The sequence below is a fragment of the Tsukamurella sp. DT100 genome, from assembly GCF_049844855.1.
Taxonomy (GTDB): domain Bacteria; phylum Actinomycetota; class Actinomycetes; order Mycobacteriales; family Mycobacteriaceae; genus Tsukamurella.
Genome location: NZ_JBNCLV010000007.1, coordinates 90,866 through 147,219 on the forward strand (window position 1 = coordinate 90,866; position 56,354 = coordinate 147,219).

Annotated in this window: 51 protein-coding genes (1 of these 51 cut by a window edge); 27 read left to right on the forward strand and 24 right to left on the reverse strand. The window is 71.4% G+C overall.

The annotated features are described in order from the left end of the window. Window positions 1–26: 26 nt before the first annotated feature. The 3 genes from ACLQ3K_RS17595 to ACLQ3K_RS17605 form a co-directional block, all read right to left on the reverse strand. Window positions 27–968 (reverse strand): alpha/beta fold hydrolase, encoded by a 942-nt coding sequence (locus ACLQ3K_RS17595; protein ID WP_426000947.1) that lies wholly within the window; start codon window positions 966–968, stop codon window positions 27–29. Beyond that, window positions 965–1,900, reverse strand: coding sequence for a proteasome assembly chaperone family protein (locus ACLQ3K_RS17600; RefSeq protein WP_426000948.1), 936 nt, complete (start codon window positions 1,898–1,900; stop codon window positions 965–967). The genes ACLQ3K_RS17595 and ACLQ3K_RS17600 overlap by 4 nt, the downstream gene beginning before the upstream one ends. A 110-nt stretch (window positions 1,901–2,010) precedes the next feature. Next, window positions 2,011–2,436, reverse strand: coding sequence for a MarR family winged helix-turn-helix transcriptional regulator (locus tag ACLQ3K_RS17605; protein WP_224645759.1), 426 nt, complete (start codon window positions 2,434–2,436; stop codon window positions 2,011–2,013). 58 nt (window positions 2,437–2,494) lie between these two features. Here ACLQ3K_RS17605 and ACLQ3K_RS17610 point away from each other — a divergent pair, with 58 nt between their 5' ends. Continuing rightward, window positions 2,495–3,298, forward strand: coding sequence for an alpha/beta fold hydrolase (locus tag ACLQ3K_RS17610; RefSeq protein WP_426000949.1), 804 nt, complete (start codon window positions 2,495–2,497; stop codon window positions 3,296–3,298). A 10-nt stretch (window positions 3,299–3,308) separates the two neighbouring features. Here ACLQ3K_RS17610 and ACLQ3K_RS17615 read toward each other — a convergent pair whose 3' ends face one another. Beyond that, window positions 3,309–5,198 carry an APC family permease gene (locus tag ACLQ3K_RS17615; RefSeq protein WP_224645795.1) on the reverse strand — a complete coding sequence of 630 codons (1,890 nt, stop codon included), beginning with the start codon at window positions 5,196–5,198 and terminating at the stop codon, window positions 3,309–3,311. Between the two features lie 224 nt (window positions 5,199–5,422). Between ACLQ3K_RS17615 and ACLQ3K_RS17620 the strand changes: the two genes are divergently transcribed. Continuing rightward, on the forward strand, window positions 5,423–6,478 hold the full coding sequence (locus tag ACLQ3K_RS17620) for a DUF4192 domain-containing protein (RefSeq protein ID WP_426000950.1): 1,056 nt from the start codon (window positions 5,423–5,425) through the stop codon (window positions 6,476–6,478). Window positions 6,479–6,512: 34 nt separating this feature from the next. On the opposite strand, the gene galE is transcribed toward ACLQ3K_RS17620, so the two are convergent. Both galE and ACLQ3K_RS17630 read right to left on the reverse strand, forming a co-directional pair. Further along, a complete protein-coding gene (gene galE, locus ACLQ3K_RS17625; protein ID WP_426000951.1) occupies window positions 6,513–7,499 on the reverse strand; it encodes a UDP-glucose 4-epimerase GalE in 987 nt (328 codons plus the stop codon). Between the two features lie 3 nt (window positions 7,500–7,502). Next, window positions 7,503–8,186 (reverse strand): metal-dependent transcriptional regulator, encoded by a 684-nt coding sequence (locus ACLQ3K_RS17630; RefSeq protein ID WP_224645755.1) that lies wholly within the window; start codon window positions 8,184–8,186, stop codon window positions 7,503–7,505. 116 nt (window positions 8,187–8,302) lie between these two features. Between ACLQ3K_RS17630 and ACLQ3K_RS17635 the strand changes: the two genes are divergently transcribed. Both ACLQ3K_RS17635 and ACLQ3K_RS17640 read left to right on the forward strand, forming a co-directional pair. Next, window positions 8,303–9,532 carry an acetoin utilization protein AcuC gene (locus tag ACLQ3K_RS17635; protein ID WP_426000952.1) on the forward strand — a complete coding sequence of 410 codons (1,230 nt, stop codon included), beginning with the start codon at window positions 8,303–8,305 and terminating at the stop codon, window positions 9,530–9,532. A gap of 50 nt (window positions 9,533–9,582) precedes the next feature. Then, a complete protein-coding gene (locus tag ACLQ3K_RS17640; protein ID WP_426000953.1) occupies window positions 9,583–12,294 on the forward strand; it encodes a GNAT family N-acetyltransferase in 2,712 nt (903 codons plus the stop codon). Between the two features lie 34 nt (window positions 12,295–12,328). Here the strand turns inward: ACLQ3K_RS17640 and ACLQ3K_RS17645 are convergent, their stop codons facing one another. From ACLQ3K_RS17645 to ACLQ3K_RS17655, 3 genes are all read right to left on the reverse strand, one after another. Then, on the reverse strand, window positions 12,329–13,330 hold the full coding sequence (locus ACLQ3K_RS17645; protein WP_224645752.1) for a sigma-70 family RNA polymerase sigma factor: 1,002 nt from the start codon (window positions 13,328–13,330) through the stop codon (window positions 12,329–12,331). Window positions 13,331–13,442: 112 nt separating this feature from the next. Beyond that, complete coding sequence (locus tag ACLQ3K_RS17650; RefSeq protein WP_426000954.1) at window positions 13,443–14,921, reverse strand: DUF7059 domain-containing protein; 1,479 nt, start codon at window positions 14,919–14,921, stop codon at window positions 13,443–13,445. Further along, window positions 14,922–15,257 (reverse strand): DUF3099 domain-containing protein, encoded by a 336-nt coding sequence (locus ACLQ3K_RS17655; RefSeq protein ID WP_224645750.1) that lies wholly within the window; start codon window positions 15,255–15,257, stop codon window positions 14,922–14,924. Window positions 15,258–15,295: 38 nt separating this feature from the next. Between ACLQ3K_RS17655 and ACLQ3K_RS17660 the strand changes: the two genes are divergently transcribed. Next, entirely contained in the window at window positions 15,296–15,532 is a 237-nt protein-coding gene (locus ACLQ3K_RS17660; protein ID WP_068525069.1) for a DUF3039 domain-containing protein, read from the forward strand. Between the two features lie 4 nt (window positions 15,533–15,536). On the opposite strand, the gene ACLQ3K_RS17665 is transcribed toward ACLQ3K_RS17660, so the two are convergent. Then, complete coding sequence (locus tag ACLQ3K_RS17665; protein WP_426000955.1) at window positions 15,537–16,838, reverse strand: YihY/virulence factor BrkB family protein; 1,302 nt, start codon at window positions 16,836–16,838, stop codon at window positions 15,537–15,539. 151 nt (window positions 16,839–16,989) lie between these two features. Between ACLQ3K_RS17665 and ACLQ3K_RS17670 the strand changes: the two genes are divergently transcribed. Further along, entirely contained in the window at window positions 16,990–18,786 is a 1,797-nt protein-coding gene (locus tag ACLQ3K_RS17670; protein WP_426000956.1) for a DEAD/DEAH box helicase, read from the forward strand. Here the strand turns inward: ACLQ3K_RS17670 and ACLQ3K_RS17675 are convergent. Next, window positions 18,776–18,991, reverse strand: coding sequence for a DUF7455 domain-containing protein (locus ACLQ3K_RS17675; RefSeq protein WP_224645747.1), 216 nt, complete (start codon window positions 18,989–18,991; stop codon window positions 18,776–18,778). The two genes, ACLQ3K_RS17670 and ACLQ3K_RS17675, sit on opposite strands and share 11 nt — an antisense overlap. 168 nt (window positions 18,992–19,159) lie before the next feature. On the opposite strand from ACLQ3K_RS17675, the gene ACLQ3K_RS17680 reads away from it, so the two are divergent. Further along, window positions 19,160–20,035 (forward strand): EamA family transporter, encoded by an 876-nt coding sequence (locus ACLQ3K_RS17680; RefSeq protein WP_426000957.1) that lies wholly within the window; start codon window positions 19,160–19,162, stop codon window positions 20,033–20,035. 43 nt (window positions 20,036–20,078) lie between these two features. After that, window positions 20,079–22,298: a M13 family metallopeptidase gene (locus ACLQ3K_RS17685; RefSeq protein WP_426000958.1), complete on the forward strand. Its 2,220-nt coding sequence runs from the start codon at window positions 20,079–20,081 to the stop codon at window positions 22,296–22,298. On the opposite strand, the gene ACLQ3K_RS17690 is transcribed toward ACLQ3K_RS17685, so the two are convergent. The 3 genes from ACLQ3K_RS17690 to ACLQ3K_RS17700 are packed head-to-tail and all read right to left on the reverse strand — an operon-like array spanning window position 22,285 to window position 24,915. Beyond that, entirely contained in the window at window positions 22,285–23,088 is an 804-nt protein-coding gene (locus ACLQ3K_RS17690; RefSeq protein WP_426000959.1) for a rhomboid-like protein, read from the reverse strand. The genes ACLQ3K_RS17685 and ACLQ3K_RS17690 overlap by 14 nt on opposite strands. A gap of 34 nt (window positions 23,089–23,122) precedes the next feature. Then, window positions 23,123–24,280 (reverse strand): acyl-CoA dehydrogenase family protein, encoded by a 1,158-nt coding sequence (locus ACLQ3K_RS17695; RefSeq protein ID WP_336670478.1) that lies wholly within the window; start codon window positions 24,278–24,280, stop codon window positions 23,123–23,125. Window positions 24,281–24,300: 20 nt separating this feature from the next. Further along, on the reverse strand, window positions 24,301–24,915 hold the full coding sequence (locus ACLQ3K_RS17700; RefSeq protein ID WP_426000960.1) for a TetR/AcrR family transcriptional regulator: 615 nt from the start codon (window positions 24,913–24,915) through the stop codon (window positions 24,301–24,303). Window positions 24,916–25,082: 167 nt separating this feature from the next. Between ACLQ3K_RS17700 and ACLQ3K_RS17705 the strand changes: the two genes are divergently transcribed. From ACLQ3K_RS17705 to ACLQ3K_RS17765, 13 genes are all read left to right on the forward strand, one after another. Beyond that, complete coding sequence (locus ACLQ3K_RS17705; protein WP_426000961.1) at window positions 25,083–26,300, forward strand: acetyl-CoA C-acetyltransferase; 1,218 nt, start codon at window positions 25,083–25,085, stop codon at window positions 26,298–26,300. 208 nt (window positions 26,301–26,508) lie between these two features. Continuing rightward, window positions 26,509–27,261: an SDR family oxidoreductase gene (locus ACLQ3K_RS17710; protein ID WP_224645740.1), complete on the forward strand. Its 753-nt coding sequence runs from the start codon at window positions 26,509–26,511 to the stop codon at window positions 27,259–27,261. A gap of 3 nt (window positions 27,262–27,264) precedes the next feature. Then, window positions 27,265–28,071, forward strand: a complete 807-nt coding sequence (locus ACLQ3K_RS17715) for an SDR family NAD(P)-dependent oxidoreductase (protein WP_224645739.1) — start codon at window positions 27,265–27,267, stop codon at window positions 28,069–28,071. Beyond that, window positions 28,068–29,057 (forward strand): NADPH:quinone oxidoreductase family protein, encoded by a 990-nt coding sequence (locus ACLQ3K_RS17720; RefSeq protein WP_426000962.1) that lies wholly within the window; start codon window positions 28,068–28,070, stop codon window positions 29,055–29,057. Before ACLQ3K_RS17715 ends, ACLQ3K_RS17720 begins: the two co-directional genes overlap by 4 nt. Next, a complete protein-coding gene (locus ACLQ3K_RS17725; protein WP_426000963.1) occupies window positions 29,054–29,716 on the forward strand; it encodes an HAD family hydrolase in 663 nt (220 codons plus the stop codon). Before ACLQ3K_RS17720 ends, ACLQ3K_RS17725 begins: the two co-directional genes overlap by 4 nt. Window positions 29,717–29,727: 11 nt before the next feature. Next, the gene (locus tag ACLQ3K_RS17730; RefSeq protein WP_426000964.1) at window positions 29,728–30,480 is read left to right on the forward strand and encodes an SDR family oxidoreductase; all 753 of its coding nucleotides are present in this window, start codon (window positions 29,728–29,730) and stop codon (window positions 30,478–30,480) included. A 28-nt stretch (window positions 30,481–30,508) separates the two neighbouring features. Then, entirely contained in the window at window positions 30,509–30,961 is a 453-nt protein-coding gene (locus tag ACLQ3K_RS17735; RefSeq protein WP_224645735.1) for a MaoC family dehydratase, read from the forward strand. Further along, window positions 30,961–31,977: a phosphotransferase family protein gene (locus ACLQ3K_RS17740; protein WP_224645734.1), complete on the forward strand. Its 1,017-nt coding sequence runs from the start codon at window positions 30,961–30,963 to the stop codon at window positions 31,975–31,977. The genes ACLQ3K_RS17735 and ACLQ3K_RS17740 overlap by 1 nt, the downstream gene beginning before the upstream one ends. A 1-nt stretch (window position 31,978) precedes the next feature. Next, the gene (locus ACLQ3K_RS17745; RefSeq protein ID WP_426000965.1) at window positions 31,979–33,208 is read left to right on the forward strand and encodes an acyl-CoA dehydrogenase family protein; all 1,230 of its coding nucleotides are present in this window, start codon (window positions 31,979–31,981) and stop codon (window positions 33,206–33,208) included. Beyond that, the gene (locus ACLQ3K_RS17750) at window positions 33,205–34,392 is read left to right on the forward strand and encodes an acyl-CoA dehydrogenase family protein (RefSeq protein ID WP_426000966.1); all 1,188 of its coding nucleotides are present in this window, start codon (window positions 33,205–33,207) and stop codon (window positions 34,390–34,392) included. The genes ACLQ3K_RS17745 and ACLQ3K_RS17750 overlap by 4 nt, the downstream gene beginning before the upstream one ends. Then, the gene (locus ACLQ3K_RS17755) at window positions 34,389–35,471 is read left to right on the forward strand and encodes an acyl-CoA dehydrogenase family protein (protein WP_426000967.1); all 1,083 of its coding nucleotides are present in this window, start codon (window positions 34,389–34,391) and stop codon (window positions 35,469–35,471) included. Before ACLQ3K_RS17750 ends, ACLQ3K_RS17755 begins: the two co-directional genes overlap by 4 nt. Window positions 35,472–35,500: 29 nt before the next feature. Continuing rightward, entirely contained in the window at window positions 35,501–36,484 is a 984-nt protein-coding gene (locus ACLQ3K_RS17760; protein ID WP_426000968.1) for a phosphotriesterase family protein, read from the forward strand. Continuing rightward, window positions 36,485–38,005: a long-chain-fatty-acid--CoA ligase gene (locus ACLQ3K_RS17765; RefSeq protein WP_224645729.1), complete on the forward strand. Its 1,521-nt coding sequence runs from the start codon at window positions 36,485–36,487 to the stop codon at window positions 38,003–38,005. It abuts the gene before it with no gap. Between the two features lie 30 nt (window positions 38,006–38,035). Here ACLQ3K_RS17765 and ACLQ3K_RS17770 read toward each other — a convergent pair whose 3' ends face one another. From ACLQ3K_RS17770 to ACLQ3K_RS17800, 7 genes are all read right to left on the reverse strand, one after another. Then, window positions 38,036–39,580: a class I adenylate-forming enzyme family protein gene (locus ACLQ3K_RS17770; RefSeq protein ID WP_426000969.1), complete on the reverse strand. Its 1,545-nt coding sequence runs from the start codon at window positions 39,578–39,580 to the stop codon at window positions 38,036–38,038. Then, window positions 39,580–40,815 carry a thiolase family protein gene (locus ACLQ3K_RS17775; RefSeq protein WP_426000970.1) on the reverse strand — a complete coding sequence of 412 codons (1,236 nt, stop codon included), beginning with the start codon at window positions 40,813–40,815 and terminating at the stop codon, window positions 39,580–39,582. The genes ACLQ3K_RS17770 and ACLQ3K_RS17775 overlap by 1 nt, the downstream gene beginning before the upstream one ends. 5 nt (window positions 40,816–40,820) lie before the next feature. Then, window positions 40,821–41,753, reverse strand: a complete 933-nt coding sequence (locus tag ACLQ3K_RS17780) for a hypothetical protein (RefSeq protein ID WP_426000971.1) — start codon at window positions 41,751–41,753, stop codon at window positions 40,821–40,823. Between the two features lie 27 nt (window positions 41,754–41,780). Next, window positions 41,781–42,758, reverse strand: a complete 978-nt coding sequence (locus ACLQ3K_RS17785; protein ID WP_426000972.1) for a fumarylacetoacetate hydrolase family protein — start codon at window positions 42,756–42,758, stop codon at window positions 41,781–41,783. A 35-nt stretch (window positions 42,759–42,793) separates the two neighbouring features. After that, a complete protein-coding gene (locus tag ACLQ3K_RS17790; RefSeq protein WP_426000973.1) occupies window positions 42,794–43,807 on the reverse strand; it encodes a quinone oxidoreductase family protein in 1,014 nt (337 codons plus the stop codon). 137 nt (window positions 43,808–43,944) lie between these two features. Next, entirely contained in the window at window positions 43,945–44,874 is a 930-nt protein-coding gene (locus tag ACLQ3K_RS17795; protein WP_426000974.1) for a LysR family transcriptional regulator, read from the reverse strand. Window position 44,875: 1 nt separating this feature from the next. Beyond that, window positions 44,876–45,808 (reverse strand): alpha/beta fold hydrolase, encoded by a 933-nt coding sequence (locus ACLQ3K_RS17800; RefSeq protein ID WP_426000975.1) that lies wholly within the window; start codon window positions 45,806–45,808, stop codon window positions 44,876–44,878. A 173-nt stretch (window positions 45,809–45,981) separates the two neighbouring features. Between ACLQ3K_RS17800 and ACLQ3K_RS17805 the strand changes: the two genes are divergently transcribed. The 4 genes from ACLQ3K_RS17805 to ACLQ3K_RS17820 are packed head-to-tail and all read left to right on the forward strand — an operon-like array spanning window position 45,982 to window position 53,024. Next, window positions 45,982–47,367: an MFS transporter gene (locus ACLQ3K_RS17805; RefSeq protein WP_224645722.1), complete on the forward strand. Its 1,386-nt coding sequence runs from the start codon at window positions 45,982–45,984 to the stop codon at window positions 47,365–47,367. A gap of 52 nt (window positions 47,368–47,419) precedes the next feature. Continuing rightward, window positions 47,420–48,034, forward strand: coding sequence for a TetR/AcrR family transcriptional regulator (locus ACLQ3K_RS17810; RefSeq protein WP_224645721.1), 615 nt, complete (start codon window positions 47,420–47,422; stop codon window positions 48,032–48,034). Window positions 48,035–48,060: 26 nt separating this feature from the next. Continuing rightward, window positions 48,061–49,851: an AMP-binding protein gene (locus ACLQ3K_RS17815; RefSeq protein WP_426000976.1), complete on the forward strand. Its 1,791-nt coding sequence runs from the start codon at window positions 48,061–48,063 to the stop codon at window positions 49,849–49,851. Continuing rightward, window positions 49,848–53,024, forward strand: a complete 3,177-nt coding sequence (locus tag ACLQ3K_RS17820; protein WP_426000977.1) for a carboxyl transferase domain-containing protein — start codon at window positions 49,848–49,850, stop codon at window positions 53,022–53,024. The genes ACLQ3K_RS17815 and ACLQ3K_RS17820 overlap by 4 nt, the downstream gene beginning before the upstream one ends. 64 nt (window positions 53,025–53,088) lie before the next feature. On the opposite strand, the gene ACLQ3K_RS17825 is transcribed toward ACLQ3K_RS17820, so the two are convergent. The 3 genes from ACLQ3K_RS17825 to ACLQ3K_RS17835 all read right to left on the reverse strand — a co-directional run bounded on the left by ACLQ3K_RS17825 (window position 53,089) and on the right by ACLQ3K_RS17835 (window position 55,333). Further along, complete coding sequence (locus ACLQ3K_RS17825) at window positions 53,089–53,517, reverse strand: DUF6069 family protein (RefSeq protein ID WP_426000978.1); 429 nt, start codon at window positions 53,515–53,517, stop codon at window positions 53,089–53,091. Between the two features lie 68 nt (window positions 53,518–53,585). Next, window positions 53,586–54,224, reverse strand: coding sequence for a response regulator (locus ACLQ3K_RS17830; protein ID WP_224645717.1), 639 nt, complete (start codon window positions 54,222–54,224; stop codon window positions 53,586–53,588). Then, complete coding sequence (locus tag ACLQ3K_RS17835) at window positions 54,221–55,333, reverse strand: sensor histidine kinase (RefSeq protein ID WP_224645716.1); 1,113 nt, start codon at window positions 55,331–55,333, stop codon at window positions 54,221–54,223. The genes ACLQ3K_RS17830 and ACLQ3K_RS17835 overlap by 4 nt, the downstream gene beginning before the upstream one ends. Window positions 55,334–55,441: 108 nt before the next feature. Between ACLQ3K_RS17835 and ACLQ3K_RS17840 the strand changes: the two genes are divergently transcribed. Both ACLQ3K_RS17840 and ACLQ3K_RS17845 read left to right on the forward strand, forming a co-directional pair. Next, window positions 55,442–55,999, forward strand: coding sequence for a hypothetical protein (locus ACLQ3K_RS17840; RefSeq protein ID WP_224645715.1), 558 nt, complete (start codon window positions 55,442–55,444; stop codon window positions 55,997–55,999). A gap of 101 nt (window positions 56,000–56,100) precedes the next feature. Then, on the forward strand, window positions 56,101–56,354 hold the 5' portion of the coding sequence (locus ACLQ3K_RS17845; RefSeq protein WP_224645714.1) for an epoxide hydrolase family protein. It continues 832 nt past the right edge of the window; 254 of the gene's 1,086 nt are visible here — the first part of the coding sequence; its start codon is at window positions 56,101–56,103; its stop codon lies beyond the right edge, outside the window.

Here is a 56,354-nt window from a genome sequence, read left to right on the forward strand (position 1 = left end):
CGGATTACGGGCGGCGCCCCGTCCGGTTACGCGGGCGTTTCGGCGCCTGTGTCCAGGTCGGCGTCGAGATCCGCGTCGCGCCGCAGGGCGTCCTGCAGGTCGGCCGTCGTCAGCCGCGCGGGATCGGTGTCGTCGATGAACCCGGTCAGCACCGCGAGGAAGCGCTCCGGGTCGCTCCGGAACGGGAAGTGGCCCGCACCGTCGAACACCTCAAGGCGGGACGACGGGAGCGAGGCGTGCAACAGGTGCGCGTGCTCGACGGGGATGATCGGGTCGTCCGAGCCCCACACCACGAGCACGGGCACGGACTCGGCGACGTACGTGCGGTCGAGCATCGTCACCACCTGGCCGAACGGGTCGACCACGGCGCGCAGGGTGCGGGCGAAGGCGCGCGGCGTCCCCGCGTGCGGCAGGCCCGCGAGCACGCGGGCGCACTCGGCGTTGTCGACGAACAGCTTGAGCGGCACCCGGCCGAGCAGACCCAGCGCGGCGCTCGCGACGGGCATAACGCCCGGAAGGGCGAGGGAGCGGATCGCGACCTCCGACATCGGGAGGGAGACCGCCTTGAGCACGGGGGAGACGGAGCGGGTGACGCCGCCGGTGTTGACGAAGACGAGCCGCTCGACCATCTGCGGGTACTGGTAGGTGAACTGGCCGGCGATGCCGCCGCCCAGCGAGTGTCCGACCAGCGTCGCGCGTTCGATGCCGAGGTAGAGCAGCAGGTCGCGCATGGCGTTGGTGAACGCGGGCAGCGAGTAGTCGGCGCGCGGGCGGCCGGAGAGTCCGTGCCCGAGCAGGTCGGGCACGATCACCGTGTACCGCTCGGCGAGGCGCTCGAGGATCGGCTCGAACGTCGACGAGTTGTCGGCCATCCCGTGGATGAGCAGCAGAGCGGGTCCGCTGCCGCCGATCCGGTAGGCCCGGCGGTGGCCGTGGATCAGCGCGACGCGCTGACGCACCTGTGTCACGACGCGGTGCCGTTCTCGCCCTCGTCGCCGGCCTGCTCCGCAAGGAAGGCCTCGAATTCGCTGGCCAGGTCGTCGCCGGTGGGGATGGCCTCGCCGTCGGCGATGAGCAGCTCGCGGGGCTGCTGCGCGGCCTCGTCGTACTGCTGCTCCAGCGACTCGACCACCGAGGAGATCTCCGAGCTGGACGAGACCTGGGCGTCGATCTGCTCGCGCAGTTCGGCGGACTCGACCGCGAGATCGCCCTCGGGCAGTTGCAGGCCGACGGAGCTGCCCAGCGCGCCGAGCATGCCGAGGACGGCCTCGGGGTAGTCGTTCTGCGCGAGGTAGTGGGGCACGTGCACCGACAGGCCGAGCGTGTCGTAGCCCTTGTCGGCCATGCGCAGCTCCAGCATGCCCGCGGCGCTGCCGGGCAGGCGCATGGTGCCGCCGTCCCACGACCGCAGCTCGCTGCGCAGGTCCGGGTTGTTGCCGTGCGCGGTGACCGGCACGGGCCGGGTGTGCGGCACCGCCATCGGGATGGCGTGCAGGCCCACGACCGTGCGCACGCCGAACCGCTCGGCGAGGCCGGCGACCGCGCTGACGAAGCCGTTCCAGCGCAGGTCCGGCTCCGCGCCGGCGAGCAGCAGGAAGGGCTTGCCGGCGGAATCGCGCACCGCGTAGAGGTTGAGCTCGGGCTCGTCGACGCCGGTGAAGCCGTCCTCGAAGGTCATCGAGGGGCGGCGGGAGCGGTAGTCGATCAGCTCGTCGACGTCGAAGGACGCGACGAGCTCGGTGGTGAGGTTGTCCTTGAGGTGCTGCCGCAGGAGTCGCAGCGCGTGTCCGGCGTCGGCGTAGCCGTCGAGCGCGTGCACCAGCACGGGGCCGTTGCCGTCGGTGTCCGAGACCGACGGGCCGGGGAACTCCAGCTCGTACATGTGGGACTGCTCGTCCATGGGCTACCTCCAACCGCAGTGCTCCCCGCGCGAGCGGGAGAGCTACCAGTTTTCCACGTGGGACAACCTCGCGCGCACTGTGTCGATTCCCGCGCGCCGCGTGTTTCCGCTCACGGCGTAACGGCGGACGCGAGGAAACGCCTCACGACCTCTGCTTCTGCGGGCGTGAGCGCGGCCGCCGCGACTCGGATCGGGCCGATCAGATCGCCGAAGAAGTCCTCGCCGAGGCGCCGCGCGCCCGGGGTGACGAGCAACCGGACCCGGCGGCGATCGTCGGGGTCGGGGCCGCGCTCGACCAGGCCGGCGGCCGTGAGGCGGTCGACGAGGGCGGTGCACGCCGCGGAGCTCAGCCGCAACGCCGCCGCGAGCGCACCGGGGGTGGCGGGCGCGTCCGCCCGCTCCAGGTCGAGCAACGCGATCAGTGCCCGTACGTCGGTGTCGCCGAGCGCGTGCCGCGCGCCGAAGGCCGCGATCTCGCGCTCCCACCGCAGCGCCGCCGCGCGCAGGGCGTGCACGAGGTGCTCGTTGTCGCTCATGCGCCGACGGTAGCAGGTATCTTGATGGTCAAATGTCTCGATAATCGAGAGGAATGCAATGGGATCCGAGTTCTCCGACGCCTACGACGCCGTGGTCGAGCAGTGGGGCGTACCTGTCCGGAGGCTCGTCGTCGACGGGGCCTTCGCCCGCACGCACGTGCTCGTCGCGGGTGACGACGGCGCGCCACCGCTGCTGTGCCTGCCGGGCGGCGGTGGTACCGCGGCGGTGTGGTTCGCGCAGGCCGAGGACCTCGCGCAGCGGTTCCGGGTGATCGCGCCCGACCTGCCGGGCGACGCGGGTGGGACCGAACGGCGTGCCTTCCACTCCCGCGCGGATTGGCCGGCGTGGGTCGGGGAGGTCCTCGACGGCGTCGGTGCGCCGTCCGCCGCGGTGCTCGCCCACTCCTACGGCGCGCAGATCGCGGTCGCTCATGCTCTCGCGCGTCCCGAGCGGGTGCGCACGATGACCCTGCTCGACCCGACCGATGTCTTCGCCCGCATGCGGCCGAGCGTCCTGATCCGGGCGCTACCGGCGCTGGTGGCCCCGTCGAGCACGCGGCAACGCGCTCTCGCACTCTGGGAGACACGAGGACACTGGCCGCCGACCGTCGAGTCGGGTCGCCTCGCCGCGGCGGTCGCGGATGGTCCCCGTCCGACGTACTGGCCGCCGCGCCGGCCGTCCGCGGCGGCGCTCGAAGCGCTGGAAGCCGTCCCGGGCGGCGTCACCGTCGTCGTCGCGCTGCGCAGTCGGTACCACGACGGCGCGGCCCTGGCGCGCACCGTCGAACAGCGGTACCCGTGGATGCGGGTCGAGACGCTGTCCGTTTCCCACCACGAGCTGCCCTTCGCCTACCGGCCGTGAGCGCGCGGCGTCAGGAGACGTGGACGGTGGGGCGGCGCTTGGAGTCGTGCTCGGCCTGGCGCAGCACCTCGTGGCACACGGCCGCGACCTCGCCCGAGCCCTCCACCAGGTACTTGCCCATGTTGAGCACGGGGTTCATCTCCGACCACTGGAAGTAGACCTCGGGCACCACGCCGGTCTCGTCGCGGATGTACAGCAGGACCGCGGCGATCGTGTTGGCGATGCTGCCCGAGCGCACCTTGAGCAGGCGGTAGCCGAACTTCTCGATGCCCCGGACCTCCAGGTCCTCCTCGAAGTCCGACGAGTCGCGCGGCCACACCTCGAGCAGGATCACCCGCGAGCGGCCGGGGATGTGCCCGAACTTGCGCTCCGCGCGGACCTTGTCCCGGTACTCCTTCTTGGTGTCCACGTCGGGCTCGTGCGAGACGATCCGGATCGCGTGCTGCGCGGCGGCGTCGTCGCGGATGAACTCGAGGGCCTTCTCGTCGAACGTGATCGACGAGGCGCGCAGCTCGAACGAGCGGCGCACGCGCGAGCCGATCGACACCACGGCGATGGCCAGGATGAACAGCGCGGCGATCCGCACGCCGTCGGGCCGCTCGATGATGTTGTCGATCGTGGTGTAGACGAAGACCGCGGAGATCAGGCCGAAGCCCCAGGTGGCCCCCGTCTGGCGCTTGCGGCGCGCAGAGATGGTCACGGCGATCGCGGCCGAGGTCATGAGCACGAGGACGCCGGTCGCGTAGGCGCCGCCCTGCGCGTTCACGTCCGCCTCGAAGATCAGCACGATCGCGAGGGCGATCACGGTGAGCACCACGACCAGCGGCCGCACGGCCGAGGCCCAGCGCGGGGCCATGCCGTAGCGCGGCAGGTACCGGGGCACCAGGTTGAGCATGCCGGCCATGGCGGACGCCCCGGCGAACCAGAGGATCGCGACCGTCGAGACGTCGTAGACGGTGCCGAAGCCGTTCCCGAGGTACTCGTGCGCGAGCCACGCCAGCGCGCGGCCGTTGGCGTCGCCGTTCGGGCCGAACTCCTCCGCGGGGATCAGCACGGTGGTCGCGAAGCTCGACGTGGCGAGCAGGACGCTCATGATCACGGCCGCCGTGGTCAGGAGCCGCCCGGTGTCCCGGATGCGCTTGGCGGGGTACTCGGGCGGATCGTTCGGGTCGCCCTTGATCTGCGGCATCACCGCGACGCCGGTCTCGAAACCGGAGAGGCCCAGCGCCAGCTTCGGGAAGACGATGAGCGCGACCGCGATCACCATGAGCGGATTCGAGTGCTCGGCCCACAGCAGGTCCTGCCAGTCCAGCACCTTCTGCGGCCGCTCGGCGACGTGGAACAGCGAGACGCCGATGACGACCACGTTGAGCGACAGGTAGACCGTCACCAGGACGACGGCGGTGCCGATCGCCTCGCGGAAGCCCTTGAGGAAGATCACGCCCAGGGCCAGCACCAGGCCCAGGGTGATGGGGATGTTGGCGCCGTGGAGGAACGTGGGGACGAGCGGGTTCTCGACGATGTGCTCGGCGGCGTCGGACGACGACAGGGTGATGGTGATGATGAAGTCGGTGGCCGCGAATCCGAGCAGGACCAGCACGAACAGCTTGCCGCCCCACCAGGGGAGGAGCCGCTCGAACATCGCCAGCGAGCCGGAGCCGTTGAAGCTCTCCCGCGATACCCGCTTGTAGACCGGGAGAGCGCCGAACAGCGTGAGCGCGATCAGCACGAGGGTGGCGATGGGGGAGATGACACCGGCCGCGATGAACGCGATGGCGGGCTGGTAGCCGAGGGTCGAGAAGTAGTCGACGCCGGTCAGGCACATGACCTTCCACCACGGCTGCGGGTGCTCCGCGTCCTTCGCGTGGGGTCCGACGTGGGTGCCGGCCCGCTCAGACATGCCGCTGAGGAACCAGTCGCGCGTGCGGTCCGAGAACCGCGGTAAGCCGATCACGCGGTTCACAGTAGCGCTCGCCGGTGCCGCACGTCGGGCGCCCGCCCGCAGGTGTCCGGTACGGGCGATCCTGTGGACAACGCCCAGCGTGGAGAACGTTTCGTAACCAAAGTGGGGATGGACGGGGCGCAGCGGCGATCGTCGTCCGTCGCCTCCACGAGCATTCGAGCATGACGAAACATCACGCGGCCCCGGCCATGAAGATCGACTGCCTCGGCGACCTGATCGCCGCCGTACCGGCTCTCCTGGGCTTCTATCCGACCCGATCGGTGGTGCTGCTCGCGCACGACGAGGTGACCGGCCGGATCGGGGCCACCGCTCGGACCGACCTCGAGGTGACCGCGTCCGGCGGTCTTCGGAAAGACTGCCGGACTCACATCGCCGAGGCGGTGGGGTTGCTGCGGCGCCAGGGCGCGGACCGGCTGTTCTGCGTCGCGGTCGACGACCGCCCGCGCGAGCGGGTCGCCCCGGCGCTGCTCCGGCTGCTCGTGGACGCCGCCCGGTCCCGGGACGCGGTCGATCCCGACCTCGAGATCATCGACCTGGTCCTGCTCGACCGGATGGAGGCCGGCGAGCGATGGGTGTGCCGGCACGGCGAGAGTGGCGCCCTCCCGGATCCGGCGTCGTCGCCTCTCATGGTCGCGGCCGTCGTGGAGGGGCGCACCATCCACCGGTCCCGCACGGAGCTGACGGACCAGCTCGCAGAGGAGGGCCCGGGGATCGGCGCGGACCGCTGCCGCGACGCCGCGGACTACGAGGCGGACGGCGATCCGTGCGAGCTGTTGGCCGCCGTCGTCGGGGCCGTCACCGCGCAGCGCTCAGCGGCCCTCTCGGACGCCGACGTCGCGCTGCTCGGGGGAGCGCTGCTCGAGGTGAAGGTGCGCGATGCGGCGATGGCGTTGGCCCTCACCGTGATGGCCGACGAGGCCCGGCTGCTGTTCGCCGAGCTGGCGCGGCGGTTGCGGGGCACACCGCGTGCGGCGGCGGCGACGCTGGTGGCCGCCGGGAGCTACCTGCGCGGGGACGGCCCGCTCACCGGCATCGCCCTCGACGCGGCGCTGACCGCCGACGGGCGCTACCGGGGCGCGCACCTCCTGGCGCACGCGCTGGCCGCGGGGATGCATCCGCGGGAGCTGTGCATCACCGCCGAGATCGGCGTGGACGTGGCCCGCCGCCTCGGCGTCGACCTCCCGCCCCGGGACCTCGGGTTCCCCCTCGCCGGGTGACGACCTGCGAGGGGGATCGGAGTGGGGTACGGGGTCAGGCGCGGCGGGCGGCGTGCGCGCGGTCGCCCAGCTCCTGGGTGTACGCCCAGGCGTCGGCGACGATGTCGCGCAGGTCCGTCTTCTCGGGCCGCCAACCGAGCTCGTCGATCGCCCGGCGGGACGACGCGACCAGCACCGCCGGGTCGCCGGCGCGGCGCTCGGCGGCGGTCTCGGGGATCTCGCGCCCCGTCACCTCGCGGCAGGTGTCGATCACCTGACGCACCGAGAAGCCCGCGCCGGAGCCGAGATTGAAGATCTCGTGCGTTCCTGCCTTCGCGTGGTCCAGGGCCAGCAGGTGCGCCTCGGCCAGGTCCTTGACGTGGACGTAGTCCCGGACCGCGGTGCCGTCGTCGGTGGGGTAGTCGGCGCCGAAGACCGCGATGTCGCCGCGCTGTCCGAGGGCCGTCTGCAACACCAGGGGGATCAGGTGCGTCTCGACCTCGCGGTTCTCCCCGAAGCCGCCGTAGCTGCCCGCCACGTTGAAGTACCGCAGCGAGACCGCGGCCAGGCCGTAGGCGGTGGCGTACGAGGAGATCGCGGCGTCGATAGCGAGCTTGGTCGCGCCGTAGGTGTTGGTGGGCGCGGTGCGCGCGTCCTCCGTGATCGGGACGGCCTCCGGCTCGCCGTAGGTCGCCGCGGTCGACGAGAAGACCAGGCGCGGGACGCCGGCCGCCAGCATCGCGTCGAGCAGCGTCAGCGTGGTGACGACGTTGCCCTGCCAGTAGTTGTGCGGATGCGACACCGACTCGCCCACCAGCGATTTGGCCGCGAAGTGCAGGACGCCGTCGAAGTCGCCGTCGGCGAGCAGGGGGCGCGCGGCCTGCGCGACGTCGCCCTCCACGAACGTGGCACCCGCGGGCACCGCCTCGCGGTTGCCGGTGCTCAGGTCGTCGAGCACGGTCACCTCGTGACCTCGCTCGAGCAGCACCTGCGTGCACACGCTGCCGACGTAGCCGGCGCCGCCCGTCACCACCAGGCGCATCGGCTACACCGCCTCGACGAAGACGGCGTGGGCCATCTCGTCGGGGAGCTCGAAGTCCTCGTGCCCGGCGACCGAGATGACCACGGCGCCGCGCTGGACGGTGACCGACACGCGCGCGTCCGGGACGACGCCGGCCTCGCGGAACCGGCCGATCAGGTCGGTGTCCGCCTGGACGTGCTCGGCCAGCCGCTTGATGACCACGGCCGTCGGACCGCCCTGCGGCAGGTCGGTGAGGCGGGCGGGGCGCGCCGGCTCGCCGGTGATCGCCACCCCGAGCTCGCCGAGCCCCGGGATGGGGTTGCCGTACGGGGAGGTGGTGGGGTTGCCCAGCACCTCCAGCAGGCGCCGCTCCACGTCCTCGCTCATCACGTGCTCCCAGCGGCACGCCTCGGCGTGCACGTTCTCCCACTGCAGCCCGATCACGTCCACCAGGAGCCGCTCGGCCAGCCGGTGCTTGCGCATCACGGCGATGGCCAACTGGCGGCCCTTCTCGCTGAGCTCGAGGTGCCGGTCACCGGCGACCCGGACCAGCCCGTCGCGCTCCATGCGCTGCACCGTCTGCGAGACGGTGGGACCACTCTGCTCGAGACGCTCCGCGATCCGCGCCCGGAGGGGCACCACGCCCTCCTCCTCGAGCTCGTAGATGGTCCGCAGGTACATCTCGGTGGTGTCCACCAGATCGTTCACGTATCCAGCTCCTTCTCGTCACTGTCGAGCTTAACCGAGACGGGCTACCGTCCCCCGTACTTAAGGTTACCTAACTTCGAAGCGGCGCAGGTGTGCAACGACTAGGGTCGTGACACATGGCACGGTTCCCCGACTCCCAGGTGGTCTGGGACCCCTCGGTTCTCGACTACCGGTTCTCCCACTCCCATCCGATGGACCCGGTCCGGCTGCGCCTGACGATGGAGCTCGCGCGGATGCTCGGGGTCCTCGACGGGGTCGAGGTGGTGGCGCCGGCGGACTTCGACCCGCTGGAGCTCGGGCGCGCCCATACCGACGACTACCTGGCGGCGGTGCGCGTCGCGGGCTCGGGCCGCTCGCGGATCGATCTCACCGGATACGGCCTCGGCAACGACGACAACCCGATCTTCCTGCGCATGCACGAGGCGGCCGCGAGCCTGGTCGGCTCCACCCTCACCGGCGCGAAGGCGATCGCCGCCGGCCACACCACCCGCGCCGTCAACATCGCGGGCGGGATGCACCACGCCATGCGCTCGCACGCCTCGGGATTCTGCGTCTACAACGACGCGGCCATCGCCATCTCCTGGCTGCTCGACAACGGCTTCGACCGGATCGCCTACATCGACGTCGACGCCCACCACGGCGACGGAGTGCAGGCCCAGTTCTGGAACGACCCGCGGGTGCTCACCGTCTCCCTGCACGAGGACCCCCAGCACCTGTGGCCCAACACCGGCTACCCGACCGAGCTCGGCGGCCCGGAGGCGCGTGGCACCGCCGTCAACATCCCGGTGCCCGCGTTCTGCCCCGACGGGCTGTGGCTGCGCGCCTTCCACGCCGTGGTCCCGTCGATCGTCCGCGAGTTCCGGCCCCAGCTCATCGTGAGCCAGTGCGGCTGCGACTCCCACGCGACGGACCCGCTGACCGACCTCTCGCTCACCGTCGACGGGCAGCGCGCCGCGATCCTTGCCATGCGCGACCTCGCCGACGAGGTGTGCGACGGCCGGTGGCTCGCCATCGGCGGCGGCGGGTATCAGCTCGTGCACGTGGTGCCCCGCGCCTGGACCCACCTGATCGGCGCAGTCGTCGGCGTCGACATCGACCCGGCCACACCGATTCCCGAGGAGTGGAAGGAGCTGGCCGCGAGCCTGCCCACCGACCAGGTCGGTGCCGTGAGCGGCCTGCCGGACACGATGGGCGAGGGCGGCGGCACCGCGTTCACCCCCTGGGAGCCCTCCTCCTACGACCCCACCGCCGCCCCGCTGGAGGCCGCTGCCGACCGCTTCATCGCCCGCGCCCGATCCGCGGTTTTTCCTCTCCACGGACTGGATCCGGAGGATCCTCGTGACTGACGTGTTCCCTGCCGCTCTTCGCGCTCCAGGACTCGACCCGGAGGATCCTCGTGACTGACGAAACCCCCCTGCACCCCTCGGGGCCCGCCACCGACCCGTTCCCGGCGCCGAGCCCGCAGGCACCGTCGGGACCGTACGAGTTCCCCGCGCACTGGGTCGCCGACGTCCTCGCCTCCGACGGCGGCGTCGTCCACCTGCGGCCCGTCGTGCCCGACGACGCCGACGACATGGTCGCCTTCCACGCCGGACTCTCCGAACGCACCCGCTATCTGCGCTACTTCGGGCCCTACCCGGTCATGCCGCCCCGCGACGTCGCGCGGATGACCACCGTCGACCACGAGCAGCGTGTCTGCCTGCTGGCGATCCTCGGCGGCAAGATCATCGCCGTCGGCCTCTACGAGGGCCTCGCCGACTCCGGCAAGCCGACGTCGGCGGAGGTCGCCTTCGTCGTCGCCGACGAGCACCAGGGCCGCGGCCTCGGCCCGATCCTGCTCGAGCACCTCGCCGGCGCCGCCGCCGAGAACGGCTTCCACCGCTTCGAGGCGGAGGTTCTCGCCGAGAACCGGTACATGGTCAACGTCTTCAAGGCCGCCGGATACGAGCTGCGGCGCAGCTTCGACGGCAGCGTGGTGCACGTGGAGTTCGGCATCGACCCCACGGAGGCCCTGGTCGCGGTGCGCAACGCCCGCGAGCTCGCCTCGGAGGCGCGCAGCGTGAGCAACGCGCTGCGGCCGGAGTCGATCGCCGTGATCGGTGCGTCGGCCACCCCGGGCAAGGTCGGCCACGCGGTGCTGCGCAACATCATCGCGGGCGACTTCGCCGGCCCGGTGTACCCGGTGCACCCGGAACGCCGTTCGGTCGCGGGCATCCGCGCCTACGAGTCGGTGCGCGACATCCCCGATCAGGTGGACCTCGCCGTGGTCGCCGTGCCCGCCGACAACATGGACCAGGTGCTCGACGACTGCCTCGCCAAGGAGGTCCGCACGCTCCTCGTCGTCTCGTCCGGCTTCTCCGACGCCGGTGGCCGGGGTAAGGAATCGGAGCGGAGGCTCCTCAAAGCCGTGCGCTCGCACGGGATGCGGCTGATCGGCCCCAACGCGCTCGGCGTCATCAACACCGACCGCGCGGTGCGGATCAACGCGACGCTGGCCCCCGTCGTCCCCGGGCGCGGCAACGTGGGCTTCTTCTGCCAGTCCGGCGCCCTCGGCATCGCCATCCTGGACACCGCGGCGAAACGCGGTGTGGGCCTGACGACCTTCGTCTCCGCCGGCAACCGCGCCGACGTCTCGGGCAACGACGTGCTCCAGTACTGGGACACCGACGACGCCACCGAGGTGGTGCTGCTCTACCTCGAGAGCTTCGGTAACCCCCGCAAATTCGGCCGCATCGCGCAGCGGCTGTCCCGGCAGAAGCCGATCGTCGCCGTGCACCGCGGCGGGATCGACGCCGACCGCCGCCGTCGCGGATCGGAGGCGCTGTTCGAGAACTCCGGTGTCGTCCAGGTCGATTCGATCCCCGAGCTGTTCGACTGCGCGACCTTCTTCAGCTACCAGCCGCTGCCCGTCGGCCCCCGCGTCGCCGTCATCGGCAACTCGACGGCCCTGGGCATCCTCGCCACGCACACCGGGATCCGCGCGGGACTCGACGTCGCGCAGCCCGTGGATCTCGGCGCCGCGGCGACCCCGGAGGAGTTCGGCGCCGCGATCGACGCCGCGCTGGCCGACGACGCGGTGCACGCGATCATCGCCGTCTTCGTGCCGCCGGTGGAGGCGCCGCCCGAGGCGCACGCCGCGGTCCTGCTCGAGGCCTCCCGCAAGCAGATCAAGCCGATCGTCTCGACCTTCCTCGCCTTCGACGGCGTCACCGAGCTGCTCGCCGTCACCGACGAGGACGGCGTGCGGGTCCGGGGGTCGGTCCCGTCGTATCCGGAGCCCGAGCGTGCGGCCCGGGTCCTCGCCCACGGCTGGCGGTACGCGCAGTGGCGCGCCCGCCCCGTCTCCGACACCGCGCGGCCCGACCGCACCGACGTCGAGACCGCGAGGACTCGCGTCCGGGAGTGGCTGCCCAGCGCCGACTCCGACACCGGCGCCGTCACCCTGAGCTTCGATCAGAGCGCGGAGCTCCTGGGGCTCTACGGGATCGGCGTCGTGGCGTTCGACGTCGCGTCCACGCCGGAGGACGCGGCCGCGGCCGCGGACAGGCTGGGGTACCCCGTCGCGGTCAAGGCGATGGGGGAGCGCTGGCGCCTGCGCGCCGACCTCGCTGCGGTCCGCCTCGATCTCGCGAGCCCGCAGGCCGTGGCGGCCGCCTTCGCCGAGCTCGCGGAGGCGACGGGGGAGTCGACGCTGCACGTCCAGCGGATGGCGCCCAAGGGCATCGGCTGCGCCGTCGGCTACGAGAACGACCCGCGGATCGGTCCGCTGCTGTCCTTCGGCCTCAGCGGCGCCGTGCCGGAGCTGTTGGGGGACCGCGCCTACCGGCTGCTGCCGCTCACCAACGCCGCGGCCGCCGATCTGGTCACGGCCACCCGTTCGGCCCCGCTGCTCGACGGCTTCGCCGGCGAATCAGGCGTGGACCGCGCGGCGCTCACCGACGTGGTGACCCGCATCGCGGCCCTCTCCTACGAGGTGCCCGAGATCGCCTCGATCGACTGCCAGCCGATCCTCGCCACGACCGACGGCGCCTCGGTGCTGTCCGTGGTGATCCGCATCGGCCACGCCAGCGACGTCCTCGCCCAACAAGCGGAACCGCGCCGGCTGTGACAGCCGACGCGGTTCCTTCGAGGGTGGTTCGGGGCTAGCTCGCGTACGCGCGCAGCCGGTCGGCCCGCTCGCCGTTGCGGAGCTTGCTCATGACCTCGCGCTCGATCTGGCGCACCCGCTCGCGGGAGAGCCCGAAGAGCTTGCCGATCTGGTCGAGGGTGCGCGGCTGGCCGTCGTCGAGGCCGTAGCGCAGCCGGATGACCTGCTGCTCCCGCTCGTCGAGGGTCGCGAGCACCGAGCGCACGTCGCTGTGCATGAGCCGCGAGATCACGGCGGACTCGGCCGACGCGGCCTCCGCGTCCTCGATGAAGTCGCCGAGCGGCGCCTCCTCGTCGGACCCGACGGGCATGTCGAGGCTCACCGGATCACGCGAGTGGTCCATGAGGTCGGCGATCTTCTCCGCCGGGATGCCCGACTCCTCCGCGAGCTCCGCGTCCGTGGCCTCGCGGCCCAGCTGCTGGTGCAGCTCGCGCCGGATGCGGGCCAGCTTGTTCACCTGCTCCACGAGGTGGACGGGGAGGCGGATGGTGCGGGACTGGTCCGCCATGCCGCGCGTGATGGCCTGCCGGATCCACCAGGTGGCGTAGGTCGAGAACTTGAAGCCCTTGGCGTAGTCGAACTTCTCCATCGCGCGGATCAGGCCGAGGTTGCCCTCCTGGATCAGGTCCAGCAGCGGCATGCCGCGCCCGGTGTAGCGCTTGGCCAGCGACACCACGAGGCGCAGGTTGGCCTCCAGCAGGTGCTGGCGGGCCGCCTGGCCGTCGCGCACGATGAAGGCCAGGTCGCGCTTCTTCGAGGCGGCCATCCGCTTCTTGGTGGCCAGGAGGTGCTGTGCGTACAGCCCCGCCTCGATGCGCTTGGCCAGATCGACCTCGTCCTCAGCGGACAGCAGCGCGGTGCGGCCGATGCCGTTCAGGTACACCCGCACCAGATCCGCGGCGGGACTCTGTGCATCGAGATCGGCCTCGGTCAGCGGGGGCCGCACCCGATCAGCGGGGCGGGCTGCGGTGCTAGCAGTGTTGACGCGGTGTGCCATGTGGCTGCCTCCTGTTCGCCGGTACATCAGGTTCAACGGACGACGGGCGCACAGAGTTCCCGAGCCCGGATCCCCTGACCTGCGGAAACAGCGAGGCGTTCTGAGAAGTTGCTTAGAGGAAGGTTACGAATCCGTGCCGGTGCAGGTCGGCGAGCAACCGCCGGGCCGGATCGGCGAGGTCGTCCTCGCCCGTCGCCGCCTCGAGCAGGAGGACGAGGTCCTCGGCGGGGAGTTCCCCGCGGCATCCGGCGAGCAGGCGGGCGCCGGCGTCGTCGAGCTCGTGCACCCAGCGCGGGCCCGACATCCGGGTCACGCGCACCGCCACCTCGTCCCAGCCCTCGTCGCCGGTCACCGATACGCGCTCGAGGGCGACGTCGTCGCCGAGTAGCGGCCGGGCGGCGTCCAGGTCGGCGTCGCGCAGCCACGCCATCCGCGCGAAGTGCGCGGGAACCTCGTCGCCGAGGGGATCGTCGAAGGGCTGGCTCAGCTCCTCGCAGACCACCTCCGACGGGCCGTCGATCGCCCGGAGGAGCACGAAACCGAACCCGATGCCGGTCACGCCGGCGTCGGCGAGGTGGGCGAGCCAGCGGTCGGACTTCGCGCGTCCCTCGCCGACACGCGGGTCGAGCCCCTCGTCGCGGAGCCAGGTGCCCACGTACAGCGCGGGATCGGCGACGTCGCGCTGCAGTACCCACGCCGCGATGCCGTCCGCGGGCAGCCAGGACGCGACCCGGGCCTGCCACGACTCGTCGTCGCCGTGCACCCACGAGGCGAGCAGCGCGGCGGTGCCGCCCGGCGCCAGATGATCCGGTGCGCCCCGCACGACCAACTCGGACGCCCCGTCGAGATCGAGGCCGGAGTCGCGGTAGGTGTGGTCGACGCGGCCCTCGCCCACGACGAAGGGCGGGTTCGCCAGCAGTAGGTCGAACCGGCGTCCCGCGACGGGCGCGAACCAGTCGCCGGTCAGTACCTCGACGTCCGCGCCGTTCAGCGCGGCGGACGCGGCGGCGAAGCCGGCGGCCCGCTCGCTCACGTCGGTGGCGGTGACCGAGCCCCCGAACCGGGTCGCGGCGCACGCGTGCACGCCGCAGCCCGTGCCGAGGTCGAGGACGGTGCCCACCGGCTCGCGCGGCGTGGCCCGCAGCAGCGACTGCGAGGCGTGGCCCACGCCGAGCACGTGCTCGCGGTGCTGCGCGTGCGGCCGCATGAGGCCGTCGAGGTCGGAGAGGAACCATTGCGGACCGTCGGGCAGGTCGAGTGGCCGCAGGCTCAGAGCGGCCCGCACCCGCGACGGGGCCTCGGGATCGGCCTCCAGCAGGCCGGCCGCCAGGGCCTCGTCGACGGTGACGGGGGCCAGGGCACCGTCGACCTGCGGGCGGGGGACCGGCGCGGCGGCGAGGAACAGGCGGATCAGCACGTCCAGGGGCGCGTCGCCGGGTGCCGCGGCCTCGACGGGGCCGGGCTCGCCGCGCGAGAGGCAGCCGTAGGCGTCACCCAGGCGGTCGGCGACGGCGGATTCCGAGAACTCGGCGGCGGCCAGCGCGGGGCCGAGCCGACGGCACAGTGGTGCCAGGCCGGGGGAGAGCAGCACCTAGTCGCCGCGCGTCGAGACGGTCGTGATCGGGTGGCCCTGCAGGGCGAGGCGATCCAGCTTGCGGCGGGTGAAGCGGTCGGGCTCGCCCTTGCGCTTCTTGGGCCGGTCGTTGGCGCGGATCACGGCGATCCACGGGATGGGGATGGAGCCGCCGAGCACGGCCAGCGCGATCATCCAGTTGCCGGTGGCGGAGTAGATCCACGCGGAGATGACGAGGGCGGGAATGCGGATCGCCATGATCATCAGGTAGCGGCGGACGCGCCGCCGGTGCTGCTCGTCGTACGAGTCCTCCGCGTCGGTGATGACGTAGGTGTTCTCACCTTGGTTTCCCACACTTCGATCGTCCCACTGCGGCTGGCAGAATGAAAGTCATGAGTACGAAGACCCTGGAGAAGCCGGACGTCGACGTCGACGCCGATACCGGCACCGACGACGACACCCCCAAGTTCTTCCACTACGTGCGGAAGAACAAGATCGCCGAGTCGGCCGTGATGGGCAACTACGTGGTCGCGCTCTGCGGCGAGACCTTCCCGGTCACCAAGTCCGCCAAGCCCGGCTCGCCGGTGTGCCCCGAGTGCAAGAAGATCTACGACCGCATGAAGAAGTAGCCGCTCACCGCGGCTCCACCTCGCGCGGCGGCCGGGCGGGCGGCACGCGCGGGGCCTCGGGCTCGACGGTGCGCCGCGCCGGGACGTCCGTCTCGACGGTGCGCCGCGGCGCCACGGCACTCGGCGCGTCGGCGGGCGACCCGCCGGACACCGGCGTCTCGGTGTCGGCGGACGGTTCGTCGGTCTCCGCCCGCTGGCGCCGGCGGATCGGGTCGGTCGCGCGGCGCAGGCCCTCGGCGGCCGCCTTGCCGGGATCGGGGATCCCCGCCTCCTTGATCTGCTCGACGACCCAGTCCCGCAGCTGATCGGTGCGGATCTCGCGCGCGGGCCACCGGTCCTGCAGCGCCGCGTTGAACTCCGCGCCGACCATGACCGCGAAGCCGAGGAAGAACGTGAACAGCAGGAAGGCGATCGGCGTCGCCAGCGCGCCGTAGGAGATGCCGCTCCCCGACGCGATGAACGACAGGTACACGCGCAGCCCCGTCGAGGCGACGAGGAAGATCAGCGCCGCGAGCGCCGCGCCCGGCACGTGCCGGTACCAGGGCAGCGGCCGCGGCAGCGCCTGCCGGTAGAGCAGCGCGAGGCCGCCGACCAGCATGAGCACGACGAAGGGCAGGTAGCCGAAGTCGATCAGCTGGGCGACCGCGGGGTGCCACGACGCGGGGATGTACTTGATGATGAAGCTGGGGCCCAGCGCCACGAGCGGCAGCGTGAACACCGCGATCACCAGGAACTCGAGGTAGAGCACCAGCGCGAACAGCCGCTGGTACACCGGATTGCGGACCGTGTGCTGATCGTGCGCCATGCTGATCGAGTCCACGTACGACGACAGCGCCGACGACCCGGCCCACAGCGCGAGGATGAAGCCCACCGAGACCACGTCGCCGCGGCCCTGCTGGAGCACCCCGTCGACCATCGGCCGGATGATCTCGTCCACCACGTTGGGCGTGAAGACCCGCAGGCCGAAGGAGATGAGCCGGTCGTGGATCACCCCGATGGTGTCGGGGCCGAACCAGTTCGCCACGTAACCGATGAGGCCCATCAGGGCGAGCAGCAGCGGCGCCAGCGACAGCGTGGTCCAGAAGGCCGCCTGCGCGCTGTGCCCGACGATCGAATCGTCCCAGGACTTCACGACGGTGCGCCACAGGACCTGCGGCATGCCCTTGACGACGCCCCACGCGCGCGTGGGGAACGAGGCGCGCCGGGGCCGATCCAGGTCCTGGGTGTGCGGACCCGGATCGCGCGGCTCGGCGTCCTGCGCCGGGCCCGGTTGCCGGCCTCCCGGCGTGCCGTGTGCGTCGTCCATCATGTTCAGTCTTCCGCACCGGGGCCGATCACGCCGTAACCGGGATCGCCGCGTGTTGCGAGTAGACTGCTTCCGGGTTCACGATCGACCCGCCCGCGCCGCGGACTCGCGCCGGACGGGCTTCTCTCGCGGTTTAGGGGTGCGTTTCTCGATGGCGGTTTCACTTCGTGTCTGGCAGCGCCGTGCGCTCACGAAGTACCTGACCTCGAAGCCTCAGGACTTCCTCGCCGTGGCGACCCCCGGCGCCGGAAAAACCACGTTCGCGCTGCGCGTCGCCGCCGAGCTGCTGGCCGACCGCACCGTCGAGCGGATCACCGTCGTCGCGCCGACCGAGCACCTCAAGTACCAGTGGGCCGAGGCGGCCTCGCGGAACGGCATCAACCTCGACCCGAACTTCACCAACTCGGGCGGCAGCACCTCGTCGGACTTCGACGGCGTCGTCATCACGTACGCCCAGGTGGGCATGCATCCGTACAAGCACCACGCGCGTACGTCGGCCTACAAGACGCTCGTCATCCTCGATGAGATCCATCACGCCGGCGACGCCAAGAGCTGGGGCGAGGGCGTGCGCGAGGCCTTCGCGCCGGCCACCCGTCGGCTCGCGCTCACCGGTACCCCGTTCCGCAGCGACGACAACCCCATCCCGTTCGTCACGTACGAGCCGGAGTTCGGCGGCGGCCAGCGGTCCAAGGCCGATCACGTCTACGGCTATTCCGACGCGCTCGCGGACGGGGTCGTCCGCCCCGTCGTCTTCCTGGCCTACTCCGGGCAGGCGAGTTGGCGCACCAGCGCAGGCGAGGAGTTCACCGCCCGCCTGGGCGAGCCGCTGAGCAAGGAGCAGACGGCGCGCGCCTGGCGCACCGCGCTCGACCCGCACGGCGACTGGATCCCCGCTGTGCTGCACGCCGCGAACACGCGGCTCGAGCAGCTGCGTCGCGCGATGCCCGACGCGGGCGGCCTGGTGATCGCCACCGATCAGACGACGGCCCGGGACTACGCCGAGCTGCTCGAGGAGATCAGCGGCGAGAAGGTCACCGTCGTGCTGTCCGACGACCCGACGGCGTCGAAGCGGATCTCCGCCTTCTCCGAGGGCACGGACAAGTGGATGGTCGCCGTCCGCATGGTGTCCGAGGGCGTCGACGTCCCGCGCCTGGCCGTGGGCGTGTACGCGACGAGCGCCTCGACGCCGCTGTTCTTCGCCCAGGCCATCGGCCGTTTCGTGCGACTGCGCGTGCCGGGCGAGACCGCGAGCGTCTTCCTGCCGTCGGTCCCGGTCCTGCTGGATCTCGCCGCGAAGCTGGAGGAGCAGCGCGACCACGTGCTCGGCAAGCCGCACCGCGAGTCCGACGAACTCGAGGACGCGCTGCTCATCGACGCGAACAAGCAGAAGGACGAGCCCGGCGAGGAGGAGAAGGCGTTCGTCTCCCTGCACGCCGACGCCGAGCTGGACCAGCTGATCTACGACGGCTCCTCGTACGGCACCGCCACCTTCGCGGGCAGCGAGGAGGAGGCCGACTACCTGGGGCTACCGGGGCTGCTGGACGCCGAGCAGATGCGGGCGCTCCTCAAACAGCGGCAGAAGGATCAGGTGGACACCCGGTCGGCCGAGGTGGAGCGCCCCGCGGCGCCCGCGCAGGTGGAGGAGCGGGCGACCGCGGGCGCGCAGCTCTCCGCGCTACGGCGCGAGCTGAATTCGCTGGTCGCGATGCATCACCACCGCACGGGCAAGCCGCACGGCGTGGTGCACAACGAACTGCGCAGCAGGCTGGGGGGACCCGTCACCGCGATGGCGTCGGCCGATCAGCTGCGCGAGCGGATCGCGGCGGGGCCCACGTGGATGTTCTCGGGCGCGGGTCGGCCACCGACGGGCAGAACCGGCGAGGGCGCCGTGCACCCGCCCGTCGGGGGGGGGCCCGGCGCCGTCGCGTCGGTGGTACTCAGACCGTGACGGGCTCGCCCGTGATGCTGGCGCCCTGCGCCTCCAGCTTCGCGCGGTGCTCGCTGAAGTGGTGGCCGCAGAAGAGCAGCTCGAAGCCCGACGGCAGTACGGCCCGGACCTGGGCGGCCGCCGAACAGCGATCGCAGCGGTCGGACGCCGTCAGGGGAGCGAAGGCATCGCCCGTAGGGGCCTCTGAAGTGACTGTGTTGGTCATGACTCCTCCGTTCCTCACGAACCGTTCTTACATTTCTATATACGTCCGAGGGTACCCATTTGTTCCACCACACCGGGGAGGTGGGCGGCATGTTCTCCCAGGGTGAACAACTTTCGGGCGGCGAAACGCGGATGCGGGGCCGGCGCACGGTCCCCTAGGGTGAGGCGCGTGACGCCGCTGATGATCCCCGCGATGTTCGTGATCGGGGCGATCAGCCAGTACGTCGGCGCCTCCCTGGGCGTCGGTCTGTTCGAACAGCTCTCGCCCGTCGCGGTGGCGTGGCTGCGCGGGGCCGGCGCCGGCCTCATCCTGTTGCTCGCCCTGCGGCCGCGGCGCGCCGACTGGACCCCGGCGCGACTGCGCGCCGCCGCCCTGTTCGGCACGGTCACCGTCGCGATGAACATCGCCTTCTACGAGGCCATCGACCACATCGACCTGGGCACCGCCGTCGCGATCGAGTTCCTCGGTCCGATCGCGGTGGCGGTCGCCGGCTCGCGGCGCGCGGTGGATCTGGTCGCCGCGGCGGCGGCCCTCGTCGGCGTGGTGTGCGTCGCGGGCGTCAACCTCGACGGTGCCGGCCTCGGCTCCGGTGGCGCGATCGGCATCGCCTGCGCGCTGCTGGCGGCGGCCCTGTGGGCGGCGTACATCGTGCTGGGAAAGCGGGTCGCCGACGCGGGCGGCGGCATCGAGGGGCTTGGCGTCGGCCTGGCCGCGGGCGCGCTGGTCCTCGCCCTCCCGGGCCTCGGCCCCGACCTCGTGAGCCGCCCCGAGGCCTTCCTCAGCTGGGAGGTGTGGGTCCTCGGCCTGGGCCTCGGGCTGCTCAGCTCGGTGGTCCCGTACGCGCTCGATCAGGTGGTTCTGAAGCGGGTCGGGCGGGAGCGGTTCGCGCTGCTGCTGGCGCTGCTCCCGGTGACCGCCACCGGCGTGGGCGCCGTGATGCTGGGCCAGCGGCCGGGATGGCTCGAGGCCGTCGGCATCGCACTCGTCGTGGTCGCCATCGCGCTGACCTCGCGGCGGACTCCGGCGCCCGACTCGGGTGGTTAGCGTGTCGCACCATCTCGGCGGCCGATCGGGTTAGATTCGGTTCATGCAGACCGGTGACCCCCATTCGTCCGCCCACCCGCCCCGCCCCGATCGCGACCCGTTCGGCGCACCGTCGGGCGGGCTCGATCGCCGGCGGTTCCTCGCCGGCTTCGGCGTGCTCGCGGGCACCGCGGTCCTCGCGGCCTGCGGCGTATCGGGGCCCGGCGGCGGATCGCCGTCCTCCTCCGCGAAGCCGGCGCGGCCGCTGACGGGGCCCGACCTGAGCGGCGCGGCGCCCGGCGTGCGCGTGCAGGACGACCTGTTCCGCCACGTCAACGGCGCCTGGGCCGACGGCTACCGGATCCCCGCGGACAAGGCCTCGTTCAACACCTTCACCGAGCTGTCGGATCGTGCGCTGGACCAGCTCAAGGCCATCATCGAGGGCATCAAGGATCCGCGAACCCGGAGCAATGAGGCGAAGATCCGCGACGTCTACGACTCCTTCATGGACACCGCCCGCGTCGACCGGGAGGGCGCGGACCCGATCAAGCCCGATCTGGACGCGATCGACACGGCGGCCGACAAAGCGGCGTTGCTCGACGTCATCGGCACCCACCAGAAGCAAGGCGTGAGCGGGCTGGTCGGCTTCTACGTCGACACGGATCAGAAGGACTCGTCGAAGTACGTGCTCAGCCTGCTGCAGTCGGGTATCGGCCTTCCCGACGAGGCCTACTACCGCGATCCGAAGTACGCCGAGGTGCGCGACGAGTACCGCGCGTACCTGGAGAAGACGGCCTCGCTCGCCGGCCTGTCCGACGCGCCCGGCGTCGCCGCCCGCGTGCTCGCCTTCGAAACGTCGGTGGCGAAGGGACATTGGGACCGCGTGCGCTCGCGCGACGCGACGGCGACCTACAACCCGTACCCGTGGGCCGAGCTCGCGAAGCTGGCCCCCGGCTACGACTGGGACCGCTGGCAGAAGGCCGTGGGCATCAAGGCCGACGACGCCAAGAACGTCGTGGTCTCGCAGCCGAGCTTCCTCACCGCGGCGGCGAAGCTGTGGGCGGACACCGACCTGAACACCCTCAAGGATCACGCGCGGATCCAGGTGGTGCGGGCCTACGCCGCGTACCTCTCCGAGCCCTTCGCCACGGCCAACTTCGAGTTCTACTCGAAGACCCTCAGCGGGGTCGAGCAGCAGCGCGATCGCTGGAAGCGCGGCGTGGCCGTGGTCGAGGGCGCCCTCGGGGAGGCGCTCGGGAAGCTGTACGTCGCGAAGCATTTCAAGGCCGACGCCAAGCAGCAGGCCGAGCAGCTCGTGAACAACCTCCGCAGCGCCTACCGCGCCAGCTTCGAGGACCTGGACTGGATGACCCCCGCCACCCGGCGGGCCGCCGCCGCCAAGCTGGAGAAGATCCGCACCAAGATCGGCTACCCCGACCAGTGGCGCGACTACGGCGACCTCAAGACCGACGGGAAGTCGATCGTCGCCAACGTGCGCGCCTCGGGCGAGTTCGAGAACGCCTACCAGCTGGCGAAACTCGCCAAGCCGGTGGACAAGGGCGAGTGGCTGATGACGCCGCAGACGGTGAACGCCTACTACAACCCCGGCATGAACGAGATCGTCTTCCCGGCGGCGATCCTGCAGTCGCCCTTCTTCTCGCCCGACGCGCAGGCCGCGGTCAACTACGGCGGAATCGGCGCCGTGATTGGCCACGAGATCGGCCACGCCTTCGACGATCAGGGCGCGAAGTACGACGGCGACGGCAACCTCAAGGACTGGTGGGAGCCGGCCGACCGGGCCGAGTTCGACAAGCGCACCAAGGCGCTCATCGCGCAGTACGACGCGCTGGTCCCCACCGGGCTGCCGCCGACCAACAAGGTCAACGGCGGTCTCACGGTGGGGGAGAACCTCGCCGACCTCGGCGGCCTGTCCATCGCCATCGCCGCCTACCGGATCGCCGTCACCAACCGCGACGCCGGGACCGAGGGGGCCGTGCAGGCGAGCGGGGCACCGTCGGCCGGGCCGAGCGCGAGCGCCGTGCCGAGCGCGGGGGAGGGGGCCGACCCGGACCTCACGCCGCTGTTCCTGAGCTGGGGCCGGATCTGGCGGAACAAGGCGCGGGAGGCCTCCGCGATCCAGTCGTTGGCGACGGACCCGCACGCGCCGAACGAGTTCCGCGCGAATCAGGTGGTCAAGAACGTGAGCGCCTTCGTCGAGACGTTCGGCGTGAAGCCCGGCGACAAGGAGTGGTTGGAGCCGCGGGACCGCGTCACGGTGTGGTGACGGTCTCCCCGCCGGGCCCGCCGGGCTGGGCGGGGCTACCCGGTGCGGCGGGATGGAACCGCCAGGTCCAGTCCGCGGCGCGGCGGCGGACGGCGGGGATGCGGGTGACCGGCCACAGCAGATAGCCCAGCAGCACGGCGCGCAGGTGGCCGAGCGTCGAGTACATGCCGAAGAAGGGCAGCGTGAGCCGCACCAGGACGGGCAGGGCGAGCATCGCGGCGAGCCGCCATCGCCACGACGGGATGCGGTAGACGAGCAGTCCGAGCACGCACAGGCTGCCGTAGCTGACGCCGACGTCGATCATGCCGCGCAGGTCGAGGTCGTCGGTGATGATCCCGTGCGCCAGTATGCGGTTCGCCGACAGCACCGAGATCAGCGATGCGGTCGCGCTGCCCGCGAAGTAGATCAGGGGCATCCCGATGTGCCCCAGCCAGCGCTCGGCCGGACCGAGGACGAGCACCGTCATCAGCGTCGCGAAGACGATGTCGACGGGCTCGATCCACAGCGCGGAGGTGATGAGCGCCTGCAGTGGGTGGGTGCCGAACCGGTCGAGATTGGTGCTGTGCACCTGCAGGACCTGGTCCGCCAGGCGGTCCGGCAGGCCGAGCAGCATCACGGCGTTGACCGTCACGACGAGCCACAGCACCGCCGCGACCGGGCTCGCCACGACCCACGCCCGCGCGTACCGGGCCCAGCGGAGCATCCACCCCGATCCGGGCCCGGCGCGCCGGACGTTCCCGACGGCCGCCCAGAGGAGCGCGACGGCGATCAGGCCGATCAGCAGGTCCATGTGCTCAGTACAGCACCGTCGCGCGGGGTGAGGGCTACAGGCCCATGTCCTTGGCGATAATGGTCTTCATGACCTCGGACGTGCCGCCGTAGATGCGGTTGACGCGGTTGTCGGCGTAGAGCCGGGCGATCGGGTACTCGTTGATGTATCCGTAGCCGCCGTGCAGCTGCAGGCAGCGGTCGATCACGTCGGAGGCGGCCTCGGTGCAGAACAGCTTGAGCGAGGCGGCGTCGGCGGCGGTCAGCTGGCCCGCGTCGTGCAGCTCGAGACCGCGGTCGACGCTGGACTCCATGGCGTCGACCTTCGCCTTGCACGCGGCGAGCTCGAACTTGGTGTTCTGGAACGAGGCGACGGACTTGCCGAAGATGTTGCGGTCCTGCGTGTACGCCTGCGCGAAGCGCACGGCGGCGGAGGCCTGCGAGTAGGCGCCGACGGCGATCGACAGGCGCTCCTGCGGCAGGTTCTGGCCGAGGTAGGAGAAGCCCTTGTTCTCCTCGCCGAGCAGGTCCGCGACGGGCACCTTGACGTCGGTGAAGGAGAGCTCGGCGGTGTCGGAGGTGCGCAGGCCGATCTTGTCGAGCTTGCGGCCCACGGCGTAGCCCTCGAGCGTGGTGTCCACGACGAACAGCGAGATGCCGTGGCGGCGGTCCTCGGGGGTCGACGGTGCGGTGCGCGCGCAGACGATCACGCGGTCGGCGTTCACGCCGCCGGTGATGAAGGTCTTCGCGCCGTTGAGCACGTAGTGGGTGCCGTCCTCGGAGAGCTTGGCGGTGGTCTTCATGCCCGCGAGGTCGGAGCCGGTGCCGGGCTCGGTCATCGCGATGGCGAACATCAGCTCGCCCGCCGCCATGCCGGGCAGCCAGCGCTGCTTCTGCTCGTCGGTGGCGAGGCCGGTCAGGTAGGGCAGGCACAGCGCGATGTGCACGCTCGAGCCGCCGAAGGAGACGCCGGCGCGGCCGAGTTCCTCGCTGATCACGGCCTGGTACTTGAAGGACTCGATGCCCGCGCCGCCGTACTCCTCGGGCACCTCGATGCCGAAGACGCCCAGCTCGCCGAGCTTGGGGTAGAAGTCCTTCGGCACGATGCCGTTGGCGTACCACTCGTCGTAGTGCGGCACGACCTCCGCCTCGATGAAGGCGCGGAGGGTCTCGCGGAAGGCTTCGTGATCGGCGGTGTAGACGGTGCGACGCATGGTGGGTCTCCTCGGGTTCTCTACTTCGGGATGTCGGTGGTGCTCGCCCCGACGGTGCGCAGGGCGAGGTCGGCGTAGAAGTCGCCGATGCGGTCGGGGGTGATCTCGCCGCCGTCGTGGTACCAGCGGCCGATGTCGATGCCGCTGGAGAGGACGGCGATGGTCGCCATCCGCGGGTCCGGGGTGTCGAAGGAGCCGTCCGCGACGCCGGCGTCGACGATCGCGCGCAGCCGGCGGGTGATCTCGCGGCGGAGGCCGCCGATCTCGGCGCGGTGCTCCTCGGTGAGCGCGTCCAGCTCGTAGTTGACCACGCGGACGCTGGTGTGCGACGACGCGTGATGCGTCGCGAACGCCCGCATCGCGGCGGCGAGCCGCTCGGCGGGGGTGTCCGAGGCGTCGTCGACGGCGTCGATCGCGTCGATGATCCGTTGGTGTCCGACGCGCGAGAGCTGGTGCAGCAGCTGTTCCTTGGACTTGTAGTGCACGTACACGGCGGCGGGGCTCATGCCGGCCGCCGAGGCGATGTCGCGGGTGGTGGTGCCGTGGAAGCCGCGTTCGGCGAAGGCCGCCGCGGCGGCGGACAGCAGCCGCGCACGGGTGGCGTCCGCGCGGGACGGCGCTTCGGGTTCGGTCATCGTTTCCCTCCGGCGGCACCGCGATGCGGCGCGTCGACGCGGTGTCTCTAGTGTGAACGGGACCACAGGGATCGGTCCGTTGACGACCGGCTCTCAGTGGTGCAGAGTAGATGGTACACCGCTAAGCGAGCGCTTAGTTAGTAATGGTTCAACTCGGAGGTCATCCCATGCCCGAAGCCGTCATCGTCTCAACCGCCCGGTCGCCCATCGGGCGTGCAGCGAAGGGCTCGCTCAAGGACGTCCGTCCGGACGACCTCTCGGTCCAGATGGTGCGCGCCGCACTGGACAAGGTGCCCGGGCTCGACCCCCGCGAGATCGACGACCTGATGTTCGGCTGCGGTCAGCCCGCGGGTGAGTCGGGCTTCAACATCGCCCGCGTCGTCGCCGTCGAGGCCGGCCTCGACCACCTGCCCGGCGTCACCGTCAACCGCTACTGCAGCTCGAGCCTGCAGACCACGCGCATGGCCTTCCATGCGATCAAGGCGGGGGAGGGCGACGTCTTCATCTCCGGCGGCGTCGAGACCGTGAGCCGCTACATCAAGGGCAACGCCGACGGCCTGCCCGACACCAAGAACGCCCTCTTCGCCGACGCCGAGGCGCGCACCGCGACCTTCGCCGGCGGCGGCCAGACCTGGGTCGACCCGCGTGAGGCGGGCGTACTGCCGGACGTCTACATCGCGATGGGGCAGACCGCCGAGAACGTCGCGCAGTTCAAGAACGTGAGCCGCCAGGACCAGGACGAGTGGGGCGTGCGCAGCCAGAACCGCGCCGAGGCCGCCATCGCCTCGGGCTTCTGGGCCAAGGACATCACCCCGGTCACGCTCGCCGACGGCACCGTCGTCTCCACGGACGACGGTCCGCGCGCCGGTGTCACCTACGAGGGCATCGCCGGGCTCAAGCCGGTCTTCCGTCCGGACGGCACCGTCACGGCCGGCAACTGCTGTCCGCTCAACGACGGCGCGGCCGCCGTGGTGATCATGTCCGACGAGAAGGCCAAGGCGCTCGGCCTGACGCCGCTCGCGCGCATCGTCTCCACCGGCGTCACGGGCCTGTCGCCCGAGATCATGGGCCTCGGCCCCGTCGAGGCGTCGAAGCAGGCGCTGCAGCGCGCCGGCCTGTCGATCGGCGACATCGACCTCATGGAGGTCAACGAGGCCTTCGCGGCGCAGGTGATCCCGTCGGTGCGCGACCTGGGCATCGACGCCGACAAGGTCAACGTCAACGGTGGCGCCATCGCCGTGGGTCACCCCTTCGGCATGACGGGCGCGCGCATCACCAGCACGCTCATCAACTCGCTGCAGTGGCACGACAAGCAGTTCGGCCTCGAGACCATGTGTGTCGGCGGCGGCCAGGGCATGGCGATGATCATCGAGCGGCTCAGCTGATCCGCGTCTGACGCTTCTCGGAGCGGCCCGTACGTCCTCGACGTACGGGCCGCTCCGTCGTTTCCGGGGGTGTGCGCGTGCAACGGTCCGTACTGTGAGGAGCGTCACAGGGGTTCGGGCGCCCAAGGGGGTCGTCACACGGCGCGGTGTGTCGTAGGCTACAAACTAAGCGAGCGCTTAGTCAGTTTGAACGGAAGGTGTGTGGAGCATGACCCGATTCGCCGGGAAGACCGCGATCGTCACGGGAGCGAGCCGCGGCATCGGCCTGGCCATCGCGCAGCGGCTGGTGGCCGACGGCGCGAAGGTCGTCATCACGGCCCGTAAGCAGGAGGCGCTCGACGCGGCCGTCGCCGAGCTGGGCGGCCCCGAGGTGGCTGTGGCCGTGGCCGGTTCGGGGGATGACGAGGCGCATCAGGACCAGGTGATCGCCACCGCGATCGACACCTTCGGCAGCGCCGACTTCTTCGTCAACAACACCGGCATCAACCCGGTCTACGGCCCGCTCATGGAGATCGACACGGCCGCCGCGCGCAAGATCTTCGAGGTCAACGTGCTCTCCACGCTGTCCTGGACGAAGAAGGTCTATGCGGCCTGGCAGAAGGAGCACGGCGGCGCCATCGTCAACGTCGGCTCCGTCGCCGGCCTGCGCCCCGCGCCCGGCATCGCCTTCTACGGCGTCTCCAAGGCCGCGGTCATCCACCTCACCGAGGAGCTCGCCGTCGAGCTCGGCCCGGACATCCGGGTGAACGCCGTCGCGCCCGCCGTCGTCAAGACCCGCTTCGCCACCGCCCTGTACGAGGGCCGCGAGGAGCAGGTCTCCGCCGCGTACCCGCTCAAGCGGCTCGGCGTGCCCGACGACATCGGCTCGGTCGTCGCCTTCCTGCTCTCCGACGACGCCGCCTGGATGACCGGGCAGACGCTCACCGTCGACGGTGGCGTCCTGCTCACGGGCGGGGTGTAGGCGATGGCCGCCTTCGACCCGAAGGACAAGGGCATCGTCGTCACCGGCGCCGGCAACGGCATCGGCGCGGCGCTCGCCCGCGAACTCGCCGCGCGCGGCGCCCGCGTCGTGGTCGCGGACCTCGACGCCGACGGTGCCGCGCGGACCGTCGCCGAGATCGCCGCCGCCGGCGGCACCGCGTACGCCGCGCCCGGCGACGCCGCTTCCGAGGAGGGCGTCGCCGCCCTCGTCGAGACCGCGCGCCGCGAGCTCGGCGCCGTCGACGCCTGGTACGCCAACGCCGGCATCGACCGCGGGCGCGGCCTCGAGACCCCGGAGTCCGACTGGGCGCTGTCGCTGGACGTCAACGTGATGGCCCACGTGCGCGCCGCCCGGCTGCTCGTGCCCGAGTGGGCCGCGCGTGGCGGCGGCCGGTTCGTGGTCACCGCCTCCGCGGCGGGGCTGCTCACCATGCTCGGCGCCCCCGCGTACTCCGTGACCAAGCACGCCGCCGTCGCCTTCGCCGAGTGGCTCTCGGCGACGTACCGCCACCGCGGCGTCGTCGTCCAGGCGATCTGCCCGCAGGGCGTGAAGACGGGCATGCTCGAGCGCTCCGGCGAACTGGAGGAGCTGCTCAGCCGCGACTCCGCCCTCACGCCCGAGCAGGTCGCGACGCTCGCCGTCGACGCCCTCGCCGGCGACGAGTTCCTGATCCTCCCGCACCCCGAGGTGGCGGGCTACTACGCCGTCCGTGCGACGGCGACCGACAAGTGGCTGCACGGCATGAACAAACTGCAGCAGCGACTCGAGACGAAGGAGAGCGGCCGATGAGGGCCTGGCAGGTACAGGAACTGGGGGAGCCGCTCGCGGTGCTGCGCGAGGTCGACGCCCCGACGCCCGATCCGGGTCCCGGGCAGCTCACCGTCCGCACGCTCGCGACGGCGGCGAACTTCCCCGACGTGCTCATGTGCCGCGGCCTCTACCAGGTCAAGCCGGACCTGCCCTTCACGCCCGGCGTGGAGCTGTGCGGCGAGGTCGTCGCCGTCGGCGAGGGCGTCGACGGCTTCACCGTGGGGCAGCGCGTCCTCGGCGGCTCGGCGCTCCCGTCCGGAGGGTTCGCCGAGTACGCGGTGCTGAACGCGGCACAGGCGTTCCCGGCGCCCGCTTCACTCGACGACGCGCAGGCCTCGTCGCTGTACATCGGCTACCAGACCGGCTGGTTCGGGCTGCACCGCCGCGCGCACCTGCAAGCGGGCGAGACCCTCCTGGTGCACGCCGCGGCGGGCGGCGTCGGCAGCGCCGCGATCCAGCTCGGCAAGGCCGCGGGCGCCAGGGTCATCGGCGTCGTCGGCGGAGCGGAGAAGGCGGAGGTCGCCCGCGAGCTGGGCGCCGACGTGGTCGTCGACCGGCGCACCCAGGACTTCGTCGAGGTGGTCAAGGCCGAGACCGGTGGCCGCGGCGCCGACGTGATCTACGACCCGGTCGGCGGCGACACCTACAAGCGCTCCACCAAGTGCATCGCCTTCGAGGGCCGGATCCTCGTCGTGGGCTTCGCCGGCGGCACCATTCAGGAGGCCGCCCTGAACCACGCGCTGATCAAGAACTACTCGATCGTCGGACTGCACTGGGGCCTGTACAACGCCTACGACCCGGCCGCGGTGCGGCAGTGCCACGCGGAGCTGACCGCCCTCGCCGACCAGGGCCTGGTGAACCCGCTCGTGAGCGAGCGCCTCGCCTTCGACGCCGTCCCCGACGGCCTGCAGCGCCTCGGCGACGGCACCACGGTGGGCCGCGTGGTCTACCAGGCGGCCCAGTGACCGCCGAGATCGGCGCGGTCCTCTTCGACTACGGCGGCGTCCTCACCGCGCCGATGCGGCACAGCATCGAGGCGTGGATCGCCGACGAGGGGATCGAGCCGGCGAGCTTCACGGCGACCCTCAAGGCCTGGCTGGGCCGGGATGCCGACGCCGGCAGCCCCATCCACCGGCTCGAGACCGGCGAGCTGCCCGAGCCCGAGTTCGACGCCGCCTTCGCCGCGGCGCTGCGCACCGTCTCGGGCGATCGCGTGAACCCCGACGGCGTCCTGCGCCGCATGTTCGCTCGGATCCAGGAGGATCCGGCCATGTGGGCGCTCGCCGAGGACCTGCGCGCCGCGGGCGTGTCGGTGGCGATCGTCTCCAACAGCTGGGGCGGCGGGAACCTCTATCCCCGAGAGCGTCTCGCGGCGCTCTTCGCGCCGGTGATCATCTCGGAGGAGGTGGGGCTGCGCAAGCCCGATCCCGCGATCTTCCGGCTGGCACTCGAGCGCCTCGGCGTGCCGCCCGAGCGCGCCGCTTTCATCGACGACGCGACTCCCAACGTCGCGGGCGCGGCCGCCCTGGGCATCCACGCGATCCACCACACCGACGCCGGCACCACCCGGACGGCGTTGCGGGAACTCGTTCCCGCACTGGCCGGCACATCCATCCACCCCTGAAGGAGAACCCCATGACCCAGCGCATCGCCATCGTGACCGGAGCCGCCCGCGGCATCGGCGCCGAGGTGGCCCGCCGCCTCGCCTCCGACGGGCACGCCGTCGCCGTCCTCGACCTCGACGAGGCCGCCTGCCGGGCGGTCGCCGATCAGATCACCGCCGCCGGCGGCCGCGCCATCGGCGTCGGCGTCGACGTCTCCGACGAGGAGAAGGTCACGGCCGCGGTCACCCGCGTCGCCGACGAGCTCGGCGCCCCCACGATCCTGATCAACAACGCGGGCATCCTGCGCGACAACCTGCTGTTCAAGATGTCCGTCTCGGACTGGGATCAGGTCATGGCCGTCCACCTGCGCGGCGCCTTCCTGATGTCGCGCGAGGTGCAGAAGTACCAGACCAAGGAGGGCTGGGGCCGCATCGTCAACCTGTCCTCGACCTCGGCGCTGGGCAACCGCGGCCAGGCGAACTACTCCGCGGCGAAGGCCGGCATGCAGGGCCTCACCAAGACCCTCGCCATCGAGCTCGGCAAGTTCGGCGTGACCGCGAACGCGATCGCCCCCGGCTTCATCGCGACCGACATGACCGCCGCCACCGCCGAGCGCATCGGCGTGCCCTTCGAGGACTTCAAGGCCTTCTCCGCCAAGGAGATCCCGGTGCAGCGCGTCGGCGAGCCCGCGGACATCGCGCACGCCGCCAGCTTCTTCGCCAGCGAGGGCGCGGGCTTCGTCTCGGGCCAGGTGCTGTACGTGGCCGGCGGGCCCAAGGACTAGGTCCGGACAGGACGAGGAGACGAGAAACATGCGGGTACTCAACGGACTCGAGGAACTGCAGGCGGCCGTGGGGGAGCACCTCGGCTACAGCGACTGGGTCGAGATCGACCAGAAGCGGATCGACCTGTTCGCCGACGCCACCGGGGACCACCAGTGGATCCACGTCGACCCGGAGAAGGCGAAGGCCGGGCCGTTCGGCTCGACCATCGCCCACGGCTACCTGACCCTGTCCCTCATCCCGATGCTGGTGTGGCAGATCTACACCGTCGAGGGCACGAAGATGGGCGTCAACTACGGCAGCAACAAGGTCCGCTTCCCCGCGCCGGTGCCGGTCGGCTCGCGCGTGCGGGCCGGGGTCGAGCTCGTCTCGGTCACCCCGGGCGGCGGCGGCCAGCAGGTCGTCGCGCGCGTGACCATCGAGCGCGAGGGCGGCGACCGTCCCGCGTGCGTCGCCGAGACCGTCTCCGTGGTGGTCTTCTGATGGCCGAGCAGCACCCGGGCCTCGATCTCGACGTCCTCGGCACGTGGCTCCCGCAGCACGTGCAGGGCGCGGGATCGCAGCTCGAGGCCGTCCTCATCGCGGGCGGCAAGTCCAACCTCACGTACCGCATCTCCGACGGTGCCTCGTCCTGGATCCTGCGCCGCCCGCCGGTCGGCAAGCTCCTGCCGTCCGCGCACGACATGGGCCGCGAGTACCGGATGATGTCCGCGCTCGGCGGAACCGCCGTGCCGGTCCCGGTGATGTACGCCTACTGCGACGACCCCGAAGTGCTCGGTGCGCCGTTCTACGTGATGAGCGAGATCGACGGCGTCCCCTACCGCCGGGCGACGGAGCTGGAGGCGCTCGGCGTCGACCGCACCCGCGCCATCTCCGAGCGGCTGGTCGACACCCTCGTCGAGCTGCACCACGTCGATCCCGCGAGCGTCGGGCTCGGCGACTACGGCCGCCCCGAGGGCTTCCTGGGCCGGCAGGTACAGCGCTGGCGCAAGCAGTTCGCCGCGGCGCACACCCGCGACCTGCCCAAGGTCGACGAGCTGTTCACCGCTCTCGAGGGACGGGTGCCCGCCGATGCGGTGCCGGGCATCGTGCACGGCGACTACCGCCTCGACAACGTGCTGGTCTCGCCGCAGGACGAGCCCGCCGCCGTCGTCGACTGGGAGCTCGCGACCATCGGCGACTCGCTCACCGACCTCGCGCTCATGGTGGTCTACGGGCGGCTGGCGAAGATCTCCGCCGGCACCGTCAGCGACGTGAGCGAGGCGCCCGGCTTCCTCGACGAGCAGCAGATCATCGACCGCTACGCCGCCGGATCCTCCCGGGAACTCGGGGATTTCGGCTTCTACATCGCCCTCTCCTGCTTCAAGCTCGCAGGCATCGTCGAGGGCATCCACTACCGCTACGTCAACGGCCAGACCGTGGGCGAGGGCTTCGCCGAGGCCGGGGAGGCAGTGAACCCGCTGCTCGACGCCGGACTCGACGCACTGAAGGAGAACTGACATGGATTTCGCGTACGACGCCAAGACCACGGAGTTGATCGGACAGGTCAACGACTTCATGGACAGCCACGTCTACCCGGCGGAGGAGAGCTTCCACCAGCAGCTCGGCTCGCTGGAGAACCGCTGGGCCTGGGACAGCGCCCCGGTCCTGCACGAGCTGCGCGCCGAGGCCCGCAGCCGCGGCTTCTGGAACTTCTTCCTTCCCGGCGAGAACGGCGCGGGCCTGACCAACCTGCAGTACGCGCCCCTCGCCGAGATCTCCGGCCGCAGCCTGCACCTCGCGCCCGCCGTGTTCAACTGTGCCGCCCCGGACACGGGGAACATGGAGGTGCTCAACGAGTTCGGTACCGCCGCGCAGAAGGAGCAGTGGCTCACCCCGCTCCTGAACGGCGAGATCCGTTCCGCCTTCGCGATGACGGAGCCCGACGTCGCCAGCTCCGACGCCACCAACATCGGCCTGTCGATCGTCCGCGACGGCGACGACTACGTGATCAACGGCCGCAAGTGGTGGATCACGGGCGCCATGAACCCGAACTGCAAGATTTTCATCGTCATGGGCAAGACGGCGCCCGACGCCGAACGCCACCGCCAGCAGTCGCAGATCCTCGTGCCGCGGGACACCCCGGGCCTGGAGGTCCTGCGCGGCATGGAGGTCTTCGGGTACGACGACCACAGCCACGGCGGCCACGCCGAGATGCGGTTCACCGACGTCCGCGTCCCCGCCGCCAACCTGATCGGCGAGGAGGGCGACGGATTCGCCATCGCGCAGGCCCGCCTCGGGCCCGGCCGCATCCACCACTGCATGCGCTCGATCGGCGTGGCGGAGCGGGCCGTCGAGCTGATGTGCGATCGCGTGGCGGGCCGGACCGCGTTCGGCAAGCCGCTGTCGGAGCAGGGCGTGATCCGCGACTGGATCGCCGAGTCGCGCGTGCGGATCGAGCAGCTGCGCCTGCTGGTGCTCAAGACCGCGTGGCTGATGGACACCGTGGGCAACCGCGGCGCCCACACCGAGATCCAGGCGATCAAGATCGCCACCCCGCAGACGGTGCAGTGGATCCTCGACAAGGCCATCCAGGCGCACGGCGCCGGTGGACTGTCGCAGGACTTCCCGCTCGCCGAGTACTACGCCGGCATCCGCACCCTGCGGTTCGCCGACGGCCCCGACGAGGTGCACAAGAACTCGCTGGCCCGGGCGGAGCTCAAGCGCGTCGCCGCCAAGAAGGCGCAGTGACGGCGCCGGGCCCGGAGGACCTCGCCCGGAAGGTCGACGACTTCCTCGCCGCGCACCCGCCGGCCACGACGGATCCGCTCGAGTTCCTCCGCGCCCGGTACGACGCGGGTCTGGCGTGGGTCGCCTACCCCGAGGGGCGCGGCGGCCTGGGGCTCTCGCGATCGCTGCAGCAGGCCGTGGACGCCCGCTTCGCGGCGGCCGGCGCACCCGACAACCGCAGTCATGTCAACGGGATCGGCCTCGGGATGGCCGCGCCGACGATCCTGGCCTTCGGCACGCAGGACCAGATCGACCGCTTCCTGCGGCCGCTGTGGACCGGCGAGGAGATCTGGTGCCAGCTGTTCAGTGAGCCCGGCGCCGGCTCCGACCTCGCGGGCCTCGCGACTCGTGCGGTCCGCGACGGCGACGACTGGATCGTCACCGGGCAGAAGGTCTGGACCTCCGGCGCGCACAACGCGCAGTGGGCGATCCTCGTCGCCCGCACCGACCCGGACCAGCCGAAACACAAGGGGCTCACCTACTTCCTGTGCGACATGTCCGACCCGGGCATCGACGTGCGGCCCCTGCGGCAGATCACCGGCGAGGCGGAGTTCAACGAGGTCTTCCTCGAGGGCGTCCGCATCCCGGACGCGCACCGCCTGGGCGAGGTGGGGCAGGGCTGGCAGGTCGCGAACGCCACGCTCAACAACGAGCGGGTCGCCATCGGCGGCCAGGCGTCGCAGCGCGAGGACGGCATGATCGGCGTGGTCGCCGCCACCTGGCGCGAGCGGCCCGAGCTGCGCACGCCCGACCTGCACGACGACCTGCTCCGCCTGTGGGTGGACAGCGAGGTCGCCCGGGTCACCGCGCTGCGCCTCGGCCAGAAGCTCGCCTCGGGCCAGCCCGGCCCCGAGGGCGCGGCGATGAAACTCTCCTTCGCCCGGCTCAATCAGAAGCTCTCCGGCCTCGAGCTGGAGCTGCTCGGCGAGGACGGCCTGCGGTACGGCGACTGGACCATGGTCCGCCCCGACCGGGTGGACTTCTACGGCCGCGATGCCGGGTACCGCTACCTGCGCGCCAAGGGAAACTCCATCGAGGGCGGCACGTCGGAGATCCTCAAGAACATCGTGGCGGAACGGGTGCTCGGCCTGCCGCCGGAGCACCGGGTCGACAAGGACCTGCCCTGGAAGGACGTCCCCAAGTGAGCTACACACCGCAGCTGCTCAGCAGCGACATCGAGGACGATCTCCGCGCCGCCGTCCGCGATCTGCTCGACCGGCGGGTCGCGCCGGCGGAACTGATCGCCGCCTACGACGGTGCCGCCGCTCCCGGCCTGCAGGCCGAGCTCGCGGAGATGGGCGTCACCGGCCTCCTCGTCCCGGAGGAGCTGGGCGGCGCCGGGGCGGGCGCCGCCGTCGCGGGCGAGGTCGCCGAGGAGCTCGGCTCCGCCTGCGCGGCGGGGGATTTCCTCACGTCGGCGATCGCGGCGTCGGTCGCGGTCGCGGCGGGCGCCCCGGTCCTGGCCGGGCAACTGGCCGAGGGCGCGCGCGTGGCCGCGTTGGTCGTGCCGTTCTCGGTGGACCCGCACGGCAACGCCCCGGCCGTCCCCGTCGCCGACGGCGCCCTCTCCGGCACCGTCCGATCGGTGGCCGGCGCGCTCGGCGCCGAGATCCTGCTCGTGCTCGACTCCGACGGTGCCCTGCAGGCCGTTCCGGCGGCCGACGCGCGGATCGAGCCCGTGTCGTCGCTCGACATGACGCGGCAGGTGGCGGACGTGACCTTCGACGGAACCCGGGGCACGGTCCTCACGGCCGACGGTGCCGCCGCCGTGCGTGCGGGTCTGATCACCGGCGCGGCCCTGCTCGCCGCCGAGCAGGCCGGGGTGGCGCGCTGGTGCGTCGCCACCACCGTCGAATACCTGAAGCAGCGCAAGCAGTTCGGGCGCGTGGTCGGCGGCTTCCAGGCCGTGAAGCACCGCCTGGCGGAGCTCTACGCCGATGCGGAATCCGCCGCCGCGACGGCGCGGTCGGCGACGGTCGCCCTGGCGGAGCTCGGGACCGAGGACCCGGAGGCCGTGATCGCCGTGGCCGTCGCGGCCGCGTACTGCTCGGACCTGGCCGTCCGGGCGGCGGAGGAGGCGGTGCAGCTGCACGGCGGCATCGGCATGACCTGGGAGGCGCCGGTGCACCTGTACCTCAAGCGCGCCAAGGCGGACCAGATCGGCCTCGGTACTCCGGGGCGACACCGCGCCGCGCTCGCGGGCCTGATCGACCTCCCCGCCTGAGAAGAACACACCGTCGGAAAGTAGGAACCATGGGAGCCGTCCACACCGTCACCGGTGACGTCGACGCCGCCGACCTCGGCGTCACGCTCATGCACGAGCACGTCTTCGTGCTCACCCCGGACATCCAACAGAACTATCCGGACGACTTCGGCGACGAGGACGCCCGGGTGGACGACGCCGTCGCACAATTGCAGAAGGCGTACCACGCCGGGGTGCGCACGATCGTCGACTCGACGGTGGTCGGTCTCGGACGGTACATCCCACGGATCCAGCGGATCGCCGAGCGCACGCCCGTGCGGATCGTCGCGGCGACGGGTGTCTACACCTACCGCGACGTGCCGCGCTACTTCATGTACCGCGGTCCCGCCCTGACCGCCATGACGGGGATCGACTTCCCGGATCCGATGGCGGACATGTTCGTCCGCGACATCACGGAGGGCATCGGCGAGACCGGGGTCAAGGCCGGCATGCTCAAGTGCGCGATCGACCACCACGGCCTCACCGAGGGCGTCGAGCGGGTGATGCGGGCGGTCGCGAAGGCGCACACCGCCACCGGCGTGCCGATCACCGTGCACACGCACCCGGGCTCGGAGACCGGTCTGCTGGTGAAACGGGTGATGTGCGACGAGGAGGGCGTCGACCCGAGCCGGATCGTGCTGGGGCACAGCGGCGACTCCACCGACGTCGAGCACCTGTCGGCGCTCGCCGACGCCGGCTTCACGCTGGGGTTCGACCGGTTCGGCATCAACCTGGAGACCACATTCGAGGCCCGCAACGACACCCTCATCGAAATGGTGCGCCGCGGCTACACCGAGAAGATCGTGTTGTCCCAGGACGCCTCCTGCTACATCGACTGGATCGACCCGAACGTCAAGGCGGGCATGCTCCAGTGGCACTACACGCACGTCTTCGACGACGTCTTCCCGTACGTCCTCGAGCGCGGCGTGAGCCAGGACCAGATCGACACCATGCTCGTGGACGTCCCGCGCCGCGTGCTGACCGGAGAGGCGTAGATGTCCTTCAACCTGGCGACGATGCTGCGCGAGTCGGCATCGTCGACGCCCGACGCGCCCCTGCTGTTCTTCGGTGATCGCGAGATCAGCTACTCCCAGCTCGACGAGCAGTCGGGGCGTCTCGCCGCCTCGCTGCTGGCCCGCGGCCTCGTCCCCGGCGACAAGGTCGCCGTCCAACTGCCGAACCTGCCGGAGTTCGTGGTCGCCTACTTCGGCATCCTCAAGGCGGGCCTGACGATGGTGCCGCTCAACCCGCTGTTCACCGCGCCGGAGATCGGCTACCACCTCGGTGACAGCGACGCGAAGCTGCTCGTGGCGTCCGACTTCTCCGCCGAGGCCGCGCTCGCGGGCGCGGCGGAGGCGGGCGTCGGCGACGTGGTCGTGGTCTCGCTCGGCGCGCCGACCCCGTCGGGCGCGACACCGTTCGCCGACCTGTTGGGGGAGCCGGACTCCGGGGAGATCCACCCCACGAGCTCCGACGACACCGCCGTGCTGCTCTACACCTCAGGCACCACCGGCCGGCCGAAGGGCGCTGAGCTCACGCATTTCGAGCTCTACATGAACTGCACGATCGCGCCGCAGCTGTTCGGGATGCGGGACGACGACGTGGCGCTCGGAGCGCTGCCGCTGTTCCACGTCTTCGGACTGTCCAGCGTGCTCAACGCGGCGGTCCGATACGGCGGTTCGGTGGCCCTGGTGCCGAGGTTCGAGGCGGAGGCGGTGGTCGACGTCATCGAGCGGCGCCGCGTCACGGTGCTCTCCGGCGTGCCCACGATGTACGTGGCGCTGCTCGGCGTCGACACGGCCGGCCGCGACGTCTCCAGCCTGCGCGCCGCCGTCTCCGGCGGTGCGTCGATCCCCGGCGGCGTGATCAGCGCCTTCGAGGAGAAGTTCCCGGGCCTGGCGATCCTCGAGGGCTACGGCCTCTCGGAGACCGCCTCGACGGCGACCTTCAACATCAGCGCCGAACAGCGCAAGGTCCTCTCGATCGGCAAGCCCATCTGGGGCGTCCAGATGCGGGCCGTCGACCTCGACGGTGCCGAGCTCCCGCCCGGGGAGGACAACATCGGCGAGATCGTCGTCCGCGGGCACAACGTCATGAAGGGGTACTACAAGCGTCCCGAGGCGACTGCGGAGGCGCTGCGCAACGGCTGGCTGCACACGGGCGACCTCGGCTACCGCGATGAGGACGGTTACTTCTTCATCGTCGACCGGCTCAAGGACCTGGTGATCCGCGGCGGATACAACGTGTATCCCCGCGAGGTCGAGGAGGTGCTCTACGCCCACCCCGAGGTCGTCGAGGCCGCCGTCGTGGGCCGCCCCGACGACAGGCTGGGGGAGGAGGTCGTCGCCTTCGTCGTCCTGCGCCCGGGCGCGAATGCCGACGCCGCGGCCCTCACCGCGTTCAGCCGGGAGCGCCTGGCGGCGTACAAGTACCCGCGCGAGATCCACCTGCTCGCCGAGTTGCCCAAGGGCGGCACCGGCAAGATCCTCAAGCGGGAGCTGCGGGGCTCGCGCTGACGCACAACGGGATCTCGTCGTACCGGGTCCCTAGATCCTGCTGTCCGAATCGGACCAGTAGTCGTCCCGCAGCGCGCGTTTGAGGACCTTGCCCGTGCCGCTGCGGGGCAGGCTGGGGACGAAGTCGACCCGTTTCGGGGTCCGGACGCTCCCCAGCGACGCCTTCACCAGGGAGAGGAGATCCGCCTCGGTCACCGCGCCGCCGGGGGATAGTTCGACGACGGCGATCACCTTCTCGCCCCAGTCAGGGTCTGGGACGCCGATCACGGCGCAATCGCCGACTGCGGGGTGGCCCCAGATCACCTGCTCGATCTCGCTCGGGTAGATGTTGAAGCCGCCCGAGATGATCACGTCCTTCGTCCGGTCGGTGATGTAGAGGTAGCCGTCCTCGTCGAGGTGGCCGACGTCGCCGGTGTGGAGCCAGCCGTCGACGAGCGTCTCGGAGGTCTTGTCGGGCTGCTTGTAGTAGCCCTTCATCACGAGATCGCCGCGGACGCAGATCTCGCCCGTCTCGCCCCGGGGCACCGCGGCGCCGGAACGGTCGCGGATCTCGACCGAGATCAGCGGGTACGGCCGACCGCAGGACCGCAGGCGCGCATCCGACCCCGCTACCTCGTCCGGGCGGGCGTACGCGATCGCCGCGAACGCCTCCGTCTGTCCGTACGCCGCCGTCATGACGGGGCCGAAGGTCTGTATCGCTCGTCTGAGCTTCTCGACCGACATCGGCGCGGCCCCGTGCACGAAGTAGCGCAGTGAGCTGAAGTCGCAGTCGCGCCCCTGGACCCAATCGAGCATCCGGTAGATCACCGTCGGGGGCAGGAACAGGTCCGTCACGCGATACCGCTCGATCGCCGCGACCACCGACGCGGGGTCGGGCCGCTCGACGAGGACGACGGTGCCGCCCCGCGCGGTAGCCGGCAGGCTCACGATCCCCGCGGAGTGCGTGAGCGGCGCCGCGGCCAGATTCACGATGCGCTCGCCGGCGTCGTAGTGGAAGGCCATCATCATGTGCGCGCAGGAGTTCGCCAGGGTCCGGTGCGTGTTCATCACGCCCTTCGGCACGCCCGTGGTCCCGCCGGTGGGGGAGATCATCACGACGTCGTCCATGTCGTACGCGACGGCGGGCCGTGTCGTCGCGCGTGCGGACACCCACTGCTCCAGCGCCACATGGGCGCCGCCGCAGTCCGTGTCGATGCAGACCATGAGAGTCACGTGGGGGAGAGCGGACCGGATCTCCTCCGCCTCGGCGCGCATCGAGCTGTGGAAGAACAGGGCCTCGCAGTCGAAGCGCTGCATGAGTTGCGCCGAGGCGGCGGCGGGCTCACCAGGGTGCAGCGGCACCCAGGTGCGCCCGGCCCGCCAGATGCCGAGCACGCACATCCACGCCACTGGGTCGTTCGGCGCGAGCACCGCCGTGTTGCCCGTCCGGGCGACCTCGGTGTCGAGCAGGCCCCAGGCGATGCGGCAGGTGAGTTCGCCGGCCTCCTGGTAGGTCCAGCGCCGCTCGCCCATCACGAACGCGTCCCCGTCGGCGTTGCCGTCCCAGCCGCGGTCGAAGAAGTCGATGACGGCCATCAGGGCGCCTCGAGGATCGTGACCACGGCGACGGCCTCCTCGCCGGTGCCGAACGGGCTGAAGCCTCCGCCGTTCTCGGCGAGGGCGAGCCGCGCACCGTCGACCTGCCGGGCCCCGGCCTCGCCGCGCAACTGCGTGACGAGCTCGAAGACCTGTCCGAGCCCGGTCGCGGCCAGGGGATGGCCCTTCGACTCGAGCCCGCCGGAGGTGTTGATCGGGATACGGCCGCCGATGGTCGTCTCCCCGGCCTCGGCGGCGCCGCCGCCTCCGCCGAGCTCGACGAAGCCGAGGTGCTCACTGATCGCGATCTCACCGAACGCCGTGGCGTCGTGCACCTCCGCGACGTCCACGTCGCTCGGCGCGATGCCGGCACGCTCGTACGCACGTTCGCCCGCGAGCCGCGTGACGTGCCTGAGGTGGTCGCCGGTCTCGCGCTCGACGCTCGTCCCGGCGACGGATGCGAGGACCCGGACGTTCCGCCGCCCGGCGATCCGCGCGGCGACCTCCGCGGTGCAGACGATCGCGGCAGCCGCGCCGTCGGTCAGCGGCGAGCACATGGGGACGGTCAAGGGGTGGGCGAGCGCCCGCGCCGCCAGGATCTCCTCGACACTCATCGTCTTGCGGTAGTGCGAGAGGGGGTTGCCCACCGAGTGTCGGTGATTCTTCGACGAGACAGCGGCGATCTGCGCCTGCGTAGTGCCGAAGGTCACCATGTGGTTGCGCGCCATCGCGGCGTAGATGTCCATGAAGATGCTGCGCTGCCCGGTGCCGCTGGTGTCGACCTCGCCGCCGAGCGCGGCGAGGGTGCGTTCCAGCGCAGCGGGGTCCGAGAGGTCGTAGGCGCCGTCGAAGACGCCCATCGTCTTCGCCTTGTCGCCGGTGTTCATCTTCTCGGCGCCCACTGCGAGGGCGACGGACGCCTCGCCGGCCCGCACGCTGGTGATCGCGAGATTCAGTGCTGATGATCCGCTGGCGCAGGCATTCTCGACGTTGAAGATCGGGAGCCGCTCGAAACCGATTCCGCGGAGCGCGATCTGACCGGCGATCATCGCCTGCCCCTCCAACGGGCCCTGTGTGGTGTTCGCGAAAAAGGCGCCGTCCACCGCGGACGGCGCGATGCCGGCATCGGCGAGGGCCTCCCGTACGGCGCGGGCCGTCATCGTCGGGACGGTCTCGGCCCCGTGCACACCGAAGGGCGTCATGCCGACACCGATGATGAAGACGTCCTGGCTCATCGAACTCACTCCTGCGTGCTGACGGGGCCGAGTGCGGCCGAGAGCGAATCGGTGGGATGGCGGTGCACGGCCTCGGCCATCCGCTCGGCCCCGACGGTCTGCAGCGTGCTCGCACCGAAGGTGAGCAGGCCGGGCGGGATGTCACCACGCCCCAGGAAGGGCCTTCCCCCGAGAATGCTTGCGATATCGAAGACGCCGCCCTGCTGGACGATCTCATCCGCAGTGAGGCCCGCGCGATCACGTCGGCGCGCGATGTCCAGTGCTTCGAGGAGGGCCGTTCGCCACGTGTGCAGGTCCTCGCGACGCATCGGGTCCATATGGCCCTGCACGTACCAGTCGACGTCCAGCGTCTCGAGCAGTGCGATCGTGGTGAGCCATGCGACGGGGTCGCCCGACTGGATCGCCGGGGTCATGCCGAGGTCCGCGATGAAGGCCACCCGATCGTCGATCGCGTGCACGACCGTCGATCCCATGGTGTGCCCAGGTGCCTCGAACAGTACGAACCGCTTGCCGCCCAGCTCGATCGTCATCCGGCCGCGGTAGGTGAGCGTCGGGTAGGCCATCGTGTACGCGTCGATGACGGCGGCGTCGACGTCCGGGTAGGCACCCCAGGTGCGCATGGCCTCCTGGGCCATCTCATCGGTGTCCATCACCCCGCGTGTCGTCTCGGACGACACGAGGACCTCGGGTCGCAGGTAGGGGGCCGAGATGGTGTGGTCGGAGTGGTGCTCGCAGTACACCTGATACCGCAGCGGGCCTTTCGAGTCGATGAATGCCTTCCAGGGCGCACAGATGGTCGGCGACATCGGGCCGTCGACGGCGATGCATCCCTCGTCTGTCACGACGAGGCCGCTGTAGGGGTAGGTGCCGAAGACGAAGACCTCGTCGGTGAGCCGGATGAGCCGGGGATCATCGAGGAGGGCGGGACGGGTGGTCATGGTGGACCTTTCTCCGTAGCGGACAGATCAGGATTCGGGGACGACGTAGTGGGCGAGCGTGCCGATGCGCTCGACCTCCAGCTCCACGAGGGCCGGACGGGGCAGGCGGCGGCCGAGTTCGAAACTCGAACCGCCGGGAACGGTTCCGGTACCCCAGACCTCGCCGGCCCGAATATCGGCGCCTCGGCTGAGCTCGACCACGGCGTCGTCGAAGCCGTGGACCATCTCCGACGACGAGCCGCGACCCCACACCTGTCCGTTGACGCGGACCGTCATCGCGAGACCACGCGGATCGGGGACCTCGTCCTTGGTGACGACGCAGGGGCCGATCGCGTTGCTGTGCGGGAAGTCCTTCGCGTCGCCGTGGACATCGCCGCTGCCGAGGATGTTGCGGGCCTGGACGTCGCGGAGGGACCAGTCGTTGTAGACGGTGTAGCCGAAGATGTGGGCTTCGGCGTCCTCCGCGGTGACGTCCCGGCCGGACTTGCCGATCACGACGGCCAGTTCGAGCTCGTAGTCGAGGATCTCACTGGCGCTCGGCCACGTGAGAACGCCACCAGGCGCCGCGCCGGTGTCGGGGTCGCGGTCGGCGAAGCCGATCGAGGCGGCGGGGTCGTAGAGCGCCGACATCAGGCGATCGGTCGCAGCCATGGCGGTCGGGAGCGGACGCTCGTCGCCGTGCGTGCCGAGCCACTGCACCGTCCGGACCAGGCTCGGGCGGAGGTGCGCGACGATGAGCGAGCAGTCACGCAGGCGGCGGGGCCGGAACGGCGCGAGCAGGGTCACCACATCCCGCTGAACGATCGAGTCGGCGTCGAGGCGGAGGTAGGCGGCCCAGGCCTTGTCCAGGGCGGGCTGCCCGCCGTCGATCAGGGCGAGCAGGGATGCGAAGTCCGGATCGTCGGGGAAGCGGCCGGTGAGGTCGGTGTAGCTGTACTCATCGCGGTTGTCGAGGCCCAGGCGCGGGCGGGGATCGCCAGGTCGGTGGAAGGTCACGAATTTCATGGGGTCTCCTGTCTCCGTGGGGGTTTTGTCGGTGTTCAGTCGTGCGGGATCGCGAGGACGACCTTCCCGACGGTGCGCCCGGCCTCGATCGCGCTCTCGGCGGCGCCGGCCTCCTCGAGCGGCCACATCGAGACCGCGTCGAGCCTTTCCGTCGAGAGCCACTCGCGCAGGAAGGCCTCGGACGCGGCCCATTCGGGTCGCCCGAACCATGCGACGATCGAGAAGGGCATCACCGTGATGCCGTCGTAGTTGATGGCCTGTAGGTCGAGGAGCGGTGCGCGGTCGGCGCCCTGGCGTCCGAAGATCACCCAGCGGCCGCGCTTGCGGATCACCCGGATGTCCTTCTCGATCGTGGGGCCTGCGACACCGTTGACCGAGACGTCCACGCCCCCGCCGTTCTCGTCGTCCGTGGAGAATCCGGCCGACTTGGGCCCGCAGATCCGGGTGACTTCCTCGACGTAGTCCTGAATGCGCCGGTCGATCACGTGATCGCAGCCGTGCTCGCGAGGGACCCGCGCCTTCTCCTCGCCGCTGCAGATGCCGATCACCCGGACGTCGCGTAAACGCCGCTTGAGGATCTGCAGCACGAGGAGCCCGACGCCGCCCGCGGCGGCGTGCAGGAGCACCGTCTCGCCCTCCTGGATCTTGGCCCAGGGGAAGACGATCATGTATGCGACCCTCAGGTTGAGGACGTACGCCGTGCTCCGGTCGAGTGGGGCGCCGTCGGGCAGCACCGTGGCGGACCCCGCGGGCGCGACCACGTACTCGGCGTACCCGCCCTCGTTGACCATTGCGACGACAACGTCGCCCACTCGGATTCCCGTGACGCCTGAGCCCACCTGATCCACGACGCCGCCGGCCTCGAGGCCGGCGATGAAGGGCGGATCGGGCCGGGTGAGGGTACCTCGTCGCTGCATGACGTCGCCCCAGCGAACCCCGGCGAAGTCGTTCTTGATCCGGATCTCGCCGGGACCCGCTAAGGGCTCGGGTACATCGACGAGCCGGTAGTTCTCGACGGGGCCGTACTGATCCAATCGGATTGCGCGCATGGGGGACTCCAGACCGAAGCGAAGTCGAGCCGCGGAGCCGGGACGCGGTGCTGATGCGCTCGGGCGGTCGATCTGCTTCGACGCTAACGCCGCCCGTCACACAGGTGTTATCGATGCTTATCGATGGAGCATATCGATCAGGATGATGTGTTCAGGGCGGCTGCGGCATCGCTGAGCCGGAGGCGCAACCACTGGTGTGCGGGGCTGCCGTCCTGGCGGGGCAGCCAGTACATCGCCGCGGTGATCGGGTCGAAATCCACGGGGGGATCGAGCAGCTTGAGGCGGGCGGGCTCGGCGAGGCTCCGTCCGAGGCGCTCGTGGACGAGCGTGAACAGGGGAGTGTCACGCAGCATGAGCAGCGCGGCGACGAAGCCGTGGGCCGAGACGTCCACGGGCCGGTCGATCCCCAGCGATCGCAGCCGACCCTGTGCCGTCGATTGCAGGGTCTCGCCGCCGGCGAAGGCGACGTACGGCAGGGATCGGAAGTGCTCCATGGAGAACCGTTCTCCCACCTCGGGATTCTCGGAATCCACAGCGCAGACCAAACGGTCGCCGAACAGGTCCTCGCTGTGCATCGGGACGTCGGAACGCTGCGACTCGCGGGGAACGATGCACAGGTCGAAGAGGCCCCGCCGGAGCACGTCGGCGTAGTCCTCGCCGATCTGGCGCACGTGGATCCGCACGCCCGGCGCCTCGCGCCGGAGGCCGGCGAGCAACGGACGCAGCAGTACTACGAGGAAGTAGTCGGTGGCGAGGATGGTGAAGGTCCGCTCCTCGGTCGACGGGTCGAAGACGCTGCTCTGGCGGAGCGCTCCCGCCATGAGCTCGAGGGACTGCCGGACGGGCACGATGAGCGACTCCGCGACGGGCGTCGGCACCAGCGTCCGGCCCTCGCGGACGAGCAGCGGATCGTCGAAGAGTCGTCGTAGGCGCGCCAGCGAGGCGCTCATGGCGGGTTGCCCGAGGTGCATCCGAGTCGCGGCGCGGGTGACGCTCCGTTCGGCCATGAGGACGTCGAACGCGACGAGCAGGTTCAGGTCGACCCGCTGGAGATCACCGGAAGTCACGTCAGGCGATCACGCGCTCGACGAAGGCGAGGAGTTCGGCGGTCACGTCGTCGCGGGTCTCGGGCTCGTTGTGCACCTCGTGCCGCACACCGGGGTAGACGCGCGTCCGCACGTCGGGGTGTCCGGACGCGACGAGGGCGTTCGCAACGTGGTACGCGCCCTCGCCGTAGTTGGTGACCGGATCCTGATCGCCCGCGAGGATCAGCACGGGGGTCTCGGGACGGAGTGCGGCGTAGAAGGCGTCGCCGTTCGCGGCGTCGTACAACTCGATGAAGCCACGGAGGAACCGGGCCGACAGCGGGGCGCCGAAGTTGTTGAACCGGTCGACCGCGTGGTCCCGCACGACGTCCGCGTCCCGCGCGACCCAGTCGGTTGGGCCCGCGCCCGCGCCGAACCGGGAGACGAAGCCGTCGAACAGCTCTCCGACGTAGTGCGCGGGCGCGGGCCCGGCCTGATCGGGCTCGGCGGCGAGTGCCGCGCGGTCGACGACACCGTCGATCCCGGCGATCTGCGCGGCGATCCCGCACAGCACCAGGCCGTCGATCCCGTCCGGCTGCGCGGTGGCGAGCCCGCGGGCGATCATCGAGCCCATCGAGTGCCCGAAGGCGACGTAGGGCAGGCCCGGGTGGAGTTCCCGGACCTTCGCGCGGAGCGCGGCGGCGTCGGCGACGAGGACGTGCGCCGCGTCCTCGCCCGCGTCGCCCCACACGCCCGAGTCCATCGCCGTCGCGCCGTGTCCCGCGTGGTCCTCGGCGGCCACCACGAAGCCGGCGTCGAGCAGCGCCGTGATCAGGCGCAGGTACCGGCGCGAGTGCTCGCCGAGGCCGTGGATCACCTGCACGATCGCGCGGGGCTCGCGGACCGGCGTGTAGATCCAGGCGTGGACGGTGTCGCGGCCGTTGGCGGACGGGAAATCGGGTTCGAGGAGTGCCATGTGCTCTTTGTACGTGATCGGGGCCGGAGCCGGTGCCGAACCGGTCCGAAGCACTGGAAACGGTCTCCCAGCTGCGTAAGCAAACGCTTAGCAATTTCCGGAATCGGTTGACACGAACGTCAACGTCAAGCATTCTCTGTGTCGGGGATCACAACTTTCACGAAGGGCCATCCATGACACAGACCAGCGAGCCCGGTGCCGTCGCGCCGGTGAAGAAGAAGTCGCACGGCAAGCTGCTCACCGCCGGACTGGTGAGCAGTTCGATCGAGTGGTACGACTTCTTCGTCTACGGCACCGCCGCAGCCCTGGTGTTCGACAAGGTCTTCTTCCCGGACCTCTCGCCGCTGATGGGCACGCTGATGGCCTTCGCGACGTTCTCGGTGGGCTTCATCGCCCGGCCGCTGGGCGGGATCCTGGCCGGGCACTTCGGCGACAAGATCGGCCGCAAGCCGATGCTCATCTGGTGTCTGACCGCGATGGGGGCGGCCACCTTCCTCATCGGCTGCCTGCCCACCGCGAGCGCGATCGGCTCGCTCGCCCCGATCCTGTTGGTGTCCCTGCGCTTCGTCCAGGGCCTCGCATGCGGCGGCCAATGGGGCGGTGTGGTGCTCCTGCTCACCGAGTCCGCAGGACCGAAGAAGCGGGGATTCGCCGGGACCTTCGGGCAGATGGGCGTTCCGCTCGGCCTGCTGCTGGGCAACCTGATGATGATCCTGATGAACGGCGTCCTCGACGACGCCGCGTTCCTCAGCTGGGGCTGGCGCGTGCCCTTCTGGGCCAGCGCGATCCTGGTGCCGGTCGTCATGTACATCCACAAGAAGATCGAGGATTCGCCGGAGTTCCTCGCCCTCCAGCGCGAGGTCGCGGCCAAGAACGCGGGCAAGGAGACGGTCGCCGCGGCGCCGCTGTCCGAGGCGATCCGGGGGCACTGGGGCAAGATCCTGCTCGGCGCCGGGCTGCTGGCCGGCACGAACTCCGCGTTCTACGTCTCCATCGCCGGTTTCGTGAGCTACGGCAGCAAGAAGCCCTCCGCGGGCGGCCTGGGCATGAGCAGCAACTCGATCCTGGCGTGCGTGCTCGCCACCTCGGTGGTCATGCCGCTCGTGATCATGGCCGCGGGTGCGGTGTCCGACCGCGTCGGTCGCCGCCCGCTGATCCTGGTCGGCGGCGCCGTACTCATCGCCTGGGCGTTCCCGTTCTTCTGGCTCGCGGAGACTACGAACATCGGGCTGCTGCTGGTCGCGATGTTCGTCTCCAGCTTCGGGCAGGCGCTCACCTACGGCCCGCTCGCCGCGTTCATGGCGGAGCTTTTCGAGCCCCGGATCCGCTACTCGGGTGCCTCGCTGGCCTACCAGCTGGCGGCGGTCGCCGTCTCGGGCGTCGCCCCGCTGATCATGACCGCCATCATCGCCGAGACGCAGTCCTCCACGTTCGTCTCGGTCTACCTCGCCGCCATGGGCCTGGTGACCCTCGCCAGCGCCTACTTCCTCAAGGAGACGAACGGCCGGGCGGTGCGCGAGGATCCGAACGCGGTGCCCGGGATCCCCGCGTCGGTGTGAGCCGGCACCGGCGTCCTTGAAGGTCCGAGCGGAGCCGAGCAGACTCGTGAGCGTGACGATCAGCGAATCACAGGAGCGGGCCCGCGCGAACCGCAAGGACGCCGGTGGCGCCCGCCGGGAGGAACTCCTCCGGGCGGCGGCCGACTGCTTCGACGACCTCGGCTATGCGGCCACCACGGTGGAGCTCATCGCCGCCCGCGCGCAGACCTCCCGGCCCACCTTCTACGCGTACTTCCGGTCGAAAGACGAGATCCTCCTCGCCCTCGTGGACCGGATCGGCGCGGAGCTGGAGGCGACGCAGATGCTCGACGGCATCGAGACCGAGGTGCCGCGCGAGGTCATCGCGGCCACGATGCGGGCCTACGCCGACGCGGTCTTCGCGAACGGCGGGCTCGTCGCCCTGTTCGACGCGATGGCCCCGGTCCGGGAGGATGTCGCCGCGATCTGGGACCGCACCACCCGGCGCACGCACCGGCGCTACACCGCCTACCTCGAATCCCTCGATCCCTCCACCGTCGACCTGTGCCTGCCGCCCGCGACGCTGGTCACCATCCTCAACGACACCATCCACCACGGCGCGAAGCGCGTGGCGCGCGACAGCCCCGCCGCGCGCGAGCGCTTCATCGCGGATCAGATCCGCGTGGCCGAACGACTGATCGGCTTCTGACGGAGCCGACGCACCGAAGGAGCCCCATGACCGACCGGAACACCGCCGTCGCCGCCGCACTCGACGCCACCGCCGACGAGATCCGCGCACTGCGCCTGCGGAACTGGCCGGCGCAGGTGCCGCGCGCCGTCGAGTACCCCGCGGAAACGCCCGCAATGGTGGAGCACCTCCGGTACTGGGCGCGGCACCGGCCCGACACCGTCGCGATGGCCTTCTACGGCCGCGAGGTCACCTACGCCGAGTACGACGAGCTCTCGGACCGGTTCGCGGGCCTGCTCCTCGACGCGGGGGTCCGCGCGGGCGACGCGGTCGGCGTCTACCTGGGCAACTGCCCGCAGTTCGCGATCGCCATGCTCGGTATCCTCAAGCTGGGCGCCGTCCACGTTCCGGTCAACCCGCTGCTCAAGGGGCGCGAGCTGCAGCACGAGCTGGACGACGCCGGTGTCGGCGTGCTGCTGGCGCAGACCGACCTGCTGGACCTGGTGGAGACGGTGCGCGCGCAGACTCCGGTGCGCACCGTCTTCGCCACGGCCCTGGGCGATCTCCTCGCGGACACCGCGCCGCTCCCGGACGCCCAGGCGCCCTTCGACATCGCGCCGGACCCGCGCAGCGACTGGCACCGTGTGGTCGTCGCAGCGCCCGCGCCGGTCCGGGACTCCGACCCGGATGCGCTCGCCGCGCTCAACTACACCGGCGGCACCACCGGTCTGCCCAAGGGCTGCGAGCACACCCAGCGGCACATGGCCTACACGGCGGCCACCGCCACCGTGGCGGGCGGCACCGCGGTGGGGGAGAGCGCCCCGGTCGGGCTGAACTTCCTGCCCGTGTTCTGGATCGCCGGTGAGGATTTCGGCATCCTCAAGCCGCTGCTCAACGGCCAGACGATCGTGCTCATGACCCGGTGGGACCCGGCCGTCGCCGCCGCGCTCATCGCCCGGTACGGCGTGACGGACACCGTTGCGACGGTGGACAACTACGTCGAGCTCATGGACCTGCCCGGGTTCGACGGTGCCGCTTTCCGCACCGTCGTCAACCCGCTGGCCGTCTCCTTCGTGCTCAAGCTGACCCCGGAGCTGCGGGCCCGCTGGCGCGTCCTGACCGGCGGAGTCCTGCGCGAGGCCTCCTACGGCATGACCGAGACGCACACCGCCGACACGTTCACGCTCGGCTTCCAGGACGGCGACCGGGACCTCACCGCCGACCCCGTCTTCTGCGGGCTTCCCGTGCCCGGCACCGACATCCTCGTCGTCGACCCCGACGGTGCGCCCGTCCCGCTCGGCGAGACCGGCGAGATCGTGGTGCGCAGCGAGTCGATCCTCACCGCCTACCACCGCCGGCCCGACGCGACCGCCGAGGCGATCCGCGACGGCTGGCTGCACACCGGCGACGTGGGGAGGATCGACGACTGGGGCGCGGTGCACTACCTCGCGCGGACGAAGGAGATGATCAAGGTCAACGGCATGTCGGTCTTCCCGTCGGAAGTGGAGGCGCTGCTCAAGGATCACCCGGCGATCGGCTCGGTCTCGGTCGTCCCGCGGCCCGATGCGCGCAAGGGTCAGGTGCCGCTCGCCTTCGTCGTCTCGGCGGGGCCCGTGGACGTCGCCGAGCTCACCGCGTGGGCGCGGGAGAACATGGCGGGCTACAAGGTGCCCGATTTCGTGGTCGTCGACGCGCTGCCGATGACGGCGACGGGCAAGGTGCGCAAGGGCGTGCTGTTCGAGAGGGCGGCGCAGATCGCAGGCGCGGCATCAGAAGGAAGTCCTGCGGTGGCCGCGGAGAACGTGGCGGCCGCGATCCACCAGGGGGAGTCGAAGTGAAGCTGCTCATCGCCAACCGCGGGGAGATCGCGCTGCGGATCATCCGCACCGCACGGGAACTCGGCATCCCGACCGTGGCGGTCTACGCCGCGGACGACGCCGACACCCCGCACGTCGCCGCCGCCGACGACGCCGTCGCACTCGCGGGCTCCGGCCCCTCGGCCTACCTGGACCGCGACGCGATCGTCGCGGCCGCCGCGAGCACGGGCGCCGACGCGGTGCACCCCGGCTACGGCTTCCTCGCGGAGAACGCCGACTTCGCCGCCGCCTGTGCCGCCGCCGGCCTGACCTTCGTGGGCCCCGACCCCGACGTACTCCGCACCTTCGGCGACAAGGCGGCGGCGCGCTCGGCCGCCGTCGCCGCGGGGGTCCCCGTGCCCGCCGCCACCGACGGCGGGGCCGACCTCGAGGCGGTGCGCGTCTTCGCCGCCGGCCGCCCGGCCGGCGTCATGATCAAGGCCGTCGCGGGCGGCGGAGGCCGCGGCATGCGCGCCGTGCTGCCCGGCCTCCGGTACGACGAGGACCTCGAATCCGCCTACCGGGCCTGCGTCTCCGAGGCCGAGCTCGGCTTCGGCGACGGCCGTGTCTTCGCCGAGGAACTGCAGACCGGCGCCCGGCACATCGAGGTCCAGGTCATCGGCGACGGAACCACCGCCGTCGCGCTCGGCGACCGCGACTGCAGCGTGCAGCGCCGCAACCAGAAGCTCGTCGAGGTCGCGCCCGCGCCGGCGCTGGACGCCGGCCTGCGCTCCGCCTTGCACGGCCACGCCGCCCGGCTCTGCGCGGCCGCCGGCTACCGCGGCCTCGCTACCGTCGAGTTCCTGGTCCGTGACGGCGGGGCGGTCTTCCTCGAGGTCAATCCCCGGATCCAGGTGGAGCACACCGTGACCGAGGAGGTGACCGGAGTCGACCTGGTGGCCGCACAGCTCGCCCTCGCCGAGGGCGCACCGCTCGGCGACCTCGGCCTGCCGCCCGCGATCGGATGCCGCGACGGCGCCGTCAGCGGAACGCCCGCCGTCGCCCACGGCACCGCCGTGCAGGCGCGCGTGAACCTGGAGGTGCCGCAGCGCGACGGCACCGTGCTCCCCTCGGCGGGCGTCCTCGCCGGCTACACGCCGCCGACCGGCCCCGGCGTCCGCGTCGACGGCTACGGTCGGCCGGGCCTGGCCACCTCCGCCCGGTACGACTCCCTGCTCGCCAAGGTGATCGTGCGGGCCGCCACGCCGGCGCGCGCCTACGCCAAGGCCGACGCGGCGCTGGGGGAGTTCGTGATCGACGGCCCCGGTACCAACGTCGCCCTGCTGCGCGCCGTCCTCGCCGATCCCGAATTCCGTTCGGGCCCCGTCGACACCGGCTACCTCGCGCGCCGGATCGGTGACCTCGTGCCCGAGACCGCCGCCCCCGCATCGACGCCCGCAGTCGAGCTCGACGGGGACGTACTCACCGCGACGCTGACCGGCACCGTCGTCGCCGTCGCCGAGGCCGGATCGGCCGCCGAACCCGGTACCGCCCTGGTCGTGCTCGAGGCCATGAAGATGGAGCACGAGCAGGCGCTGCCCGTGTCGGTCACCGTCGGCGACGTGCTGGTGCGGCCGGGGGAGACGGTGACCGCGGGTACCCCGCTCCTGACGTACGCCCCCGCCGACGGCGCGGCGGCCGCCGACGACGCGGCCGACGCGCTCGATCTCGACCGGCCCCGCGCGGACCTCGACGAGGTGCGCGAGCGGCACCGCGTCACGCTCGACGAGGGCCGCCCCGAGGCCGTGGCCAAGCGGCGGCGGATCGGTCGGCGCACCGCGCGCGAGAACATCGAGGACCTCGTCGACGCGGGCAGCTTCACCGAGTACGGCGCGCTGCTCCTGCCGGCGCAGCGGGCCCGCCGCTCCGAGGAGGAGCTCATCGCGACCGGCGCCGCGGACGGGCTCATCGGCGGCCTCGCGACGATCGGCGGTGCCGAGGCGATGGTGATCTCGTACGACTACACCGTGCTCGCGGGCACGCAGGGCTGGCGCAACCACGCCAAGACCGACCGGCTCATCGACGTCGCGGACCGCCGGAACGTGCCCATCGTGCTGTTCGCGGAGGGCGGCGGCGGCCGCCCCGGCGACACCGATCTCGACATCGTGGCGGGCCTCGACGTCCCCACGTTCCGGTCGCTCGGCGCGCTGCGCGGGCGGGTGCCGCTGATCGCCGTCGTCTCCGGCCGCTGTTTCGCCGGGAACGCGGCGCTCGCGGGCATCTGCGACGTCGTCATCGCCACGCCCGACGCCAACCTCGGCATGGGCGGGCCGGCGATGATCTCGGGTGGCGGCCTCGGCGAGTTCCCGCCGGAGGCCATCGGCCCCATCGACGTGCAGCGCCGCAACGGCGTCGTGCACGTCGTCGCCGACGACGAGGCCGACGCGGTCGATCGCGCGCGCCGATACCTGGGCTACTTCGCCGGGCCCGTCGACGCCTGGACCGCGCCCGATCCGCGCGCCGCGCGCCACGTGGTCCCGGAGAACCGGCTGCGCGCCTACGACGTCCGCGCCGCGATCGCCGCGATCGTCGACGAGGACGCGACGCTCGAGCTGCGCCGCGACTACGGCGTCGGCATCATCACCGCGCTGGTCCGGGTGGAGGGGAAGCCGTACGCGCTCATCGCGAACAGCACCCGCCATCTGGGCGGCGCGATCGACGGCGAGGCGGCGGACAAGCTCGCGGACTTCCTGGAACTGGCGCAGGCGCACGGGCTCCCGGTGATCTCGCTGTGCGACACCCCCGGGTTCATGGTCGGGCCCGAGGCCGAGGAGCAGGCCACCGTCCGGCGGTTCTCCCGGCTGTTCGTGCTCGGCGCGCGGCTCACGGTGCCGCTCGGGGTGATCGTGCTGCGCAAGGGCTACGGCCTCGGCGCGATGGCCATGACCGGCGGCAGCTTCCACGCCCCGCAGTTCACCGTCGCCTGGCCCACGGGCGAGATCGGCGGGATGGGCCTCGAGGGTGCGGTGCGGCTGGGCTTCAGTAAGGAACTCGCCGCCGCGCCCGACGAGGCCGCCCGCGCCGAGCTCTTCGATCAGCTGCTGGCACTCGCGTACCAACGCGGCCGGGCGCTGCACGCCGCCACCACCTTCGAGCTGGACGACGTGATCGACCCCGCCGCCACCCGGAACTGGATCCGTACCCTCACCCGGTGAGGGAGTGAGGGTACGGATCCTCCGCGGTCGCCGGCCTCGCCGGCGACCGCGGGTCCCGCGGTGATCAGCGCACGCGGCGGAACAGCGCCTCCAGGGCGATGACCAGCACCACGGCGATCACCACGTGCATCAGCGAGAGCATCACCGTGGACGGTCCGTCGAAGTCCGCGGCCAGGGTGCCCGCGATGGTGCCGAGCGATGCCGCGGCGCCGACCACGGCGGCGACCCGCAGGATCGGGGCCCACAGCTTCGAGAGCAGCACGGCCACGGTCATGCCGACGGCCAGCGGTACCACCGTCATGAGGACGACGCCGCCGGGGGCGACCGAGGCGCGGACCCCGGCCTCGTCGGTCATGGTGAAGTCGCCGCCCGCGACGAGGCCGATCAGCCACAGGGCGAGGTTCGTGAGTAGGGACAGGCCGACGGCGCCCAGCACGGCGGTCGTGCGGGTCGGGCGGAAGGTCGACGGGGCTGCGGTGTCGATGGCGGTCATGATGTCTCCTCGGGTCGTTTTCCGGAACGAGTCCATCAAATAACCCGAAGCAATGTTGAGGTCAAGCCCTAATTCAAACCGGATTGTGCGGCGACGACTGCTGCCTGCACCCGTGACTGCACGCCGAGCTTCATTAGCACCCGCGAGACGTGCGTCTTCACGGTGGCCTCGCCGATGTCGAGACGCCGCGCGATCTGCTGGTTCGACAGGCCCTCGCCGAGCCCGGCGAGGACGTCGCGCTCGCGGTCGGTGAGCGCGCTGAGGTCGACGGCCGCGGGCTCGGCGCCGGGACGGGGGATCGCCGCGATCACCGCCCGGGTGACCTTGGGGTCGAGTACGGCGTCGCCGGCCGCGACGGCCAGGACCGCGCGGATCAGCTCGTCGCCGCCCGCCGACTTGAGCAGGAAGCCGCTCGCCCCGGCGCTCAGCGCGCCCAGGACGTACTCATCGAGGTCGAAGGTCGTCAGCACCAGCACGGCGCTGTCGGTCTCGGCCACGACGGAGGCCGTCGCCGCGAGCCCGTCGACCCGCGGCATGCGGACGTCCATCACGACCACGTCCGGCTTGAGGGCCCGCGCCTGCCGCAGGGCGGCGGCACCGTCGGCCGCCTCGCCGATCACCCGCACCTCCCCGGTCGATTCCAGGAGCAGGCGCAGGCCCGCCCGGATCGCCGCGTGATCGTCCGCCAGGACGACGGTGGCCGTCACCGCGCCACCTCCATCGGGATCGTCGCCCGGACCACCCACGCCCCGTCGTCGGGTCCCGCGGTCGCCGACCCGCCGATGGACTCCGCGCGGAAGGCGATGTTGCGCAGGCCGTCTCCGGAGCCGGTCGGGCCGGGTAGCAGGGCGTTCGCGGCGGTCATGGTCAGGTGCTCCTCGGTGACGTCGACGTCGACCTCCAGCGCGGCGCCGGGGGCGTGTTTGGTGGCGTTCGTGATGACCTCACCGAGGATTCGCGTGAGGGTGGCCTCGACGGCGGTGGGCAGCGGACCGTCGGGCAGCCGGAGCCGGACGGACACGCCCGCGGCCCCCGCCGTCTCGATGAGCGGCTCGAGGGATTCGAGGGTGGTGCGGACGGCGGCGTCGTCGGGCGAGGTGAGCAGGTTGATCGTGGCCCGCATCTCCTCGAGCGCGGCGAGGCTGCCGGACCGGATCGACTGCAGCACCGCCGGATTCTCGGGCGTGCGCTGCGCGGCGTCGGCGAGGATCGCGACCGCGGAGAGGTGTCCGGCGACGGTGTCGTGCAGCTCCCGTGCGAGGCGCCGCCGCTCGTCCGCGAGCGCCGTGGCGCGCCGGGACTCACCCTCCTCGCGCTCGAGCTCCGCGAGCCGGCGGTAGGCGAGCACCGCCCGGCCGTAGCCGATCGGCGACCAGATCACGGCGATGAGGATCAGCACGGCGTACATGCCGGCCTTCACCCCGACGAAGGCGGTCGCGCCGACGCCGAGCACGACCGTGAGCACCAGCACCGTCACCGAGACGACGTCCCGCAGCCGTTCGGACCCCGTCGCCACCGCGAGGTAGATCACGTCCGACAGGGCGATCCACAGCACCACGGACGGCCCGAAGGTGAAGTCCCAGGCGACCAGGGCCAGCATGAGGCCGAAGGCCGCGGCCGGGCGGCGCCGGGCGAGCAGCTGGATCGCCAGTGCGCCGCCCAGCAGCCCGAGCTTGACCTGCCACGGGTAGAAGTCCTCGGTCCGCGAGTTGACGGACCACCCGCCGGCGCCCCAGAGCACCGCGCCCACCAGGCAGATGCCGAAGGCCGGCACGGCGGCGTACTCCGACGACCACCCGCTCAGCACCGACCTCATGCGCCCATTGCAGCACATCGCCGCGGCCGGCGGGTCCACCGAAAGGGGGAGGGCCCACGGGCCACCGGGGGGACGACGACGGCGCGCGGGCGCGGCACAGTGGGCGGCATGGGAGAGCTGAACAATCCGGTGCTGTGGACGATCGCCGCGTGCGAGATCGGCTTCTGGGTCCTCGTGGTCGGTGGCCTCGCGATGCGGTACATCCTGCGCTGGCGCCGCCCGGGGATGATCGCGCTGGCGCTGGTGCCGCTGCTCGACGTGGTGCTGATCGCGGCCGTCGCGATCGACCTGTACCGCGGCGGCGAGGTGGGCTTCGCGCACCGGCTCGCGGGCATCTACCTCGGATGCACCGTGATGTTCGGGCACCGCATGATCGCCTGGGCGGACGAACGCTTCGCCCACCGCTTCGCCGGCGGGCCCGCGCCGCGGAAGGTGCCCAAGCTCGGGCCCGAGCGGACCCGCAAGGAGTGGTCGGACTTCTACCGGTGGCTCGGGGCCGTCGCCATCGCCGGCGCCGTCTCGCTGGGGCTGGGCTACACCGTCGCCGACGACACCCAGCGCGAGGCGCTGATGGGCGTCTTCGGGACCCTCGGCGTGATCACCGTCATCTGGTTGGTCACCGGACCGCTGTGGGTGACGGGCCGCGGCGAGACCGCCGAGCGGTGATCACGCGGGCGGATCGCGGGCAGGCGCCTTTCAGGATGCGAAGCGGACGTAAGCGGCGAATACTCCCAGGTGATTCGGATCACCCTCTGATCGGAGATGCCATGACCGTGTCCGCCTTCACCATCGACGTCCCCGACGCGGAGATCGCCCAGCTGCAGGAACGGCTGCGCGCGACCCGCTTCCCGGACGTCGCCCCCAACACCGACTTCGCCCGCGGTACGTCCGGCGAGTACCTGCGCGATCTCGTCGCGTACTGGGCCGACGGGTTCGACTGGCGCGGCGCCGAAGCGGGGCTCAACGCCGTACCGCAGTTCCGGGCCGAGGTGGACGGTCGCCCGCTCCACTTCCTGCATCG

Coding starts and splice junctions, on each gene's coding strand:
- ACLQ3K_RS17600 (WP_426000948.1), bottom strand. CDS start 1,900: ATGGACGAGCAGTCCCACATGTACGAGCTGGAGTTCCCCGGCCCGTCG.
- ACLQ3K_RS17605 (WP_224645759.1), bottom strand. CDS start 2,436: ATGAGCGACAACGAGCACCTCGTGCACGCCCTGCGCGCGGCGGCGCTG.
- ACLQ3K_RS17610 (WP_426000949.1), top strand. CDS start 2,495: ATGGGATCCGAGTTCTCCGACGCCTACGACGCCGTGGTCGAGCAGTGG.
- ACLQ3K_RS17615 (WP_224645795.1), bottom strand. CDS start 5,198: ATGTCTGAGCGGGCCGGCACCCACGTCGGACCCCACGCGAAGGACGCG.
- ACLQ3K_RS17620 (WP_426000950.1), top strand. CDS start 5,423: ATGACGAAACATCACGCGGCCCCGGCCATGAAGATCGACTGCCTCGGC.
- galE (WP_426000951.1), bottom strand. CDS start 7,499: ATGCGCCTGGTGGTGACGGGCGGCGCCGGCTACGTCGGCAGCGTGTGC.
- ACLQ3K_RS17635 (WP_426000952.1), top strand. CDS start 8,303: ATGGCACGGTTCCCCGACTCCCAGGTGGTCTGGGACCCCTCGGTTCTC.
- ACLQ3K_RS17645 (WP_224645752.1), bottom strand. CDS start 13,330: ATGGCACACCGCGTCAACACTGCTAGCACCGCAGCCCGCCCCGCTGAT.
- ACLQ3K_RS17660 (WP_068525069.1), top strand. CDS start 15,296: ATGAGTACGAAGACCCTGGAGAAGCCGGACGTCGACGTCGACGCCGAT.
- ACLQ3K_RS17665 (WP_426000955.1), bottom strand. CDS start 16,838: ATGGACGACGCACACGGCACGCCGGGAGGCCGGCAACCGGGCCCGGCG.
- ACLQ3K_RS17670 (WP_426000956.1), top strand. CDS start 16,990: ATGGCGGTTTCACTTCGTGTCTGGCAGCGCCGTGCGCTCACGAAGTAC.
- ACLQ3K_RS17675 (WP_224645747.1), bottom strand. CDS start 18,991: ATGACCAACACAGTCACTTCAGAGGCCCCTACGGGCGATGCCTTCGCT.
- ACLQ3K_RS17685 (WP_426000958.1), top strand. CDS start 20,079: ATGCAGACCGGTGACCCCCATTCGTCCGCCCACCCGCCCCGCCCCGAT.
- ACLQ3K_RS17690 (WP_426000959.1), bottom strand. CDS start 23,088: ATGGACCTGCTGATCGGCCTGATCGCCGTCGCGCTCCTCTGGGCGGCC.
- ACLQ3K_RS17695 (WP_336670478.1), bottom strand. CDS start 24,280: ATGCGTCGCACCGTCTACACCGCCGATCACGAAGCCTTCCGCGAGACC.
- ACLQ3K_RS17700 (WP_426000960.1), bottom strand. CDS start 24,915: ATGACCGAACCCGAAGCGCCGTCCCGCGCGGACGCCACCCGTGCGCGG.
- ACLQ3K_RS17705 (WP_426000961.1), top strand. CDS start 25,083: ATGCCCGAAGCCGTCATCGTCTCAACCGCCCGGTCGCCCATCGGGCGT.
- ACLQ3K_RS17710 (WP_224645740.1), top strand. CDS start 26,509: ATGACCCGATTCGCCGGGAAGACCGCGATCGTCACGGGAGCGAGCCGC.
- ACLQ3K_RS17715 (WP_224645739.1), top strand. CDS start 27,265: ATGGCCGCCTTCGACCCGAAGGACAAGGGCATCGTCGTCACCGGCGCC.
- ACLQ3K_RS17720 (WP_426000962.1), top strand. CDS start 28,068: ATGAGGGCCTGGCAGGTACAGGAACTGGGGGAGCCGCTCGCGGTGCTG.
- ACLQ3K_RS17730 (WP_426000964.1), top strand. CDS start 29,728: ATGACCCAGCGCATCGCCATCGTGACCGGAGCCGCCCGCGGCATCGGC.
- ACLQ3K_RS17735 (WP_224645735.1), top strand. CDS start 30,509: ATGCGGGTACTCAACGGACTCGAGGAACTGCAGGCGGCCGTGGGGGAG.
- ACLQ3K_RS17740 (WP_224645734.1), top strand. CDS start 30,961: ATGGCCGAGCAGCACCCGGGCCTCGATCTCGACGTCCTCGGCACGTGG.
- ACLQ3K_RS17745 (WP_426000965.1), top strand. CDS start 31,979: ATGGATTTCGCGTACGACGCCAAGACCACGGAGTTGATCGGACAGGTC.
- ACLQ3K_RS17760 (WP_426000968.1), top strand. CDS start 35,501: ATGGGAGCCGTCCACACCGTCACCGGTGACGTCGACGCCGCCGACCTC.
- ACLQ3K_RS17765 (WP_224645729.1), top strand. CDS start 36,485: ATGTCCTTCAACCTGGCGACGATGCTGCGCGAGTCGGCATCGTCGACG.
- ACLQ3K_RS17770 (WP_426000969.1), bottom strand. CDS start 39,580: ATGGCCGTCATCGACTTCTTCGACCGCGGCTGGGACGGCAACGCCGAC.
- ACLQ3K_RS17775 (WP_426000970.1), bottom strand. CDS start 40,815: ATGAGCCAGGACGTCTTCATCATCGGTGTCGGCATGACGCCCTTCGGT.
- ACLQ3K_RS17780 (WP_426000971.1), bottom strand. CDS start 41,753: ATGACCACCCGTCCCGCCCTCCTCGATGATCCCCGGCTCATCCGGCTC.
- ACLQ3K_RS17785 (WP_426000972.1), bottom strand. CDS start 42,758: ATGAAATTCGTGACCTTCCACCGACCTGGCGATCCCCGCCCGCGCCTG.
- ACLQ3K_RS17790 (WP_426000973.1), bottom strand. CDS start 43,807: ATGCGCGCAATCCGATTGGATCAGTACGGCCCCGTCGAGAACTACCGG.
- ACLQ3K_RS17800 (WP_426000975.1), bottom strand. CDS start 45,808: ATGGCACTCCTCGAACCCGATTTCCCGTCCGCCAACGGCCGCGACACC.
- ACLQ3K_RS17805 (WP_224645722.1), top strand. CDS start 45,982: ATGACACAGACCAGCGAGCCCGGTGCCGTCGCGCCGGTGAAGAAGAAG.
- ACLQ3K_RS17815 (WP_426000976.1), top strand. CDS start 48,061: ATGACCGACCGGAACACCGCCGTCGCCGCCGCACTCGACGCCACCGCC.
- ACLQ3K_RS17825 (WP_426000978.1), bottom strand. CDS start 53,517: ATGACCGCCATCGACACCGCAGCCCCGTCGACCTTCCGCCCGACCCGC.
- ACLQ3K_RS17835 (WP_224645716.1), bottom strand. CDS start 55,333: ATGAGGTCGGTGCTGAGCGGGTGGTCGTCGGAGTACGCCGCCGTGCCG.
- ACLQ3K_RS17840 (WP_224645715.1), top strand. CDS start 55,442: ATGGGAGAGCTGAACAATCCGGTGCTGTGGACGATCGCCGCGTGCGAG.